General features: G+C 65.8%; 33 protein-coding genes and 1 pseudogene. 8 read left to right on the plus strand and 26 right to left on the minus strand.

All coding sequences use genetic code 11. The features are described 5' to 3' along the window. Positions 1–138 precede the first annotated feature (138 nt). The 7 genes and pseudogenes from ACE3QW_RS18005 to ACE3QW_RS18035 all read right to left on the minus strand — a co-directional run. Positions 139–297 (minus strand): annotated as a pseudogene (locus ACE3QW_RS18005) (DUF736 family protein); the annotation flags it as partial. 575 nt (positions 298–872) lie between these two features. Beyond that, positions 873–1,313 carry a hypothetical protein gene (locus tag ACE3QW_RS18010; RefSeq protein WP_374252963.1) on the minus strand — a complete coding sequence of 147 codons (441 nt, stop codon included), beginning with the start codon at positions 1,311–1,313 and terminating at the stop codon, positions 873–875. A 143-nt stretch (positions 1,314–1,456) separates the two neighbouring features. Further along, entirely contained in the window at positions 1,457–1,624 is a 168-nt protein-coding gene (locus ACE3QW_RS18015; RefSeq protein ID WP_374252965.1) for a hypothetical protein, read from the minus strand. Between the two features lie 256 nt (positions 1,625–1,880). Further along, a complete protein-coding gene (locus ACE3QW_RS18020; protein WP_374252966.1) occupies positions 1,881–2,450 on the minus strand; it encodes a hypothetical protein in 570 nt (189 codons plus the stop codon). Between the two features lie 79 nt (positions 2,451–2,529). After that, the gene (locus ACE3QW_RS18025) at positions 2,530–3,453 is read right to left on the minus strand and encodes a DUF2493 domain-containing protein (RefSeq protein WP_374252968.1); all 924 of its coding nucleotides are present in this window, start codon (positions 3,451–3,453) and stop codon (positions 2,530–2,532) included. Positions 3,454–3,766: 313 nt separating this feature from the next. Next, positions 3,767–4,807, minus strand: coding sequence for a toprim domain-containing protein (locus tag ACE3QW_RS18030; protein WP_374252970.1), 1,041 nt, complete (start codon positions 4,805–4,807; stop codon positions 3,767–3,769). After that, positions 4,807–9,123, minus strand: coding sequence for a strawberry notch-like NTP hydrolase domain-containing protein (locus ACE3QW_RS18035; protein ID WP_374252972.1), 4,317 nt, complete (start codon positions 9,121–9,123; stop codon positions 4,807–4,809). The genes ACE3QW_RS18030 and ACE3QW_RS18035 overlap by 1 nt, the downstream gene beginning before the upstream one ends. 461 nt (positions 9,124–9,584) lie before the next feature. Between ACE3QW_RS18035 and ACE3QW_RS18040 the strand changes: the two genes are divergently transcribed. Next, positions 9,585–9,884, plus strand: coding sequence for a chorismate mutase (locus tag ACE3QW_RS18040; RefSeq protein ID WP_374252974.1), 300 nt, complete (start codon positions 9,585–9,587; stop codon positions 9,882–9,884). Positions 9,885–9,963: 79 nt separating this feature from the next. Here the strand turns inward: ACE3QW_RS18040 and ACE3QW_RS18045 are convergent, their stop codons facing one another. From ACE3QW_RS18045 to ACE3QW_RS18065, 5 genes are all read right to left on the minus strand, one after another. After that, on the minus strand, positions 9,964–10,221 hold the full coding sequence (locus ACE3QW_RS18045) for a DUF6117 family protein (protein ID WP_374252976.1): 258 nt from the start codon (positions 10,219–10,221) through the stop codon (positions 9,964–9,966). Continuing rightward, a complete protein-coding gene (locus ACE3QW_RS18050; protein ID WP_374252977.1) occupies positions 10,218–10,634 on the minus strand; it encodes a hypothetical protein in 417 nt (138 codons plus the stop codon). The genes ACE3QW_RS18045 and ACE3QW_RS18050 overlap by 4 nt, the downstream gene beginning before the upstream one ends. Before the next feature lie 70 nt (positions 10,635–10,704). After that, positions 10,705–10,926 carry a hypothetical protein gene (locus ACE3QW_RS18055; RefSeq protein ID WP_374252980.1) on the minus strand — a complete coding sequence of 74 codons (222 nt, stop codon included), beginning with the start codon at positions 10,924–10,926 and terminating at the stop codon, positions 10,705–10,707. 56 nt (positions 10,927–10,982) lie between these two features. Further along, on the minus strand, positions 10,983–13,130 hold the full coding sequence (locus tag ACE3QW_RS18060) for a ParB/RepB/Spo0J family partition protein (protein ID WP_374252982.1): 2,148 nt from the start codon (positions 13,128–13,130) through the stop codon (positions 10,983–10,985). Positions 13,131–13,303: 173 nt separating this feature from the next. Continuing rightward, positions 13,304–14,497, minus strand: a complete 1,194-nt coding sequence (locus ACE3QW_RS18065) for a DUF932 domain-containing protein (protein ID WP_374252983.1) — start codon at positions 14,495–14,497, stop codon at positions 13,304–13,306. Positions 14,498–14,739: 242 nt separating this feature from the next. On the opposite strand from ACE3QW_RS18065, the gene ACE3QW_RS18070 reads away from it, so the two are divergent. From ACE3QW_RS18070 to qatD, 7 genes are all read left to right on the plus strand, one after another. After that, positions 14,740–15,333 (plus strand): DUF6088 family protein, encoded by a 594-nt coding sequence (locus ACE3QW_RS18070; RefSeq protein WP_374252985.1) that lies wholly within the window; start codon positions 14,740–14,742, stop codon positions 15,331–15,333. Continuing rightward, positions 15,326–16,342, plus strand: coding sequence for a nucleotidyl transferase AbiEii/AbiGii toxin family protein (locus tag ACE3QW_RS18075; protein ID WP_374252987.1), 1,017 nt, complete (start codon positions 15,326–15,328; stop codon positions 16,340–16,342). The genes ACE3QW_RS18070 and ACE3QW_RS18075 overlap by 8 nt, the downstream gene beginning before the upstream one ends. A 26-nt stretch (positions 16,343–16,368) precedes the next feature. Continuing rightward, the gene (locus ACE3QW_RS18080) at positions 16,369–19,347 is read left to right on the plus strand and encodes a TrlF family AAA-like ATPase (protein WP_374252989.1); all 2,979 of its coding nucleotides are present in this window, start codon (positions 16,369–16,371) and stop codon (positions 19,345–19,347) included. 70 nt (positions 19,348–19,417) lie between these two features. Beyond that, complete coding sequence (qatA, locus tag ACE3QW_RS18085) at positions 19,418–21,370, plus strand: Qat anti-phage system ATPase QatA (protein ID WP_374252991.1); 1,953 nt, start codon at positions 19,418–19,420, stop codon at positions 21,368–21,370. 4 nt (positions 21,371–21,374) lie between these two features. Beyond that, positions 21,375–22,256, plus strand: coding sequence for a Qat anti-phage system associated protein QatB (gene qatB / locus ACE3QW_RS18090; RefSeq protein ID WP_374252993.1), 882 nt, complete (start codon positions 21,375–21,377; stop codon positions 22,254–22,256). Beyond that, the gene (qatC, locus tag ACE3QW_RS18095) at positions 22,253–23,626 is read left to right on the plus strand and encodes a Qat anti-phage system QueC-like protein QatC (RefSeq protein ID WP_374252995.1); all 1,374 of its coding nucleotides are present in this window, start codon (positions 22,253–22,255) and stop codon (positions 23,624–23,626) included. The genes qatB and qatC overlap by 4 nt, the downstream gene beginning before the upstream one ends. Beyond that, on the plus strand, positions 23,623–24,390 hold the full coding sequence (gene qatD / locus ACE3QW_RS18100) for a Qat anti-phage system TatD family nuclease QatD (RefSeq protein WP_374252997.1): 768 nt from the start codon (positions 23,623–23,625) through the stop codon (positions 24,388–24,390). The genes qatC and qatD overlap by 4 nt, the downstream gene beginning before the upstream one ends. Positions 24,391–24,394: 4 nt before the next feature. Here qatD and ACE3QW_RS18105 read toward each other — a convergent pair whose 3' ends face one another. The 14 genes from ACE3QW_RS18105 to ACE3QW_RS18170 all read right to left on the minus strand — a co-directional run. Then, positions 24,395–24,913 carry a hypothetical protein gene (locus tag ACE3QW_RS18105; RefSeq protein ID WP_374252999.1) on the minus strand — a complete coding sequence of 173 codons (519 nt, stop codon included), beginning with the start codon at positions 24,911–24,913 and terminating at the stop codon, positions 24,395–24,397. 45 nt (positions 24,914–24,958) lie between these two features. Beyond that, on the minus strand, positions 24,959–26,317 hold the full coding sequence (locus ACE3QW_RS18110; protein ID WP_374253001.1) for a tyrosine-type recombinase/integrase: 1,359 nt from the start codon (positions 26,315–26,317) through the stop codon (positions 24,959–24,961). A gap of 523 nt (positions 26,318–26,840) precedes the next feature. Further along, positions 26,841–32,015 (minus strand): AAA family ATPase, encoded by a 5,175-nt coding sequence (locus ACE3QW_RS18115; protein ID WP_374253003.1) that lies wholly within the window; start codon positions 32,013–32,015, stop codon positions 26,841–26,843. A 613-nt stretch (positions 32,016–32,628) separates the two neighbouring features. After that, the gene (gene cydB, locus ACE3QW_RS18120) at positions 32,629–33,657 is read right to left on the minus strand and encodes a cytochrome d ubiquinol oxidase subunit II (RefSeq protein ID WP_374253004.1); all 1,029 of its coding nucleotides are present in this window, start codon (positions 33,655–33,657) and stop codon (positions 32,629–32,631) included. A 2-nt stretch (positions 33,658–33,659) separates the two neighbouring features. Further along, entirely contained in the window at positions 33,660–35,078 is a 1,419-nt protein-coding gene (locus tag ACE3QW_RS18125) for a cytochrome ubiquinol oxidase subunit I (protein ID WP_374253022.1), read from the minus strand. A gap of 2 nt (positions 35,079–35,080) precedes the next feature. Then, positions 35,081–37,378, minus strand: a complete 2,298-nt coding sequence (locus ACE3QW_RS18130) for an FdhF/YdeP family oxidoreductase (protein ID WP_374253006.1) — start codon at positions 37,376–37,378, stop codon at positions 35,081–35,083. A gap of 282 nt (positions 37,379–37,660) precedes the next feature. Further along, a complete protein-coding gene (locus ACE3QW_RS18135; RefSeq protein ID WP_374253008.1) occupies positions 37,661–38,560 on the minus strand; it encodes an efflux RND transporter periplasmic adaptor subunit in 900 nt (299 codons plus the stop codon). Further along, positions 38,557–38,763 (minus strand): DUF1656 domain-containing protein, encoded by a 207-nt coding sequence (locus tag ACE3QW_RS18140; protein WP_374253010.1) that lies wholly within the window; start codon positions 38,761–38,763, stop codon positions 38,557–38,559. Before ACE3QW_RS18140 ends, ACE3QW_RS18135 begins: the two co-directional genes overlap by 4 nt. A gap of 24 nt (positions 38,764–38,787) precedes the next feature. After that, positions 38,788–40,824 carry an FUSC family protein gene (locus tag ACE3QW_RS18145; RefSeq protein WP_374253012.1) on the minus strand — a complete coding sequence of 679 codons (2,037 nt, stop codon included), beginning with the start codon at positions 40,822–40,824 and terminating at the stop codon, positions 38,788–38,790. A 115-nt stretch (positions 40,825–40,939) separates the two neighbouring features. Beyond that, entirely contained in the window at positions 40,940–42,055 is a 1,116-nt protein-coding gene (locus ACE3QW_RS18150) for an FAD binding domain-containing protein (RefSeq protein ID WP_374253014.1), read from the minus strand. A gap of 19 nt (positions 42,056–42,074) precedes the next feature. Further along, positions 42,075–42,851, minus strand: coding sequence for an SDR family NAD(P)-dependent oxidoreductase (locus ACE3QW_RS18155; protein ID WP_374253016.1), 777 nt, complete (start codon positions 42,849–42,851; stop codon positions 42,075–42,077). 54 nt (positions 42,852–42,905) lie between these two features. After that, positions 42,906–45,149, minus strand: a complete 2,244-nt coding sequence (locus ACE3QW_RS18160; RefSeq protein ID WP_374253017.1) for a molybdopterin cofactor-binding domain-containing protein — start codon at positions 45,147–45,149, stop codon at positions 42,906–42,908. Further along, positions 45,146–45,625 (minus strand): (2Fe-2S)-binding protein, encoded by a 480-nt coding sequence (locus ACE3QW_RS18165; RefSeq protein ID WP_374253019.1) that lies wholly within the window; start codon positions 45,623–45,625, stop codon positions 45,146–45,148. Before ACE3QW_RS18165 ends, ACE3QW_RS18160 begins: the two co-directional genes overlap by 4 nt. After that, a partial coding sequence (locus ACE3QW_RS18170) for a c-type cytochrome (protein WP_374253021.1) occupies positions 45,622–45,993 on the minus strand: 372 nt, incomplete at its 5' end. The genes ACE3QW_RS18165 and ACE3QW_RS18170, both read right to left, overlap by 4 nt.

Here is a 45,993-nt window from a genome sequence, read left to right on the forward strand (position 1 = left end):
ACGACCGCTGCGGCGCCTCGCATCTCGCGAGGCGCCGCTCCTTCTCACTTCGGGATTATGCGGAGTGCCGCGATCGACAAAGCGCCAAAAAATCGGCGTGCACAGCACGCCACTCCGCATAACACCTTACTCCGCATAATCTGCGCGGCCGACCAGAACCCGGTGGCTGGGGGCGTTCTGGCCTGTGGCGCGCTGGTCGGGGACGATGCGCACGTTCTTGGCCTGGACGCTGAGGGTGACGATTTCGCCGGTGAACTCGTTCGAGCCGGTCTTCTTGAAGGTGCCGATGGTCGCCATGGTATTTCTCCGTTTTCCGTTCCCGAGACCGCACCATGCGGCCTCGATGGCGATCGGTGGGCCGGAGGCGACCGACGACGCATCGCTCGCGACCGCAGCAACGCGGAGGACGGCGCAGAATCGACTTTCTTGTCTCGCGAGGAATGACGGCCTTGGCCGGCAGGGGAAGAAAGTCGAGACGCGCTGTTGCGGCATAGGCGGTCGAGGCGTCAGCCGTCCTTCGGCCAGATCAGCCCATTGGAGAGGCCGTTTGGTGCGGTCTCGGGAACGGATAGCAGACGGAGAAGCTGGTGATGATCCTCGCCTGAAACCAGCCGGAACGATGTTCCCGCCGATCTTCACCCATATCCTTGGCGCAGACGCTTGGCTTCGCCCGTTGCCCCCTAGGGAGAACATGCACTCCAGACACTGTCGGTTCGCGTCGCGCCAGACAGCCTGCTCGTGCCACCAAATGCTTCGCGGCAGCTGACATAGGCCTTGACGGTGATACGGTGCATCATCACGCAGTGTCCGTACCTCCCGTCACGGGACCGAGCCGCTGCCTCTTTTTGATCCGCCTACGACGAGCCGCGATCTCAAGCCTGAACAAGGCCTCGGCCGGATTGGCCGTCGCCTGCCATTCCAGCGATCCGCAGGAAGGCCGCAGTGCCGACGGCAACCGCGCCGATGATCGAGAAAGCGATCTGCCATCCCTCTGAGGGCATGAGGTGTTTCGCGATGCCGTGCGTCGCGTGATAGCCGGCGACAACGGCTGGCGCGACGAAGACGAGCGCGATCGCCAGTTTCGCACAAAGCGGGCGAACGGTTCCAAGCAGGAGTTGGCCAGCGCCGAAGGTGCACCCAGCGGCTAGTGCTCCGACAAGGATAGCGCCAAGCCATCCTGCGCCGGAATTCATCGCCCACATGCCGGTGGTCACACCGACGAAGAAGGGAAGCGCGAACACTGCGAGCGTGAAGAGCAACCAGCAGAGGAAGCCGATTGCAACTATGCAGAGGAGGATGCCGAGAATGATCATGGTGGTGTCTCCGATAGGAAAGTTCTAGCGGCTGCGCCTTCCACCACCACCGCGGCGCAATGCCGACCATAGCAAAAAAATGAGTGCCTGCCGAAGCGAAAACCGCTGAGGTTTTCGCTTCGGCAGGCATGATCTTCGCCTCGTCATGAGGCGAAAGGGTCGATTTCGCCGACGATGCCGGCATCATCGCCATCGTATTCGTTGGCGGGAACAACCGAGAGCGTGCCATCGCCGGCGCGGAAGATCACGATGGCGACCATCAGGGTGGCGGCGAGGCTGAAGGCGAAGGCATGTGCGTCGGGGAAGGACATCGAACCGGCTCCTGTTTCGAGCGGAGGACCATCCCCCGCTGACAGGCGCCCGATGTGTTCGGCCGATGGCCGCGATCACCGCGCTGGCGAAGCCGGCGCGGCGGCACGCTATGCGTAGTCCGACCCCTTGCGGGTTGATGGCGTCAGGCCATCGGCTGGACCAAGGATCAGCGACATGAAGCGGGGGTGGTTTTCCGACCGCACGGCTCGCCGGTTACACTTTCCCGACAAGTTGCATTCGGCTTCTGCCGACAAGTCAATCGAGGACGATTTTCTTCCCGATCTGCGTCTCCAGATGATCGAGCTGCTTGTTCAAGCTGACGGTGACAAAATGCTCGGTGTGAGCAACGGCTTCCAAGAAGTCGGGTAGCTCGTCGAGCGGGAGTGCCGATGTGCTCAGATGTCGAATGACGACGCGGTCCGGCTCGTCCTTCACCGCCAGAGTTAGGCGCACCAAGTCGGACTTGTCGGTATGCGCGGCGATGGTGTTACGAAGCTCAATCAGGCGGCGATGCACCTCCATTCCGTCCGCCGAACCATTGTAGACCTTCTTCGCATCAAGCATCGGAATGCCGGGACCGGACGATGCGAAACATCGACCGTATGCCGTGACCCCCGCAACGAAATACGCTTGCGTTCGAAAGACCTTATCGGTATCGGCGGGATCGTCCCGCATCCATTCGAAGTTTTTACGCGCACTGAGAAGGTTCGTGAGCATGTGCGTCCACTGCGTCAGGCGCTCGTAGCCCGGCGGGTCTATCCCAAAACCTCCGGCTGCAGCCGCTTCCATATGTGGCTTAAAGTCTTCTTCGCTAATTTTGCTCATTGATCCGCCAGCATCCCTTTGGAGATTGCAGGTCACTTAACACAACGAAGCTTGTCCGGAGTAAAGCTGAAGGCGGCGCTCACGCGCCGCCGAATTTCCAGACCGGGATGCCGAGCTTCTTTGCCTTGTCGGCGAGGTTGTCGTTGATGCCCGTGCCGGGGAAATGCATCACGCCCTTCGGCACTATGTCGAGCATTTCGTCATTGCGTTTGAAGGGCGCTGCGCGGCCGTGCTTCGTCCAGTCGGGTGCGAAGCCGATCTGCGGCACATTGCGGTTCTTGGCCCAGAGCGAGGCGATCTTTTCGGCGCCCTTCGGGGATTTGCCGTGGATCAGCACCATATCGGGGTGCTTCTCATGCACCTGATCGAGCTTGGCCCAGATAAGCCGGTGATCGTTGAAATCGAGTCCGCCGGTGACGACGATTTTCGGCCCCGGTGGCAGGAGCACTTCCTGCTCGGCCCGCTTCTTGGCCATGAGGAAGTCGCGGCTATCGATCATCGCCGAGGTCAGGTTGCGATGGTTCACCTTTGAGCCGGTGCGAGGGAGCCATAGTTTGCCGATCTGGCGTTCGTAGTGTTCAGCGGCTTGGTCGCGCATCAGCTCGAAGGCGGTCTGCCGTTCGATGAGCGTCTTGCCCTCGGCGATCTGGCGCTCGAGTTCGACCGACTTCACCTCGCTACCGTCCTGCTGCCGCTGCGAGCGCTTCTGCGCCTGTTCATTGTCGTCCAGTTCGCGGCCGATCCGCTCGGTGGCGCGATGGAAGACGTTCACGGTCGACCAGAGGAGATCGTCGAGGTCGGGTTCGAGGCGCGTGTCCTGCAGGCTGGATATCAGGGCGTCGAAGATGTCCGCGATTGCGCCCGCGACCTGATTGCCGTCGGGCAAGAGGCGCTGGTCTGGCTCGTCGGCGAAGGGGCGGTAGCCGTGAAGCTGCAATTCGTTGAGGACGTGGTCGGTGGGCGAGGATTCGTGGTGGGGTTCGTAGTCGTCGTGCTCGCTCATGGGATGCTCCTTTGGCTGGACCGCGACCGTCGCGGCCTTCATGGCGACGGAGCCCACGGGCGGAGCGGACCTGCACCCGCCGCGCGCGCCGGGCCGGAGCGAACGCGGAGGATGCCGGAGGCCGGCTATTTTGTTTCGCGATGGAAAGGCGGCCTTGGCCGCCGCCGGAAAATAGTCGGCCGCAAGCATTGCCTGTCCGAACCGCTTGTGGGCCGATCGCCCTCTCGAAGGCCGAGGCGCGGTCCTCTCCAAAGGATCGTGCATCCATGCGAGCGCGACGGCGGCCATGCGCCGCCACCGTTCAGCGCCCGACCTACGCCGCCAGCGACATGAAGCGGGCGACGTCCTGCGGTGCGAGCTGCACCCTGATCTGCGCCATCAGCGCGTCACGGCCGAAGGTGCGGAGATCCTCGTTGAAGTCCCCGAGCATGGGAGAGAGGGCAATGGCCTCGATCCCGACCGCGTTCGCCCGTTCGATCAGGGTGTTTCGCGCTCCATCCCCGGCGTGATCGTTGTCGCGCACGACATAGAGCCGACGCAGCGTGTCGTGGAACTGGATGGCAGCGAGGTGAGCCGCGGAGAGTGCCGCCGCCGCCGACATGCCGGGCATGACCTCACGGGTGGAGAGCACGCTCTCGATACCTTCGCCTGCCGCCATCACCTCGCCAGGGAGCCCGAAGCGGACCGCGTGCCCGAGGAGGTCGCCCATCGCTTTGCGCTGGATGTCGATCGGTGCCTTGCCAGAGCCATCGGGGGATAGCCAGGTCCGGTGCGCGCCGGTGATCCTGTCGGAGAGATCGGTGACGATGCCGATCATCGCCGGCCAGGTCTCGGTCGGGCTGTGCTCGTCGGGTCGATAGTAGCAGCGGGGATGGAAACGCAGGTTTCCGGTTCCGTGCAAAGCCGTAATCCCGCGACCGCGCAAATACGCTTCTACGAGCGTACGGCCGATCGGCTGACACATGGCCACCAGCCGCCGTGCGGCCTCGGCCGACCCCGATGGTGCGGGCGTGCGAGCGTGCTGTTTTGGCCGTGGATCGGGATCGGTCTGCGGCAGGCTGAGGAACAGTCGGGCCTCTTCGGCGACGTCTGCGAAGTCGATGAGGCCCAGCGATTCACGGATCACATCGAGGAGATCACCATGTTCGCCCGTCGCGGCATCGGTCCACTTGCCGGCAGGGCCTTTGGCGCTGTCCTTCAGGCGCACGAACATCGACTGGCCGGGCGTATTGCGGACATCGCCAACCTGCCAATAATTGCCCTGTCGGCGTCCGGCGCCGAGATAGCGTTTGCACACCGCCTCGGCCTGCCGGCCGAGACGGGATGCGAGATCGGAAGCGTCGCGGCAAGCCATCACGCAGCCTCCCGCTCGCCGATGCGGGCCACCGGATAGGTGTCGATCAGCTTGCCGAGCACAGTCGGTCCCGTGCTGTCGATCGGCACGAAGAAGCGCAGCTTCCACGAGATAATTTCCGTGAAGAGGCCGTAGGCGCGAAGGCGATCGCGCATGGTCTCGGTGAAGCCGGAAAGCTCGATACGATGTGCGCCCATGACGCGCACGCGGCGAAGCTGGAGCCCTTCGGCGAGGTCAAGAATCGTGCGGCCGTCGATGAGGGCCGCATAAGCAGCATCACCCGACAGGTCGGTGGCGCCGGTGGATGCGGCGTTCGCGGCCCAGGCCGGCGAGACGCGGCGACCGATGATGCGCTCGCCATCATCGGTCTGAAGCCGATAGACGCGGGTCGACTCGTTCGGCAGGCGCTTCCACACCGGCAACAGCAGTCCGGCAACGATGTGGATTGTGCTTTCGCTGAAGGTCGGCACGTCGTCGAGTTCACGAGACCAGGCGGCAGCGAAAGCACGCCGGCCGGCCTCCTGCCAATGGCTCTCTGCCATCGACTTCAACGAGGCGTGGTGGTGTTCCATCGGCCGGATCAGCCGGACGCGGCGTTCGATCTCGCCGTCGTCGAGCATCAGCGACGGCGCCGGAACCTGCACGGCGGCACGACCCGAGCGCTCATTGACGAGCAGCTTCGCACCACGATCATCGAGCCAGCCGAGCGCATCGTCGAGCGCGAGCGGACGATTGCGCTCGCGCTGGGTGATGGTGAGCAGCCGCGTTTCCGCACCCGACGCAGGATGGGTGTAGATCGTGCTGCGGTCGGTGACGACAAAGCTCTCCGCCGTCAGCGTCTCCAGCCCGACGTCATAGACGCCGCTGGTGATCGCGCCGGCCACCTTGGCATCGAGAAGCTGCTCGAACGCCGTGAAGAGGATGCCCTGCAGCTCGATCGTGAGCGCGAGCAACCTGTTCAAGAAGGTGGTGATCGGCGGCAGTTCGTCCTTGATGCCATTGTCGTCCATCAGCTTCAGGCCGGTCGCGGACTCGAAGCGATGGAGCGAGCAACCCTCGATCTTGCCGCGCACGATCAGGAGATAGAGCTGGCGCAGCGCGTCGCGGGCGTAACAGGATTCCAGATTGTCCTCGGGCCGGAACAGGCCTTGGCCGCCGGTCTGGCGCTGCCCACGGGTGATCGCGCCGAGCGTATCCAGCCGCCGCGCGATCGTGCTGAGGAAGCGTTTCTCCGCCTTCACGTCGGTCGCGATCGGACGGAACAGCGGCGGCTGCGCCTGGTTCGTGCGGTTGGTGCGCCCGAGGCCCTGGATGGCGGCGTCGGCTTTCCAGCCCGGCTCGAGGAGATAGTGGACGCGCAGCCGCTGGTTCCTGGCCGACAGCTCGGCGTGGTAGCTGCGCCCGGTCCCACCCGCATCGCTGAACACGAGGATGCGCTTCAGGTCGTCCATGAAGGCGGCCGTCTCGGCGAGATTGGCCGACGGCGCGCGGTTCTCCACGGCCAAGCGGTCGCCCATGGAGTCGGCACCCGGCTTGCGGACGATGCGGCGCGAGCGGCCCGTCACCTCGGCCACGATGTCGGAGCCGAAGCGCTGCACGATCTGGTCGAGCGCGCCCGGCACGGGCGGCATCGATGCGAGACGTTCGATCAGCTCGTCACGGCGTGCGACCGCTTCGCGGCTCTCGACGGGTTGGCCATCGCGATAGACCGGACGCGACGACAGATTGCCCTCGCCATCGCTGAATGGCTCGTAGAGCTGGACCGGGAAGGAATGCGCGAGATAGTCGAGCACATATTCGCGCGGCGTGATGTCGACGCGAACGTCACCCCATTCCTCGGTCGGAATCTCGGCCAGGCGACGTTCCATCAGCGCTTCGCCAGTCGAGACGATCTGGATGACGGCGGCATGGCCGGCCTCAAGATCACGCTCGATCGAGCGGATCAGGGTCGGCGTCTTCATGCTGGTCAGCAAATGGCCGAAGAAGCGCTGCTTCGCGCTCTCGAACGCCGAGCGGGCGGCGGACTTGGCCTGCCGGTTCAGCGTGCCGTCGCTGCCGGTGATGTTGGCAGCCTCCATCGCCGCGTCGAGATGATTGTGGATGATGGCGAAAGCGCCGGCATAGGCATCGTAGATGCGGCGCTGCTCATCGGTCAGCGCGTGCTCGACCAGCTCGTATTCCACACCGTCGTAGGAAAGTGACCGCGCGGTGTAGAGGCCCAGCGAGCGCAGGTCGCGCGCGAGCACCTCCATCGCCGCAACGCCGCCATCCTCGATCGCCTCGACGAATTCCGCTCGGGTGGCGAACGGGAAATCCTCGCCGCCCCAGAGGCCGAGCCGCTGGGCATAGGCGAGATTGTGGACGGTGGTGGCGCCGGTGGCGGAGACGTAGACGACGCGCGCGTCCGGCAGGGCGTGCTGGAGCCGAAGGCCGGCGCGTCCCTGCTGCGAGGCGGCGACGTCGCCGCGTTCTCCCTTGCCGCCTGCGGCGTTGGCCATGGCATGGCTCTCGTCGAAAATGATCACTCCGTCGAAGTCGGAGCCCAACCAATCGACGATCTGCCGGACGCGCGAAACCTTCTCGCCGCGGTCGTCGGAGCGCAGCGTGGCGTAGGTTGCAAATAGGATGCCTTCCGACAGGGTGATGGATTTGCCCTGCGCGAACCGCGATAGCGGCGTGACCAGCAGGCGCTCCATGCCGAGCGCCGACCAATCGCGCTGCGCGTCCTCGATCAGTTTGTCGGACTTCGAGATCCAGACGGCCTTGCGGCGGCCCTGGAGCCAATTGTCGAGGATGATGCCGGCCGACTGGCGGCCCTTGCCGGAACCGGTGCCGTCGCCGAGCATGAAGCCGCGGCGGAAGCGAACGGTGCCCACGGCATCGGCGGCCGCGGCCTTTACGAGATCGAAGGTCTCGTCGACCGTCCACGATCCGGCGAGATAATCGCTGTGCGCTTCTCCGGCATAGATCACCGTTTCGAGCTGGGCGTCCGACAGAAGGTCGTGGATGTTCGCAGGCAGAATCGGGCGATAGGTCGGCTTGGGTGGCGCGACGCTCGCCATAGCGGCCGATTGCACGAGCTTGGTCGGATGCGCCTGAGAACCGCGAATACGGATCGACTGCAATCCGTATTCTTCATAGATCGCGTCGGTCAGCCGCGTGCCGTCAGGTGGCGTCCAGTCGATGGTCTCATAGGCAAGTTCGATTCCCTGAAGATCGGCGGCTACGGCAGCGGCCTGCCAGGTGGCCGCGCGCGAGAGATGGCCGCGCACGGTCCTGGGCGCCGCGGTCGGGAGCGGAGCGGCGATCGCCGGCAAGTCGACCGGCAGGCGTGGCGGAACATTCGTCTCGATCCAGCCGAGCAGCGTGGCAGCATCCGGCGCCATGCCGGGCGAGACCGGGAACATGGTGGGGTCATCGGCGGGCCGCTTGTCGATGACGGTGAGTCGCATCGGGAAGGTCGTGCCGTGCCTGGCATAGACGGCTCCGGCGATACCGGCAGAGAAGACGATCGTACCGCGCTCCTGAAGGCGGACGAAGGCGTCACGCCAGTCCGGCAGGTCCGACCCCACATTGGCGCCGGTGATCGCCACCATGCGTCCGCCCGATGCGAGCCGGTTCAGCGCCGACGTGATATGACGAAACCCGGCATCGGAGACACGGCCGACGACATGCGCCATCGCCGAGAACGGCGGGTTCATCAGCACGACAGACGGGATCGCTGCGCGATCGAGATGATCGTCGATCTGCGCTGCGTCGAACTGGGTGACGCGAAGGGCCGGAAAGAGAGAGGCCAGCAGATCGGCGCGGGTCTCAGCCAGCTCATTGAGGATGAGCGAGCCGCCGGCCGTCTGGGCGAGGATCGCGAGAAGGCCGGTGCCCGCGGAAGGCTCCAGCACGCGGTCGGTCGGCGAGATGGCGGCTGCGGTGAGCGCTGCCAACCCGAGCGGGACCGGCGTCGAGAATTGCTGGAGGGCCTGCGATTCCTCGGAGCGGCGCGTGTGCGTCGGCAGCAGGTCGGCGATCCGGGTCAGGACGGAAAGACGCTCCGCCGGAGAAGCGGCTTTACTGAACAGCGCCTTTCCGTATTTGCGTAAGAACAGGACGGTGGCGACCTCGCACGCCTCGTAGGCGGTTTTCCAGTTCCAGAAACCGGACGCATCGGATGCGCCAAAAGTAGTCTCCATGGCGCTGCGCACGATCAAGGCATCGATACGCGCGCCGTGTTCGAGATGGGCGAGCAGGACATTCGCCGCGGCAAGGACGGCGGCCGACGGCGCGGCAGGCGCGCCGGTCACGGGTAGAAGGATGGTCATCGGGAAGTCCTCGGGAGAGCGGGAACGGGAACGTCCGAACGGCTCTCTCTCTCGAACCGGTCGGACTCATTCCATCCCGGCGGGCCTCTCACTCTCGAAGGCTGGCATAAAAAAGTTGGGCCGGCTCGCGTCGCGGATGCGATCCGCTGGACGGACGAACCGGCCCAGACTTGACCCAGCAGCGCTTTTTCGAGATCCGTCGCAGGGCGAAGCGATGTCCCCAGGAAAGACCGAAGGGCGGTGAAATCGTGGGCGGGCTTGGGACCGTAAGTTTACTCCGCGAAAAAGCGTGATCCTCCACTCGTCGGAGCCAACCATGAAGCGGCTACCGCGCCGACTTTAGAGAGCAGCCAGAGACCTGGCGGGACTGTCAGGTCACGACCGGCTCGACGCGGCTCCGATCTTACGGCACTCTTCCCCATTGAACCGTTGGGCCAATCTTATGGAAAGTTGGAGGATAAATGCAGGACGAGAGTAATGCCCTTGCGGCGTTGCAAGACTTGCGAGCGAGCATCGACAACATTGATGCAGCAATAATCTACATGTTGGCCGAGCGCTTCCGCTGCACTCAGCGCGTAGGCGCCCTCAAAGCTGCTCACAATTTGCCTCCCGGCGACCCGACACGTGAAGCTTTTCAGATCGCCCGCCTACGTCAGCTAGCTGGCACCGCCCATCTCGATCCAGATTTCGCAGAGAAGTATCTCGCCTTCGTAATCCAAGAGGTAATTCGTCATCATGAAACGTTTCCACGAGCATCTTGACTACCGTTATCCAATAGAGAAGCGCCCGACCGAACGGCGGGGCGCTTTGCAGATGGGCGAAGGGCGCCGGGTGTCTCAACTATGATGTTGCCTCAGGCCGCACGAAACCGTCCGGATCGTCAGGGTCCGGCGGTAGATAGGCGTCATAGGGATTCCCGTCGGCGAGATGGCCGAAGGGCGTGACGACATAATCTGCGCTATCGCGCCCCACGGCGCAGATGACATAGCGCTTGGCGCCGGTTTGGGCGTCGAGGCATTCCATGAGCGCAAGATTGCCGTCTGCCGCCGCGCGTAGCAGCGTCTGGAAATTGCTTCGAGCGTGATCGGGGATGCTCATGTCCGCTCTCCATCATCGGATAGCGTCTCGGCAAGCCAGCCATCGGTGTAGATCCAGTCCACCGTCTCGCCGGTCGCGAGATCGAGCACATGCGCGCCGCCGCCAAAACCGTCGAGGCGTGGCCGCGAGCAGGTGTTGGCGTATTGGAATCCCCAGCGACCGGTGAGATTGAACGTGGCGGCGCAGCGTTTCACGAACTGGATCAGACGCTCGGGATCGCCGGTGTCGTCGTCGCGCATCCAGAGCTTTGTGCCGCCGTGCTCGGGCTGGATCGAGAGCAGGAAGGCTTCGGAAGGTGGCTCCTCCGACGCGCCTTCTTCGGAAAGCTGATTGTAGAGATCAAGCGCCCGCGCGGCGTTGTCGGGCGTGCCGACATCGAGCAGGCATGAGAAATGGGTGCAATAGTCGGCCATGTCAGGCTCCTGAAAACGAAGAAGCCCGGCGCGAGGCCGGGCTTGTGAGGGATGGAATGGAGCGGTCGGATCAGTAGCCGAACCGCCAGGATGGCCACGGTTGGCCGTCTTCGGATGCGGCCACGGCCGCGGCGAGGTAGGTCGCATCGCCCTCGACCACGGCGGGATCGCGCACGGGCGTCTCGTCGATGACGGTGACACAGGTCACGCAGTCATCATCGACCTCGACATGAACGGGGACGAGGTATTGGAAAACGACGCGGCGACCGCCGGTGTGCTGATGAACGGGCATAATGATCTCCGTGAAAAAGCGCAGGGGACGGCCCGAGCCGCCCCCCGCTCTTCTCGTCATTCGGCCGCGACCAGGGCCTGTTCGTCCTCCTCGGCAACGGCGTCGTCCTCGCCGTCCTCGGTAAGGAAGTCCGGCAATGCGGCGTCTTCGCCATCATCGGCCTGGTCAGCCCCGATGGGCTGCTCGCCATCGAGGGACGCCAGACGCAGCGGTTCCGGCAGCCAGCCGGTTTCCGCCAGGAGACGTTCGGCTTCCTTGGCCATGTCGCCCTTCTTGAGGTGGTCGATGAGCTGGGCGGCCCGTTCGCCGGCACCTTCGCGCACGGCTGCCAGAATGCGGGGCTTGGTGACGCGGCCGAGATAATTGCCGACCGTGGGCTTCCAGCCGGCGGCCACCATATCCATCCCGGTTGCCCGCGCGAGGCGGTCGGCTTGCGCCAGGCGCACGTCGAGGCCGTGCTGACTGACGCCCGAGCCGGAATACGGGTTCGGCCGCTCGAACAGCGCGTTCACACCGTAGCTGACGCAAAGGGCCAGCAGCTCCATGCGCGTGCCGTCATCGAGCTCGGTCAGCCAGTCCCAGAGCGCCTGATCGTCGGCGGGGACGTGATCCCCCCAGCGCTCATGGCGATCGTTCACCGCCTTGGCCGAAGGGCTGTCCTTCAACTCCTCGGACTGCGCCGAGAAGAAGGTGTGGCGAACATTCGCCTCGAGGCAGCCCGTCGGGTTGGTGTGGATGAAGGTGTCGCCGAGGAGCTTGTGCAGCAACATCGTCATGGCGACGTGCGGATTTTCCGCCAGCGCATTGCGCAGCACCAGCGTGCGGTGGGCAGTCAGCTCGATGACGAGACGTTCGGGCAGCGGCTTGATGCTGTCTTCCTCCTCCTCCTCCTCCGCGCTGGGAGCGGGCTGACCGCCGATCGTGATGACGGCGCGCTGGATGGCCGGCGTCTGAATCTCGCCGGTCTCGGGGTCGATCACTTCGTCCTGCGTTGCGACGTCCGCACCGTCCACGGGCCGTTCGTCCTCGGGGCGGACATAGCCGCGATCGACGGAAATCGAGCCACTGGCGCCGATGGTGACGAACACGCCGGCGATCGCGATGTCATCCGGATCGTAGTGGACCGGACGATCGTCGAGCGCTTCCATGGCCGTCTCGATCTCGCCTAGGCGTGCGTCGATCTCATCCGGCAGCTCGTCGGCGTCCTGATACTCGTCCGTCAGGCGGTCGAGTTCCGCCTGAAGAGCATCACGAGTGGCCTGTTCCTCCTCGGTGATGTCGGCGGCGATGCCGGACAGTCCACGGAGCCCGTGCGTGACGCCATAGGGAATGCTGACGGCCGCTTCGACCCACTTCCAGCCTTCTGCCGCGATCTCGTCGGCGATCACCTTCAGCTTTTCCGACACGAGGCGGTCGAGCAAGCCGACGTCCTGCAGCCAACCGCCATCGTCGGACTCGAATAGATCGCGCAGAACTACACCGCCCGCGGCCTCATAGGCGTCGATACCGACGAACACGGCACGCTTGTCGGAGGCGCGGACCGTCGTCTCGGTCAGCATGCGGCGGATCTGATAGGGCTCCTTCTGCCAGCTATTGCGCACGCTCTCCCAGACTTGCTCCTGTCGAGCGTGGTCCTGCGAGACGGTGAAGGCCATGAGCTGCTTCAGCTCGATGCCGTCCTCGGCATAGAGGTCGAGCAGGACCGGCGAGACGGATGCCAGGCGCAGCCGCTGCTTGACGACGTTGACGTCGATCAAGAACGCGGCGGCAATGGCTTCTTCGCTCATGCCCTTGTCGCGCATCGTCTGGAAGGCGCGATACTGATCGAGGGGATGGGGCGGGATGCGTTCATCATTCTCGGCGAACGAGATCTCCTCCATCAGGATACCGCCCGCCGCGTTGCCGACGACGCACGGCACGGGTGCGGCCTTGGCGAGGCGCTTCTGCTTCACCAGCAGTTCGAGCGCGCGATAACGGCGGCCGCCCGCCGGCACCTCGAACATGCCGGTCTCCTGACCCTCGGCGTCGAGCACCGCACGGACGTGCAGGGACTGAATGAGGCCGCGCCGGGCGATCGAGACCGCCAGGTCGTCGATCGAGACGCCGGCCTTGATGCGCCGGACGTTCGACTGGCTCAGCACCAGCTTGTTGAAAGGGATGTCGCGCGACGACGACAGGGTAATCTTCTGAACGGCAGTTGCCATGTTCCTTACTCCGCGACGGGCGCCGAGAGCCTCTCTCTCGAACCCAAACCCGTCACGAAGCGAAGCGCCGCCCTCTCACTCTTGGAGGGCAGCGCAACGGATGCGGAGAAACAGAAAGGCACGGAAGCGCAAAGCCGGAGATACGGAGTTCCGCATTTCCGGCTTCACGGGGATCAGGCGGCGCGGTCGAGCAGCTTCTTGGCCTTGCCCTCCAGCTCCAGCCGCGCGTCCTGATGGGTCTTGTCGCGCGCGACGGCGGTGATGCCCGCGACGAAGTCGAAAATCGACTCGGGCGGGCGGCCTTCTTCTACCAGCACCGTCTCGATGATCTTGCCGGTCTCGGCCTTCGAGAAGCCGCGCTTGCGCAGGAAGTCGGTGCGGTCCTCGTCGGTCCGGGCGACGATCCGTTCGCGTGCGGCCTTGATGCCATTGACGAAGGGCGTCGGTGAGGAGTTCGCGAAATTCAGCAGCGCCGGCGCAGCTTCGTGGGCGAAGCGGGACGCTGCGTATTTGCTGTGGCGGATGGTGATTTCCTCGAAATCCTCGACGCCCCAGAGGTTTCGATTCTGGCAGACCGCACGGAGGTAGAAGCTCGCCATGCCGAGCGTCTTCGCGCCGACTTCGGAGTTCCAGCAGTAGAAGCCGCGGAAATAGAGGTCCGGCGATCCATCGGGCAGACGTCCCGCCTCGATCGGATTCAGATCGTCAACGAGGAACAGGAAGACGTCGCGGTCGGACGCATAGAGCGTCGTCGTGTCCTTGGTGATGTCGACGCGCGGATTGTAGACACCGGTCGACCAGTCGAGCACGCCGGGCACTTTCCAACGCGTGTCGCCCGTGCCGTTGCCGGCAATACGTTGCACAGCCTCGACCAGCTCGTGGTCGTAGATGCGGCCATAGTCCGGGCCGGTCACGGCGCGCAGATCGACGCGGCCATTGTCGGTTTCGAGCGTCTTGATCTGCTCGGCTCGGTGCGAGGTCAGCCCGTATTGCAGGTTGATGCCCGCGAGCGCGGCGGGAAGCTGGCGCAGATAGGCAGCGGGTGCGCCGACCTGGCTAGCGAGTTGGCCGAAGCTCCAATGGGTCGGCGCGATGGGCGTGTCCGATCCCGGCAGGATGAGGGACAGGCGCTCCGGATCGGTGCGGCTCGCCTCGACGTGGATCAGCGCGGTCTCGACCACGCGCGTCCGGCTGCGGCCCGTCCGATCTCGGACCGAGCGGGCCAGCTCGGACAGGGACAGGTAGCGCTCGTCGGCCGGGCGCGAGAACCATTCGGACGACACGCGCCCGATGCGCTCGCCACGGCTGACATCGACCTTGTAGCCGCCGCTCATGTCGCGACGGGCGTCAAGAACCTGCATGTTCATGGGATCAAACTCCATGACGGGCGCCGAGAGCCTCTCTCTCGACACTTAACCCGTCACGGAAATCCCTTCCGGACTCTCACTCTGGGGGCGCTGCGGGGGACTCCCCGCAGAAGGGGTCGACCGAGACCCTGGCTCGGTCGCAGGGGAAGGCTTTCCCCTCCAGGCAATGCCCGGTTTGGACCACCGCAACCGAGATTGAAAACTGTCAGAAAATCGCTTATATTTCTGACAGGAGATTTATCGTGCAACGGCTAACCGAACAGATTCTGGCACATACCGAGGGTTTGCCCGAAGGCGCTCCGATCGCGGCGAAGGGCCTGCTTCATCTCGGCAATCGTGCCGCCGTGGACCAGGCGCTGTCGCGACTGGCTGAACGTGGTCGGCTGATGCGTGCCGGGCGCGGCGTCTATCTGCGTCTGGTTTCCAGCCGGTTCGGCAACCGCGCGCCCTCCGTAGAAAAGGCCGTCGAAGCACTCGCCCTGCAACGCGGCGAGGTCATCGTGTCGAACGGCGCGGCGGCGGCCAACGCGCTTGGCCTCACAACCCAGGTGCCGATCCGCTCGGTCTATCTGACATCCGGCCGAAGCCGGACGATGAATTTGGGCCGGCAGGTCGTCGAACTACGACACGCGCCACGCTGGCAATTGGCCTTGGCCGATCGGCCCGCCGGACAGGCCGTGCGCGCGCTCGCCTGGCTGGGGCCGGAAAAGGCAGAAGCAGCCTTGAAGACATTGAAGCGCAAACTGCCGTCCTCCACGTTCGGCGAACTTGTCGCGGCCGCCCCTCAACTCCCGAGCTGGCTGGCCAGAACGGTCGGCAAAGTCGCGCATGGCTGAGGCGTTTCTGACAATGTCGGCCGACGATCGGCGTGAGGCGCTCGCCATTGCTGCTGATCGATCCGGGCGCCCCGCCCATCTTCTCGAAAAGGATGTGTGGGTCGTCTGGACTCTCGCGACACTGTACGGGTCCAACCTCGGCGAACATCTCGTGTTCAAGGGTGGCACGTCCCTGTCCAAGGCTTATGGCGTCATTCGCAGATTTTCCGAGGATGTGGATCTGACCTACGACATCCGCGCCATTGCTCCTGACCTGGTGGGCGAGAATGGTGAGGCTCTGCCGAAAAACCGCAGCGAGGAGAAACGCTGGTCGAGGGCCGTTCGGCATCGTCTTCCCGAGTGGGTCGACGGGACAATCCAGCCGCTTGTCGCCGGCGCGATCAAAGCGCAGGCGCTTCCTGCAACGATCAGGGTCGAAGGCGACAAGCTGCTCATCGACTATGAGGCGACCGCGACGGGCTCGGGCTATGTGGCGCCGAGCGTGATGCTGGAGTTCGGCGCGCGCTCTACCGGCGAACCGGCAAGCCCGCGCAATATCGCCTGCGATGCAGCGGGATTGATCGAGGGCGTCGATTTCCCGACCGCACGCCCGCGTGTGATGCATGCCGAGCGAACCTTCTGGGAGAAAGCGACGGCAATTCATGTGTTCTGTTTGCAGGAGCAACTTCGCGGAGATCGGTTCGCGCGTCATTGGCACGATGTTGTTCGGCTTGACGAAGCCGGGATCGTTGCGGCCGCCGTGGCCGATCGCGGTCTTGCGAATGCTGTTGCGAGACACAAGAGCATGTTCTTTGCCGAGAAGACCGCGAACGGCGCTCTGATTGACTACGAAGCCGCCGTAAACGGCGGCCTCCAGCTTGTGCCAGCGGGTGCAGCACTTGCGGCGCTGGCCAGGGATTACAGCCAGATGATCGATGATGGTTTGCTGCTCGAAGAAGCCGAGCCGTTCGACACGCTCATTGAGCGATGCGCACGTATCACCGAGCACGTGAACGATGTCGGCCAATAGCAACAAGATTGGGGGACTGGGGGAAAATGCTGGACAGGGGATCGGAATGGCGGAGATGGGAGCCGCATATTCACGCACCGGGCACGGTGATGAACAACCAGTTCAGCGGCCCGACAGCTTGGGACGACTATCTCACCGCCCTTGAGCAAGCGACGCCGGTCATCGAGGCGATCGCCGTCACCGACTACTACGTGACGGACACCTACGAAGATGTGCTGCGGCATAAGGCCTCTGGCCGACTTCCGCGTGCCAAGCTGATCTTTCCGAACGTGGAATTGCGGCTCGACGTGGCGACAGCAAAAGGCGGCTTCGTCAATTTGCACCTGTTCGTCAGTCCCGAGGACCCTCAACACACTGACGAGCTACGGCGCCTCCTGTCGCGGCTGCGATTCAGCGTCATGCAGGATCATTTCGACTGCACGCGCGCGGACCTTATCCGGCTCGGCAAGAAGGCCGACCCAGCGATCACCGACGATCGTGCCGCGTTGGGCTATGGAGCCAACCAGTTCAAGGTCAACTTCCAGCAATTGCGCGAGGTCTTTGCCGGTAGCGGATGGGCGAAGAAGAACATCCTGATCGCGGTGGCCGGCGGCGCCACCGACGGCACGTCGGGTGTGCGAGAAGCAGCGGACCAGACGATTCGACGAGAAATCGAAAGCTTCGCCCATGTGATTTTCGCCGGCAGCCCTGCGCAACGCGAGTTCTGGCTCGGCCGGCGTGATCTTGATCCCGATGAAATTCGGGCGCGATACGGGGGACTGAAGCCCTGCCTGCATGGAAGCGATGCGCACAAGCTCGACGATGTGGCATCGCCGTTCGGGGACCGCTTCTCATGGGTCAAGGGAGGATTGGAATTCGACGCTCTCCGACAGGCATGCATCGACCCTGGTGGGCGTGCGCACGTCGGCGCCGAGCCGCCGGCGTCGGCGACGCCCTCGCAGGTTATCTCGGAAATCCGCGTCCTTGACGCTCCATGGATGACGACCCCGGTCATTCCTCTCAACCCCGGACTGGTTGCCATCGTCGGCGCGCGCGGTTCGGGCAAGACAGCGCTGGCTGACATGATCGCGGCGGGCTGCGACTCCATCACCGACGAGGCGTGGAACGCAGAGGAATGGGCCAATCCATCTTTCCTCGTGCGCGCTCGGCCACTTGTCGGCGACTCCAAGGTCAAGGTGAGTTGGGCGGCAGGAGAGCCCGGCACACGCGCGCTTGACGGGTCGGATGCCAATGGCCCCTACAGCTACGAGCGGGTGCGCTACCTGTCACAGCAGTTTGTAGAGGAGTTGTGCTCGTCTAGCGGTCTGACGGACGGGTTGCTGCGCGAGATCGAACGCGTGATCTTCGAGGCGCACGCCGATGACGCGCGGGACGGCGCGCTGGATTTCAGCGAGCTGCTCGAACTCCGCGCATCGCGACATCGGCTTGCTCGCGATCGCGAAGCGGAAGCCGTCTCGCATATTTCCGAACGGATCAGCACCGAACTCGAGAAGGAGAAACTGGCAGCGACCTACGAGGCGCAGGCGGCGCAGAAGAAGAAGCTGGTTGAGGCCTATACGGCCGACCGTGCGAAGCTCGTTTCGGCCGGGAGTGAGAAGCGAGCGCAACGGCACACAGAATTGGCGGGGGCCGCCAACCAGATTCGAGCGAAGCTGCGGCAGTTCGCAGGCCAGCGGCAAACCTTTCTAGCCATGCAGGACGAGGTGAAGGACCTGCGCCGTAACCAGGCTCCGGAGGCGCTGCGACAGACCCAGGCTCGCCATGCGCACAGCGGCATGTCCACGGAGCAGTGGGCCGCTTTCTTGCTGGACTACAAAGGCTCGGTCGACAACGATCTCACCGGCTACGTGAAATGGGTCGATAGCAAGATCGCCGAACTTAAGGGTACGGCACCGGCGCCTGGCGACCCGGACAAGCCGTGTTTCCCGGACGATGCGGACCTCAGCACGCTGTCGCAGGCCGTTCTCGAGGCGGAAATGGCGCGACTGGAAAAGCTCGTCAGCGCGGACAAGGAAACGCAGCGCCGATACACCGCGCTCTCGGGGAGCATCGCGACCGAGACGGCTGCGCTACAGACGCTGAACGAGAAGCTGGCCGACGCGAAAGGCGCCAGGGACCGCGCGCGCGATCTACAGACAGAGCGCGAAGAAGCCTATGGCAGAGCCTTTGACGCACTCGTCGCCGAGCAGTCGGTTCTGGCCGATCTGTACGCGCCTCTCATGGCGCGGCTCGCTGCGGCATCCGGCACATTGAAGAAGCTTTCGTTCTCCGTCGCGCGCGTGGCCAATGTGGAGCAATGGGCGGCCGAGGCGGAAGACGGCCTGATCGACCTCCGGAAGGCCGGTGCCTTCCGGGGTAAGGGCACGTTGCTGCAGAGAGCCAATGAGGTGCTCAAGGACACGTGGGAAACCGGCGATTCAACCGCCGTCATTGCCGCGATGGCCGAATTTCGGCGCCTCTATCAGAAGGACCTGCTCGACCACTCTCCGGTCGCGCACACGGATCAGGCAGAATTCCGGGCCTGGTCGAAGCGCTTCGCCCAATGGCTTTTCAGCACGGATCACATCTCGATCCGCTACGGCATCGACTATGACGGTGTTGACATCCGCAAGCTCTCACCCGGCACTCGTGGCATCGTCCTACTCCTCCTTTATCTGGCGCTGGACGACAGCGATAATCGACCGTTGGTGATCGATCAGCCGGAAGAGAATCTCGACCCCAAATCGGTCTTCGATGAACTGGTGCAGCTCTTCATCGATGCGAAGGCGCACCGCCAGGTGATCATCGTCACGCACAATGCGAACCTCGTCATCAACACTGACGCGGATCAAATCATCATTGCCGAGGCCGGACCGCATCCGCATGGGTCCCTGCCGCCAATCTCGTACCGATCGGGCGGTTTGGAGAACGCAGAGATCAGGAAGGCGGTGTGCAACATTCTCGAAGGTGGAGAAGGCGCGTTCCAGGAACGCGCGCGCAGATTACGTGTCCGCTTAGAACGATAATGATATGTCAGTGGGAAGAATAGAGAGACGCTGGTTATAGGCCTGCAGAATGTAGGCGAAGGGGAGATTCATGTTCTTGAACGATCAGGAGACGGCGACCGATCTCCTCTATTACGAGGCGATCGCGAAGACGGTCGTCAATCTGATCCGCAAGACGCCCGACGCCCCGGTCACGATCGGCGTCCACGGCGACTGGGGCGCCGGCAAATCAAGCGTTCTCAAGATGCTGGAGGGCGCTTTCGAGGGCGATAAGCGCGTCCTGTGCCTTTGGTTCAACGGTTGGACGTTCGAGGGTTTCGAGGACGCAAAAACTGTCGTCATCGAAACCATCGTCGACGAACTTCGTCGTGCCCGCCCGATGTCGACGAAGGTGGCCGACGCCGCGAAGAAGGTACTGAAACGCGTCGATTGGTTGAAGCTCGCGCGGAAGGCCGGCGGCTTCGCATTCACGGCCGCGACCGGTATCCCGACGTTCGATCAGGTCAAGGGCCTCTACGATGTTGCTACGTCGTTCTTGGCGAACCCGCAGGACCACATTTCAAAGGAAGACCTGAAGAGCGTCGCCGACAAGGCGGGCGAATTCATCAAGGAAGCGCCGGACGACAGCGATAATCTCCCCGAGCACATCCACGCGTTCCGCGAGGAGTTCAAGAACCTTCTCGAGGCCGCCGACATCGACCAACTCGTCGTCATCGTGGACGATCTCGACCGGTGTTTACCGAAGACGGCAATCGCGACCCTCGAAGCGATCCGCCTCTTCCTGTTCGTTGAACGCACTGCCTTCGTTATAGGTGCCGACGAGCTCATGATCGAATATGCGGTGCGCGAGCATTTCCCGGACCTGCCGCCAAGCTCCGGTCCGGTCAGCTATGCGCGCAACTATCTGGAAAAGTTGATTCAAGTCCCGTTCCGAATTCCTGCGCTCGGCGTCGCCGAGACGCGCGTGTACGTAACTTTGCTGCTTGCGGAGAACGCGCTCAGCTCGACCGATCCGCGCTTCCTGGCTCTGCTCAAATCGGCGCGCGAGGACATGCGGCGCCCATGGAAGAGCCGCGGCCTCGACCGGCGCACTGTCGAGCAAGCCATGGGCAACAAGATGCCGCCCGAAGTCGACCAGGCGCTTGTGATCAGCGCCCACGTCACGAAGATTCTCAGTGAGGGAACGCGCGGCAATCCGCGCCAGATCAAGCGCTTCCTCAATTCCATGATGTTGCGCCATGCCATTGCCGAGGAGCGCGGATTCGGCACCGACATTCAGCGTCCGGTGCTGGCCAAGATCATGCTGGCAGAGCGGTTCTACCCGGACTTCTACGAACAGATCGCACGGCTAGCAGCCAACCACTCCGACGGCCAACCCGAAGCTCTTCGTCGTTTCGAGGAGCATGTCCGGGCGCCAGCGGCCGAGGAGGAGGACGAAAAGCCCGCCGGCAAGGGCGCCCGCAGGGCTCCTCGCTCGACTCCCACGCCGCTGCCGACCGAAGCCGTGGAATGGGAGAAGAACGAATGGGCGAAAGGCTGGGCGGCGATCGATCCGCCGCTGACGGGCATCGATCTGCGGCCATATGTGTTCGTCACGCGTGACAAACGCAGTTCGTTGGGCGGGCTGGCCGCAGCAAGCCACCTCGAGGGCCTCGTCGAAAAGCTGATGGGGCCGACGATGATGGTTCGCGGCGCAGCGAGCGAGATTGCAAAGCTCACCGGACCAGAGCCCGAAGAGGTCTTCGAGGCGATCCGCGGCCGCATCCTCCAAGACGACAATTTCTCCGCCAAGCCCAAAGGAGTGGACGGCCTCGTCCGACTGGTTGAGGCGCATCCGACGCTTCAGCGTCGACTACTGGAGTTCATTCGCGAGTTGCCAGTGACCAAGGTCGGGAGTTGGGCAGCCTCCAGTTGGGGGGCCTGCTTCACGGATACCGGCATCGCCGCAGAGTTCCAGGCAACGCTGCGGTCATGGTCCGAACAGGCTGATAACTCAATCCTGCAAAAGGCCGCGCAAGGCATCAGCAGGCTGCAGCGGGGCTGATCGGATGGGTACGTCAAAAGGCTACGGTGGCCCGTCGAGTGGCCTTGTTCCATCCTTCGTGGACGACCCGACGCCGCCCACGCAACCTCGACCTCCCGTGACGGCGCCAGCGGCACCGGGAACACCAGGTGCTCCGACTGGACCTTCATCGCCGCAGCCGGCTGCTCCTCCGGCTCCACGCACCCCACCACGCCCTGATACGCAGGGCACCGGCAGTCTGGGCGGCGCGCGGGGCAATTTCACGCGCTTCGCGAGAACCGGCAGCCGCAGTGCGTTGGGCAGCGCGCTGTCGGGCTATGTGCATAGCGGCACTGGCGGGGCTAGGCGGGCCGCACGCCGCATGGGCTCATCCCGCGCGGCGGCCAGCGGGTTGCTGGGTGTTGTTCGTGACTTCCAACGCCTCGGGCCAACCGAAACGCTCCGCCAGCTCAACCTGGCGGGGTTGGCGGCACGGCCGGCCGCCGACGTCTTCGTTGCCATATTGGAGTTCATCTGTCCGCCAGGCGGCGCCGTCGACGACGCCATTGCCCGGCAGGCGATGCTCGAAACGATCGGCGACCTGGCGGAAGCGGGCGTCGGCAGCTTCGACACTCTTACGCCGCAGCAGCTTCAGGATGTCTTCCTCGACTTCATCTCTCGCTCAATCGAAGGACGAGTGATGGCTGACCTTGGAGGCCGAGGCATCACCTTGCCCGACGACATTGCCGCAGTGGAAAGCGCCCAGGCGCAGCTCCACGACTTTGTCGAGGGCGCAACGCAGGGCCAACTTTCCGGAAGGCTCGACGGCGTGGAGCGATTGTCGGACCGCGATATCGCGACCGTGGTCAACCAGATCTACGAGACAGCGTTCGAGCTGATCGCCGTCGCCGGGGAGGCTGCTGCATGAGGCACCATACGATCGTTGGCCGGCTCGGTCCCGGCGACAGCATCAAGGTTTCCCCCAGCCGCGTGGACACGCACGAGACGGAGATCAATTTCGTCGATGGCGAATTCCGGCTAGGCTACGGACTAGGCCAGGCGCTGGATCAGCTCTGTGCGCTAGGGCTCCGTCCCTCAGAAACGTCGGTCGATCTGGCGCTGCTAGCCGCCGCAATCACCGCTGCTGACACGCGCATTTCGCGCGCCGCCGATGCGCAAGACGCCTGGACACGGGAGATCGACCTCCACCTGCCGGTACATGACGCCGCCCGCTGGCATGGGTTAGCGCCGTTGATCGTGACGACGTTGAACTTCCTGACCGGCGACCGCTGGGGCGTCTATTTCCGGCCACGTGCGGCCGGCACGCGCGATCTGGCACCGAGGCCGACCAAGTTGCGCACGGCGACGCCGACAGCGGTATGCCTGTTCTCCGGCGGACTGGACAGTTTCATTGGCGCGATTGATCTGCTGGCCGGTGGCGAGGCGCCGATGTTGGTGAGCCACTATTGGGACGGCATCACCAGCACACACCAAGCCTATTGCAGCGAAGTTCTGCAGCGACGCTTCGGTGGAACGACGCTTCATCACATCAGGGCGAGAGTCGGATTCCCGACCGATACGGTGGAGCATTCCACCGTCGAGGATACGCTGAGGGGGCGCTCATTCCTCTTCTTCGCACTGGCGGTCATGGCGGCCGACGCGATCGGCGGCAACATGGTTGTGCATGTGCCGGAGAATGGCTTGATCTCGCTCAACGTGCCGCTAGATCCGCTCCGGCTGGGCGCGCTCAGCACACGCACGACTCATCCGTTCTACATGGCGCGGTTTGGGGATCTGCTGAAAGGCCTCGGCCTCAGCGTCCGATTGGAGAACCCCTATGCCTTCATGACGAAGGGCCAGATGGCAAAGGGATGCGCCGACATCCCGTTCCTCCGCAAAGAGGCAAAGCATACGATGTCGTGCTCGTCGCCGGGGAGCCGCCGCTACGATCCAGATCCCAGCCAGCGGACGCCTAAACATTGTGGACGTTGTGTGCCCTGCCTCATCCGGCGCGCTGCAATCCTAGAAGGCTGGGGCGTAGATGACACGCCATACCGTATTGTCGATCTTAAAGCCCAGGTACTCGACACAAATAAGGCTGAGGGCGAGCACGTGCGTTCTTTCCAGCTCGCGTTATCGCGGCTGGCGCGAAAGCCCGGTCGAGCGCGCTTCGATATTCATCGACCGGGGCCGTTGATTGATCATCCGAGCAGGCTCTCCGACTATGAGGCGGTCTATGTTGCTGGCCTGCAGGAAGTCGGTCGGCTCCTGCAAGGCGTTCGAGCCCGTCCGCTATGACGAAGACGCCCAACCAATCGACGCCGCGATGGGTCGATTTCCACTGTCATGTTGATCTCTACAAGGATCATGCCGCCCTCATAGCGGAATGCGATCGGGAGCGTGTGGCAACGCTCGCCGTCACAACCACGCCGAAGGCCTGGCCACGAAACCGGGAATTGGCGTCACGCTCTGCCCATGTTCGCATCGCTCTGGGGCTTCATCCGCAGCTTATCGCCGAGCGCGAGAATGAGCTGCCGATTTTCGAGCGCTATCTGCCGGATGCGCGGTATGTCGGGGAAATAGGCTTGGATGCTGGGCCTCGCTTCTATCGCAGCTTCCCGGCGCAAGAGCGGGTGTTTGAACGCATTCTGCGCGCCTGTGCCGAACAGGGCGGAAAGATACTTACCATCCATAGCGTCCGCGCGGTGAGCAAAGTGCTCAATCATATAGAAGCTGCGCTGCCGCAGGATCGTGGTCGTGTCGTTCTGCACTGGTTCACGGGTACGTTGGCAGAAGCACGCCGGGCGGCGGCTCTCGGTTGCTACTTCTCGATCAACGGCGAGATGCTGCGATCTCCCAAGCACCGGCAGTTGGTCGGCAGCCTTCCGCTTGATCGGCTGTTAACGGAAACGGACGGACCGTTTGTAGAGCGCGAAGGGCACCCGCTTAGACCGCGTGACGTCGCAACCACCGTCGCGGAACTGGCGACTGCGCGCACTCAGTCGCCTGAAACGATGGAAGACACGATCCTCCGGAATTTACGACGGCTGGTGAGTGTGTGAGCCGCTACGGCGACGGCGGATAGATGTGATCGATCCAAAATGCACACGCCTCCACCATATCAAGGGCCATCCCGGGTGAGTGAATGTCCGAGGTGCCATGGGATAGCCCATTTCGAAGAGCGATGAGGGCTTCGATCGGGTCAGAAAGCGCATTGGCTCCGGATGGGAGAGACGGAAGAACGCCGGATTTCCTCGCCCTATCGACGAGATTGCGCAGCGTACCGCGAGCCGCCCCGCCGTGGCCATTGAGCTGATGCTTCAGCGCCAGCTCGAACGCGCCGAATGCCTGCACCTCACCGACCACGAAGAGATCGTAGTCGAAGAAGGCGTAGATGATGGTGTTTCGGGCGCGATCAAAAGCCGCCACTACGTCGGCTGGTGCGGCGCCCGTGAGGCCGACGTCTGCCAGCGCCCCATGATGATCCGCGAGCGTCATTCGGCGGGCTATGCCATTCTTGACGACACAGAGATCGGCGAAGCGCGGGTCAGGCTGAAGAATGCTCTCGACCGTCTTGAAGGCCATACGAGTGATCCGATTCGTTCGATACACGACCGGCTCGTCATGACCTCATGCGGCCAGGCGGGTCTCCTTTTGCACTTCGTTCGACTGCTGCCCGACTGCTTGGGTCAGGAAACGATCGAGCGCCGCTCTCCGGGAATCGCGGTCCAATGCGTAGGCCGTCTGCTTGAACTCGATCCCGTCGAGCAGCCCTTGAATATAGCCGGAGATGGTGTCGGCGGCCATGATCAGGGCGGTGTCGAGCGTGTGAATATATTTGCTCGTCACGGAGCCCTTGGAGTGGCCAACCAGTGCGGCGATCGTCACCTCGGTAAAGCCGAGATCGTTGGCGATGCTGGCAAAGCTGTGGCGCAGGACGTGCGGGGTGACACCGGCGAGCGGGCTGTCTTCGAAGATCTGCTCCCAATGATTCGGGAAGCTGCCGAACGCATTGTCCTCACCCTGACCTGGGAAGACATAGGTGCCCGCAGCGGACTTGCGGCGCTCCTCCAGGTATTCGACGACGGGCAGCCCGATCGGACGAATAGACTCGCCTTCCTTGCTGTCCACCAGGCGCATGCAGCTCGCGTCGGTGTCGGCCTCGATCCACATCAGCGAGATCATTTCCGAACGGCGGCAACCGGTCAGCGCGATCTGCCGAATAATGTCGACGGTCGTGGCGTATTTCTCATTCGCCTCGGCCTCGCGCAGCATCTGCCCGAGAGTGCGGTACTCCGGCTCTGTAAGCCGGCGATTCCTGACATTGTCCTTGGGCTTCTTGATGCCGTGCGCCGGATTGATTTCGATGATCCCGGCATCGACGGCGTAGGTGAGGATGCCGCCCAACAGCCCAACGGTGCGCGTCGCCGTGCCGGCGCCGCCACGCACGATGGCCTTTCCGCGAAGCTTCTTCGTCTTGACCTCAGCCCGCGTCTTCCCGGCCATGATGTCCTTGAGGACCTTGTTGATGTCGGCCCGGGCGAGATCCTTGACCCGTCGTGTGCCGATCAGGGGGATGATGTGCCGATTGATGCGCCCGGTATCGGTCCCGATGGTCGTCGCCTTCTTCGGCCGTCCGCCTTTGCCGAGGATCAAGCCGGCGTTCAAATCGTTGAGGTAGAGCGTGCAAAGCTCCTTTATGGTGATCGCCTTATGATCAAGCTGCCGCTCCTCGGCGGGGTTGTCGCCCTGCGCCACACGACCGAATTGGATCTTCGCTTCCTGGCGCGCGGTCTCGGGTGTCCAGACGCCATGGAGTCCGATCGTGAACCGGCGGGAGCGACCGAGGGCGCGATACTGAATGACGTAGCTACGCTTGCCGGAGGCGAATACGCGCAGGCCGAAACCGGGCAGCTCGTCGTCCCAGATGACGTAGTCCTTATCCCGAATCTCGGAGGCGTCGACGAGCCGTTTGGTGATCTTTGGCATACCCTTGCTCCAAAGAGCTCCGGCTTCTCGCGTAAGCACCACGTAAGCACGCGGGCGGAAATCGGAGCGTGAGTTTGGATAGGAACGGTCGCCGGAGAACTAGGAAATATCCAGTCTTTTCAAAAGGATATCGTACTGTAGCGTGCCCTATCGCGTTTTTCGGATAAGGCAGCTTTAATTGCTCCGAAGGCAAAGGCCGCACGTTCGAATCGTGCCGGGTGCGCCAAATTCCGCAGATCGCCCTCCGCGGCACTCTTGAACCGCCGAACGCGTGGCCCTTCGTTTCGGGCTGCCCAACAAGAGTGCCTTCAGGCGTAGAGGCGACGGCGTTTGACGGCAGAAAAGTTCGAATAGGTTTGGTCGAAAAGACGCGCGCTTGGCGATAGTCACCACGGCACGGTGCGCGCCTTGCGGTCGAGATACTGAAGGCCGGGCTTGCCCTGTTGGGCGAGCAGGGTGGTGACGATCTGCGGCATGCGACCCAAGATCCAAGTGCTCGACAGTGCGTGATTGGTGACTTCACTCAGGCTTGTGCATCCTGTTCTGTCCGGGCGACGTCATCCAGGGTCTTCAGGCTGAAATAGAAGACGCTTCCCTCTCCCACGGTCGAGCGCGCCCTGAGCACGCCGCCGTGCGCGTCGATGATGGAGCGGCAGATGGACAGCCCGATGCCCATGCCGGCGTGCTTGGTGGTGAAGAAGGGTTCGAAGATGCGGGCGAGAACATCCTCGCTCATGCCGCAGCCGGTGTCGGCGATGCTCAGGCGCACCATCCCCGCGTCCCGAGAGGTCTCGATGGTCAGGCGCCGCCGGCCGGGATCGACCGCTTCCATGGCGTGAATGGCGTTGGTGATGAGGTTGAAGACGACCTGCTGCAACTGGACGGGATCGGCCTCCACATGGCGTCGGTCCACCGCCAGCAGGTCGACCAGCTCGACCCCGTTCGACTGGAGATCCTTGACCACCAGCCGCATCACGTCCTCGGTGAGATCTTCGAGGCGGATCGGCTCCAGCACCGGGGCGGTGCGCTTGGCCAGCGCGCGCAGGGACTTGACGATGCCCGCCGCACGCATGCCCGAAGCCCGGATCTGCTCGACGCCTTGCAATGCCTCGCCCACGTCCGGCTCGGCGCGCCGCAGCCAGCGCATGGCAGCATCGGCGCTCGCGACGATGCTGGTCAGGGGCTGGTTGATCTCGTGCGCGATGGAGGCCGCGTAATTGCCCATGGCCATCATGCGGGAGGCGCGACCGAGTTCCGCGCGCGTCTCCCTGAGATCGAACTCTGCGCTCGCCCGCCGCGTGTTCTCGTCCACGAGATCGTTGTAGAGGCGGGCGGCATCGAGCGAGATGGCCGCCTGCGTCGCCAGCAGTTCCAGCAGCGCCGTGCGGTTTGGCGTGAAGACGTCCGCCGCGAGGTTGTTCTCGAGGTAGAGAACGCCGACGAGACTGCCGCGCTTGATCAGCGGCATGAAGAGGAGGGAGCGCGCGGGTGTCCCCCCGTGGCCGGCGGCGCGCAGGCCCGGTTCCTCGCTGGCGGCATCGGCGAAGACCGCCGTCCTGCGCGTGCGCATGACCGTGTTGAGCATGGCCAGCGGCAGATCCCGTGCGGTGGGAACGGCGGAGTGGACGTCCACTTCCACCTGCTGGTTTTCGACGCGCGCCGAGGCCTCGATCACCGGATCGCCGTCGCGCATGAGGATCAGAAGGCCGTATTGGGCACCGGCATGGACAATCATCTCCCGCATCAAGGTGCGGATGACCTGATCGAGCCCGACTGTCTCGGCCAGCGTCTGCGCGGCCTTGGTCATCACCTCCAGGTTGAGGCCGCCCTGTCCCGCCGGGACGCCCGCCACGTCTGTCGCCCCGTCGCCGGCCTGGTACTGGCGCGCGCCGGCGCCGCCGTCGAGCAGGAGGGGGAAGCTGCGCAGCAACTGGTCCGCCTTCCCCTGCGCGCCCCAGTGACGGTAGTGGCTGATCGCCGCCTGGACGTATCCGGAGGTGGGAATGCCCAGCCCGGCCTCACGACAGCAATAGGCTGCCAGCTCGTAGGCCAGCGCCTGCTCATGGACGAACCCGCTGGCCGCCGCCGCGTCCGCCGCCTGCTCGCACAGGCGCTGCGCGTCCGCAGGGATGCCGGACAGCCGCGCCGCCTCGGCCTCCAGAAGCAAATGCTTGCACTCGAAGGTGGATGGATTGAACCGGGCGCGATCGGCAAAGCGCCGCCGCAGCTCGTCGATCCTTCCCAGCGTCACCTTCCGGGCGGGCGCGCCTGCGCTGGTGCGAGCCAATGCGAGGGCAAGGAAGAGCGCGCATGAGGCGGTGTCGATGTGCGCCGGCGCCGCCCAGCTCAGCGCCGCCGCCTGTTCCAGCTGGAGGACGGCGCGCTCGAAATCACCGAACAGGAAGGCGGTGACGCCTGCGTAATGGCGGACCCAGAAGAGGGTCGCCAGCGAGGTGATTTCCGCTTCCGGAACGCCCTGCGCGCCGTCATAGTCGCCGGATGCAAGCGTATCCACGAAGCGGGACTGTGCCGCCAGGATGAGCTCGATGTCGCGATACTTGAACTGGCGCGTCCACGCCAATCCTTCCTCGATGTCGTCCCGCACCGCAGAGAGGGGCGCGCCCAGCATGAGCATGTTGGACGCGATGTGGTTGCGGGCATAGCAGGCCCAGCCGAGATCGCCGGCCGTCAGGCCGATCTGCGCCGCCTCGCGTGCACGGTCGAGGGCGAAGCGCAGTGGCCGCGTCCACGCGCCCACCTGGTCGAGGGCCAGCAGAACCGCCGTCTGCTGCGCCTCGTAGCCGTCCCGCTGGACGATATCCTGCGCCATCATGGCGTAGGTCTCGCCATCCTCGTAGGCGCCGTAGAGATCCGCGCAGAACACGCCGAACCACGCAAACCCGTAGGCAGCCTCCGGCGTCATGCCGTGATCGAGGGTGAGTTCGACGATCTTGATCAGATGAAGCACGCGCAGGCCGCCGCGCACGAAGAAGGCCGCGCTCAGGGCAGAGAGCAGGGAGAGCGCCGACCGCATTGCGGGGTCGGTGATTTCCGGCAGGTCGCGCAGGTGGGAGACGTCGAGGGCATTGAGGCGGGCGCTGCATGCCTGATAGGCCTGCGCGAGCTGTTCGTCCGTCACGAACCGCTCGAGTTCGACACCGAGGAGGGCGAGCCCTGCCAGGGCCTCGTCGATCGCCCCTTCGTAGTCCGACCGGATGGTCCGTGCGATGGCCTTCAGACGGTAGAGGTCGGCCTGCTCTACCGGAGTGGCGGCGATGGTGAGCGAACGTTCGATGGCCGGCAGGGCCTCATCGATCCGTCCGAGGGCGATGAGGATTTCGCAATGGAGCCATTTCACCTCCGCGAACAAGGCGCGATGGCTCACCTGCCAGACGTCGGGCATCAGGCTGCGGGCCATCTCGATATGGCCGGCCGCCTGTTGAACGGCGCCGGAATTGCGGGCGTGGCGGGCCGCGGTCCGCAAGGCCCTCACGAAGCTCAGGCGCTCCGCCTCGTCCAGCGTGGTGCGATCTGCGCGCTCGATCTGCGCGGCCATGGCGAAGGCCCAGTCAGCGTCTCCATCGCGCGCGATGGCGATCATGCGCCGGGCGATGGCCAGATGCTCGGCGGGGCGGTCCGGCTCGGGAATGGAGGCGTAGGCGGCTTCGAGCACGCGGTCATGGGCGACGACGTAGTCCGCATCCCGCCGCAGGAGCAGGCCGGCTTCCACGAGCTCGACCGCCACATGCCCTGCCTCGGCCTCGGACTGGCCGACGAGGTGCGCAAAGGTCTCGCCTGAAACCCGCCCGCCGACGCTCGCGAGCCGCTGCAGGACACCCCGCTGGCTCGGCGGCAAGGCGTCGAGCCGCTGCAGCATGAAGTCCGACACCGAATTGTACGCGCCGAAGCGCAGCGCATCCCAGCGCCAGCGCTGCGCCTCGGGATCGAAGGCGATCACCCGGTCATCGAAAAGCTTCTGCAGGAGCTGCCGGACGAAGAAGGCATTGCCCCCCGTCTTGCGATGGATGCTGTCCGCGAGCTCGCCGAGTTCGGCCGGTGCGCCGTTCAGCGCGCTCGCCACGAATTCGAGGGTCTCCGCGCCCGACAGCGGGCCGACGCGGATCTCCGTTGTCGGTAGCGGGCCGGTGCGCGCCTCCGCCAGCAGGCTGGCCAGCTCCGGATGCCGGGCGACCTCTTCCTCGCGATAGCTGCCGACCAGCAGCGTATGCGGCGGCGCTTCGCGCCACAGGGCCTGAAGGGCGCCGAGGCTCGCCGCATCCATCCATTGCAGGTCGTCGAGGAACAGGACGAGTGGCCGGGATGGCGTTGCGAAGGCCTTGAGGGTCTGGAGCACGATCCGCACCACGCGCGCCTGCGCCATGCTCGCGGCGACCTCGGGCAGGGCGCCGCCGTCCGAGAGAATGAATTCGGCCTCGGGTACGAGGTCGATCAGCAGGCTGCTGTAGCCCGACAGCTGGGCGGCAAGGCGCTCCCGGATGCCGTCCAGCACGTCCGCGCTCTCGCCCAGCGCCCGCATGACCAGGGTGCGCAGCGCCTGGGCGAACGGGGCGTAGGGCATGCCCTCCTGCAGCAGGACGCTCTTGCCGGCCGCGAACTGGGCTTCTGCCGGCAGCCAGGCTTTCGACAATTGCTCGACGAGGGCGGATTTGCCCGCCCCCGCCTCGCCACGCAGCAGGATCAGCTCGCTCCGGCCCGTACGGGACACACGCCCGAAGGCCTCCACGAGCTGCGACAGCTCCAGCGCCCGGCCGAACAGCCCGCGCGCCTCGAGCCCCTTGCGCGCGAATTCGCCGCGGCCGAGGGCGAAAGTCGCCGCGCCGTCGCCGGCCGCCAGCGCGGCGCGGGCGATGCGCAGGTCGATCTGGAGCGCTTCGGCGCTCTGGTAGCGCTGCTCCGGATCCTTGTCGATGAGCTTCATGAGAATGGCATCGAGCATGGGCGGAACGCCGCCGCGCACGGCGCTGGGCCGTACCGGTTCGACCGCCACATGGGCGTGCAGCCACTCCGCCATGCTGGTGGCCTGGAGCGGCAGCCGGCCGACGAGCAGCGCATAGAGCAGCACGCCCAGCGAATAGAGATCGCTGCGTGCGTCACTGGCCGGGCGGTGGAGCCGCGCCTGTTCCGGCGCGGCGTAGGCGATGGCGTCGGCCGTCGTGAAGCCGGCCACTTGCGGGGCGTCGGTGCCTATGGGGCCGACGAGATGGCGGAAGCGGACCCGTCCCCGCTCCTCCAGAAGCACGCTCGGCGGCTTGAGGCTGCCATGGATGGTGCCGAGCGCGTGCAGCCGCGAGAGCGCGGCGGCGATGGCCGTGCCGAGATCGAGCAGCGCCTCCGGGGCGAGCGTGCCGGGGGTGAGGTCGTCGAGGCTCGCCATCGGGCGATCCGGGTAGAGGAGGAGCACCCGGCTGTGATGCTCCAGCCGCTGGGGCGGATCGATGAGGTCGGAAGGGAGATCCTGCACCAGGGCCGCCTCCCGATCGAGCAGGGCCGCGGCCGGACTGCCCCGCAAAGCGGATTTCACCCGCCAGCGTTCACCGGTCAGCTCGTCCTCGGCGAGACAGGATTCGATGCCGTCAACGGCGCCCTCCGACGTCAGCGCGAGGCGGTCGAAGGATGCGGCGTCCATCCCGCTGCGGAGCGGGGCGCTGTTGCCGTCGATGTCTCGCACGCTGTCCACTGGCGATCTTTCATCCGTTCATTGCATAAATGTACGAAAAATAGATGTTATTTCTTATTTGTAGTGCGTTATTGCAAGTGCGTCCAGCGCGCCGTTGGCGCTTGCGGCTGGCGGTCGATGCGCCGGAGAGACCCGAAAACCGGCTATTTATCGTTCGATTAAATATTCTCGAACGGGCGCCCGCGTCAAGGTGGCTATGGTCGGCACCGACGCGACGGGGAGGGGGCGACGATCACATGTCGGGCATTGCTCGGGCGCGCCGCGCCTGCGGTCCGGTCGAAAGCGAGCGCGTGTGCCGCCACCACCCCAGCCTCAAATTGCCGCCGAGGCGACGCGCAGGCGCCTGGCTCATGGTCATCGATCCTCGCATCTGATGCGTCCTGGAAAATCGTCGCCATGTTGCCGGTGTTCGGGATCGGTCTCTTGTCGAATATGCCGGTCGCTTTGAACGATTGCGTCATGGGAGACGATGACGGCGGCGGTGCTTCTGCTTCGGGCGCTGGGGGCATGAGATCACGGGCGGGCCCGGGACAGGAACAGCCAGCATTCACGCGATCGCTCGCCCCGCGCCATGTGGCTTCGGGGCGAGCGATCGCGAACCGGGCGGCGGTTGTCAGCCGTAGCCGCCGTGCCCCCCTTCGTGCTGCACCTTCCCCCGGAAGATCCAGTAGGCGTGGGCCTGATAGGCCAGCACCACCGGGATGATGACCATGACGCCCACCCCGAGGAAGGCGAGGGATCGGGGATCCGAAAGCCCGTCCCACACCGTGACCTGACGGGGCACCACATAGGGCCACAGGCTCACCACGAGGCCGAACAGGCCGAGGGCGAACAGCACGAGAGACAGGACGAACGTCTGCGCCTCCCGGCCATTCCAGATGGCCCACCAAATCCCCGCGATCACCGCCACGGTGAGGAGCGGCACGGGCGCGAGCCAGAACAGGTTCGGCAGAGCGAACCAGCGCGCCGCGACCTCGGGCACGCTCCAGGCGCTCCACAGGCTCACCAGCAGCATCATCGCGCTGGTCAGGATCAGCGCCGCGCGGGCGATCTCCCGGCCGAACACCTGCGTCGGACCCTCCGCCTTCCAGATCAGCCATCCGGCGCCGATGAGCGCGTATCCGCCCACGAGGCCGATGCCGCACAGGATGCCGAGCACGCTGAGGAAGCTGAAGGCACCGCCGGCGAACATGCCGTTCTCCACCGGCACCCCGTCGATCAGCCCGCCGAGGATAAGCCCCTGGCAGAAGGTGGCGAGGAGGGAGCCGGCGAAGAAGGCGGCATCCCACACCGGCCGGAACCGCGTCGCTTGCAGGCGGAAGCCGAAGGCGACGCCCCGGAAGATCAGGGCGAACAGCATGAACATGATGGGCAGATAGAAGGCCGGCAGCAGGACGTAGTAGCCGGCGGGAAAGGCGGCGAAGAGGAGCGTGCCGCCCATCACCAGCCACGTCTCGTTGCCGTCCCAGACGGGTTCGATGGAGGCCATCATCACATCGCGGTCCTGATCGCGCGGGGCGGCGAGGAAGAGGATGCCGACGCCGAGGTCCAGTCCGTCGGCGAGCACGTAGACCGTGACGCAGAAAAGAGCGGCGGCGGCAAAGAGGAGCGGCACATGGTCCGCCTGCATCAGCTCGGTCATGGTCAGGCCTTCGCTTGTCCGGCGCCGGGGACGGGCGACGGAAGGGTGGGGGAGTTGGTGAAGAGGCCGACGCTGGTGCGCTCCATGCCGGGTCGCTCGGCCACCTCGGGCGATGTGTCGGTCGGGCCCTTGAACGCCACCCGTCCGGCGAACCAGAGGAAGGCAAGGAGGAGCAGGTTGTAGACGGCGAAGAAGATGAGGAGGCTGGTGGTCACCGCCCCGGCGGCCACCGGGGCGACGGCATCGGCGGTGCGCAGCACGCCGTAGATGATCCAGGGCTGCCGGCCCGCCTCCGTCACCGTCCAGCCGGCCAGCACGGCGACGAGGCCGAGGGGGGTGGTCGCCATGGCGAGATACTGGAACCAGCGGGTGTCGTAGAGCCGTCCGCGCATCCGCAGCACCAGCCCCGTCAGCGCCGTCATCAGCAGCAGCATGCCGATGCCGGCCATGATGCGGAAGGCGAAGAACACGATGGGCACGTTGGGCTGGTCGGCGGGCGGCACCGCCTTCAGGCCCTGAACCTCCCCGTCCCAGCTGTGGGTGAGATAGAGGCTGGCGAGGTGGGGGATTTCCACCGCATAGAGGTTCTTCTGCGCCGCCATGTCGGGCCAGGCGATCACCGTCATGGCCGGGCCGCGGGTGGTGTCCCACAGGCCCTCCATGGCGGCGAGCTTGGTCGGCTGTTCGACGAGCGTGTTGCGGCCGTGCAGGTCGCCGATGAAGATCTGGAGCGGGGCGAGCACCAGCGCCAGCCACAGCGCCATGGAGAAGGCGGTGCGGGAGGCGGCCACATGCTGGCCGCGCCACAGGTGGAAGGCGGAGACGCCGGCGATCATGAAGGCGCAGGTGAGGAAGCTGGCGCACACCATGTGGGCGAGGCGATAGGGGAAGGAGGCGGTGAAGATCACCTGCCACCAGTCCATCACATGGAAAATGCCCCCGGCATCCGCGACGGCCCCGGCCGGGGTCTGCATCCAGCTGTTGGCGGCGATGATCCAGGTGGTGCTGATGAGCGCGCCACCCGCCACCATGAGGCAGGCGAAGAAGTGCGTCCCCTTCGACACGCGGGACTCGCCGAACAGCATGATGCCGATGAAGCCGGCCTCCAGGAAAAAGGCGGTCATGGTCTCATAGGCGAGGAGCGGGCCGAGCACGTTGGCGACGGAGCGCGAGAAGCCGGCCCAGTTGGTGCCGATCTGGTAGCTCAGCACGATGCCGGTCACCACGCCCATGCCGAAGACCAGCGCGAACAGGCGCATCCAGAAGCGCATGAGGTCGCGATAGACCGTCTTGCCCGTCCGCCACCACAGGAAGCTGAGCAGGGTGACGAACCAGGCGGTGCCGATGGTGAGCGTCGGCCACAGGATGTGAAAGCCGACCGTGAAGGCGAATTGCAGGCGCGAGAGCGCGAGGGCGTCCATGGTCATTTCGCTCCGATGGCGGGGGCGGATTTCACGAGGCGCACCGGGACGCCCTTCGAGGCCGGGGTGAAGCTTTGGGGGTCGTGCGCGTAGAGCGGCACGAGGGGGTTGGTCTCGGGGTAGTAGGCGGCGCAGCTCGCCTCCGGGAACGGATGGAGGACGACGCGGAAGCCGCGCACCGCGCGTTCGATGCCGTCGGTGGAGACGGTCACGATGTCCACGCGGTCGTCCGGCTTCAGCCCGCGCTTTTCCATCTCCTTCTCGCCGAGGAAGATCACATCGCGCGCGCCATGGACGCCGCGGTAGCGGTCGGAGAGCGAATAGAGCGTGGTGTTGTACTGGTCGTGGCTGCGCACGGTGGTGAGCCAGAGCGGGTGGCCGTTGACGCCGGGGTCCTCGCACAGGCCTTCGCAGACGATGAAGTTCGCCTTGCCCGAGGCCGTCGCCCAGATCCGCTCGCGGGCGGTGGAGGTGAGGTGGAAGCCGCCCGGCTGCTTGATCCGTGCGTTGTAGCCCTGGAAGATCGGGAACACCGCCTCGATGTCCTCGCGGATCAGCGCATAGTCCGCCGTCAGCGCCTCCCAGTTCACCCTGGAGCGGCTGCCGAGCGTCGCCCGCGCCATGCCGGCGATGATCGCCGGCTCGCTCTTCAGATGCGCGGAGGCCGGCAGATTGTGGCCGGTGGAGGCGTGGACCATGGACATGGAATCCTCCACCGTCACCGACTGCGGCCCGCTTGCCTGCATGTCGATCTCGGTCCGGCCGAGGCAGGGCAGGATCAGCGCGTCCCGTCCGTGGACCAGGTGGCTGCGGTTGAGCTTGGTGGCGATGTGGACGGTAAGGTCCAGCCGGCGCATGGCCGCCTGGGTCAGCTGCCAGTCCGGGATGGCGGCGGCGAAATTGCCGCCGAGGCCGATGAACACCTTGGTCTCGCCGCGCAGCATGGCCTCCAGCGCGGTGACCACGTTGTGGCCGAACGCCCGCGGCGGGGTGAAGCCGAAGCGCGCCTGTATGGCATCAAGCAGCGCAGCGGACGGCACCTCGGTGATGCCCACCGTGCGGTCGCCCTGCACGTTGGAATGGCCGCGCACCGGGCAGATGCCGGCGCCCTCGCGCCCCACATTCCCCTTGAGCAGCGCGAGGTTGGCGATCTGCTGCACATTCTGCGTGCCGTGGCGATGCTGGGTGATGCCCATGCCGTAGACCAGGATCGCCCGCTCCGCCCGCATGTAGGCCTCGGCCGCCGTCTCGATGTCGGCACGGGCGATGCCGCTCTTGCGCTCGATGTCCTCCCAGGAGGTCACGGCGAGGTCGGCGATGAGGGCATCGATGCCGGCGGTGTGGCCGCGGATGAAGTCCCAGTCGAGCACCGGCGCCAGTTCCTGCCCGCGGGCCGCTTCATCCGCCGCGACGAGATGCTTCATCATGCCCTTGAGGAGGGCCACGTCGCCGCCGACGCGCACCTGGAAGATGCGCGAGGAGATGGGCGTGGAGGTGAGCGTCGCCATCTCCACCGGGTTCTGCGGCGCCTGGAAGCGCTCCAGCGCCCGCTCGCGGAACGGGTTGAACGACATGATGGTGGCGCCGCGCCGCGAGGCGTTGCGAAGCTCGGTCATCATGCGCGGCGAGTTGGTGCCGGGGTTCTGCCCGAAGATGAAGATGCAGTCGGCCCGCGCGAAATCCTCCAGCAGCACCGTGCCCTTGCCGACGCCGATGGACTGGGGAAGCCCGACGCTGGTGGCCTCGTGGCACATGTTGGAGCAGTCGGGAAAGTTGTTGGTACCGTATTCGCGGGCGAAGAGCTGGTAGAGAAAGGCCGCTTCGTTGGAGGCGCGGCCCGAGGTGTAGAAATCCACCATGTTGGGGTCGGGCAGAGCATTGAGATGCTGCCCCACGAGGGCGAACGCCTCTTCCCAGCGCACCGGCAGGTAGCGGTCGCTCCCGGCGTCATAGCGCATGGGGTGGGTGAGGCGGCCTTCCATCTCCAGCTCGTAATCGCCGAGGGCGGCGAGCTCCGTCACGGTGTGGGCGGCGAAGAATTCGGGCGTGCAGCGCTTCGCCGTCGCCTCCCAAGCCACCGCCTTGCCGCCGTTCTCGCAATATTCGAAGGGCGAGGTGTGCTTCGGGTCGCCCCATCCGCAGCCGGGACAGTCGAAGCCGCCGGGCTGGTTCATCCGCGACAGTGTGGCCATGCCGGACACGGCGACGTGCTGCTCCACCAGCGCGCTGCCCATGGCCTTCAGGGCGCCCCAGCCGCCGGCGGGCTCATGATAGGGACGAATGGATTTCGCGATGCCCATGGGCGGCTCCCGCAGCAATGAGGGGGTGAGGCCGTCAAGCGAGGGGGCTCGTCTCGACTGCACAGGTCGCCGGACGTGAAAGTAACCGGAAGACGAGGATATGATTGCCGCAGGATCAGCCCGAATAAATGGGCTTCACATATGCCCGGCGCATACCTTTGTATGGCGCGGGACAGTCTTTGCGCAGGATGACGGGGCAGGGGACGAGGCAGGGATGAGGCGGCGCGAACGCATACGGCCCGCCCGTTTCGGGGCGGGCCGTCGGTCGGCTCGGGTCGGTCGCTACTTTCCGGAGATCGAGACCGTCGCGGTGAGGCCGGCGGAGAGGATGACCGAGGGTGGCACGGGATCGAGGGCGATGCGCACCGGCACGCGCTGGGCGAGGCGCACCCAGGTGAAGACCGGGTTCACCGAGGCGAGGCCGGAGACATCCGGCGCCACATTGGGGATGGCGATGCCCCGGCCGATGCCGGTGACGTGGCCGGCAAGGGGCGTGGGATAGGCCATCAGCGCGACCTTCGCCTTGTCGCCCACGTGGATGCCGGACAGGACGGTCTCCTCGAAATAGCCGTCCACCCAGAAACTGTCGCTGTCCACCACGGAGAGCGCGCGCTGGCCGCTGGTGCCATAGTCGCCCACCTGGGTGAGCAGGTTCGTGACATAGCCGTTCACCGGAGAGACGATGCGCGTGCGGCTGAGGTTGAGCTTCGCCTGGTCGCGATCGGCGAGGGCCTGCTGATAGGCGGCCACCGCCATGTCCGCCGAGGCTGCGAAGCTCTGCTTTTCCTCTTCCGACGCGGCGATGGCGCTCAGTTTCGTCCGCCGTTCCGCCTCCGCCTTCTTGTTCTCGAGGTCGGCCTTCGCGCGGGCCACGGCGGCCTCGGCATTGGCGAGCGCGTTCTGGTAGTCGGAGGGCTCGATCACCATCAGGAGGTCGCCCTTGTGGACGAACTGGTCGGCCTTCACCGGCAGCTCGACGATGCGCCCCGAGATCTGCGGCGCCACGGTGACCACATAGGCCCGCACGGTGCCGTCGCGGGTCCAAGGCGTGGTCATGTAGGTCTCCCATATCCGCCATCCGAGGATGCCGGCGATGCCGACCACGGCGAGTGTCAGGAGGACGCCCATCACGCGACGCGAAACGGAGGCTCCTTTTTCGGCAGGGATGTCGATGGCGGTCATGAACCTGCTCCTATGCTCAGCACGGTGAGGGACAGTACGATCACGTAGATCGCGAGATTGAACAGGGCCGGGTGCCACACCGTTCGCGACAGGCCGGTGCGGTTGCCGAGCATGATGAGCGGGACGGTCATCAGCCACGCCGCCAGCATCATGGCTGCAAATGGCGAGAATAGAACGCCGAGGAGATTGAGTTCCGAGAACATGGGATGGATCTCGTCTTTTCTGATCTAGCTGAGGTTGGCGCTTTGACCGTCCGCTCCTTCGAGGAGGCCCGAACAGGCATCGATTGCGTCCGTGATGATCTTGATCTGTGCGAGCGACGACATGACCGCCGGGGCCTCGGAGGGTTGGGAGGCCGCCCGCTCCGCCAGCACGCGCTCCATGTCGCTGAAGGCGATGCGCGCCTGCGCCGCCCGCCCCTCCGCAAGCGCGGCACTGGCGTCCGAGATGAGCCGGCGCTCGACTTCGTCCGCCGGCGTTTCGCGCAGGAGGATCAGGGCCCGCCCGAGGACGAAGAGCGTCAGGAGGGAGTTCGCCTGTTCGTCCGTCGCCTGGGGCGGCAGATCCTCGACACGGCGCGTCATCACCGCCGTCCAGCGCGCCGCGTCCCGGGTCTGTGGCCGGCCCGCGAGCCGTCGCAGGTCGCGGACCGAGAGGGCGAGAAGGCGACGCGCGCGCACCTCGGGCGACAGACCCGGAATGATGATGAAGAACAGCGTTCCGATGATGTTGCCCAGGATGATCGTCAGCGCGATGTTGAAAAAGGTGGACGCATCATAGGAAATCGGGTTCCCGACCCCGATCAGAGGCAGGAGATTGACGGACATCGCCAGGAACAGCGGCGTGTGCCAGCTGCCCGCCTGCATCCAGCCGACCGGCACCAGGAAGAGCGCCAGCATCACGGCGAGCTGCGGGAAGGTGGAGATGGACGGCATGACGCCGAAATAGAGCCCGCAGCCGACCGCCACCACGAGGATGGAGCCGATGGTGTAGTCCGTGACGAGCACGCGGGCCTGATCGCCCGCCGGAGCGAAGATCAGGACGGCGATCGCGACGAAGGCAATGGCGAGGGGACCGTTCGGCCATTCGGTGGCGATGGTGAAGGCTGCCGCCGCGGCGACCGCCGAGAAGACACGGAAGCCGCTGAGCAGGGGCGGAAGCGGATCGCCGATGACGATGGTCCACGGTGCGGTCCGGCGTTCTGCCCTCGCACCCATAAGCAAGGCGATGCTTCCTGCTGTTGCTTGGAGGCAAAGGACGAGGTCGCGGGTCGCATCGGCCAGAACTGAGGCGCTGGCGTCATCGTGCGGAAGCGCCTCAAGGGCTCGCAAAGCCTCCGCGCAGGCGTTGCGGAGCCGCTCCGGGTCTCGCCCGAGATCGGCCGGATCGAGGCGGGAGAGAAGGGTGTCCAGGCACGCACGAACGTCGTCGCTCGGTTGGCCGGAAACCTCCTGCTCCAATGCAATCCTCTGCCAGCCGAGCACCGCGTCCATGAGGCGCGCGCCGGCCTCACGCAGATGACCGCTGCGTGAGCGCAGATACGGGGAATCTGCCATGGCCGCATCGGCTGCGGCCGGAAACAGGCTCAGCTGCCGCAGGACTTCCCTGGGGCTCACGCGTGTCTCGCGCGCGTCTTGGGGCGTGGCGAAGGTCGAACGGAAGCCGCGGACCAACTGGCGGGCCATATCTTCCAGAAGGCTGGCGAAGGCCCTGCGCGCGGCGCCGAAGTCGGTGAGGAGGATGACGAAGAGCGTCGATCCGATGCCGATGCCGATTTCGCTGACACGGACGATGGAGAAAAAGAAGGCCGACGTCGGATCGGCGATGGTGTCGGCGAAGATCACGGCAGCGGTGAAGCCGGCCAGGGCCGCGGCGTAGGACGCGAAGTTGCGAAGCACCACGACGGCGACCCCGCACAGGCCGCACCACGCGGCGAGGCAGAAGGCGAGGGTGTATCGGCTCTGGGCGAAGAGCCCGAGCACCGTCACCATGGCCAGCGCGCCCGCCACCGTTCCGATGATCCGCCAGCGTCCCTTCTGCAGGGATGTGCCGAGGTTCGGCTGGCACACGATGGCCGCTGTCGTCGCCGCCCAGAAAGAGTTCTGGAGTTCGAGCGCATAGGTGATGTAGAGCGCCAGACAAACCGACGCCGCAAGCCGGACGCCGAACAGGGCGCGCGGGCCCCACGAGCGAAGACGCGCGCGCAGGGCTCCGGAATTTGTCTCCGGGGGGCTGTCGAGAGTGCCTTTTACTGTGGAGCTCATTGATGCCGTGCCTTGCTGAACCCATCGAGGCTCTGTTGAGCATAGGTCCTGCCGGGCGACGGCCAATTATACGCAAGGTAGTGGGGGCCTACCTTGGTTTGATTACACTATCGGGTTAGCCGAGCGAGCCGCTGAGGCGCTGGCCGTAGGCGACGATCGCCGCCCCCACCGGAGCACGTTCGGCGGCATAGGCCGAGAGGGCGGTGTCAATATCCGGGGTGTGGGTGAGCGCATCGCGGAGCGCGAAGGCATCGCCCGCCGCCTTCGCCACGCCCATGGCGGTGTGGGGGCGGGCGACGAAGGCCGCATCGCCCATGAGCGCGACGCGGCCGGAAACCATCTGCGGCGGCGCGTAGTCGAAGATGGCATGGAGAAAGGGGCGCGGCTCGGCCTCCACCACGGCGGCGAAGGCCGGGGGCAGCAGGCGCGCGGCATCGGATTTCATCGTGGCTGCGATGTCCGGCCGAACCCGACCTGGCGCGAGGGAGAAGGGGCGGCGCACGCCGTCGATGTCGGTGAGAACGCTGTCGAGTTCGTCCGGCGTATAACGCCGGTACCAGACCCAGTTGTAGCGGCGGTGGCCGGCGACGGTGGAGCCGTCCGGGCCGGGCACGAGATAGCCCAGGATGTGCGAGCCCGGCATCTCGTAGAAGGCGAAGCGGTCGAAAAGCTGTCCGGCGGCCGCCGCCGGTACCTCGGCCTCGGGAACGAGGCCGCGCCAGGTGGCGTAGCCCACATAAGTGGGCCGGGACTCCGGGCCCGCAACCGCGCTGCGCAGCGTCGAGCCCACCCCGTCGGCGCCGATGATGAGATCCGCCCGCTCCTCGGTGCCATCGGAATAGGTCACGCGGGCGCCGCCCGGCTCCGGCGCCACGGAAACTGCCTGGCGGTCGATGTGGTAACGATCATCCGGCAGCAGATGGCGGAAGGTGCGGAACAGCACGTCCCAGGAGAGTTGGGTCTGGGGCGTGCGCTGGCGATGGATGATGGCGCCGGCCCGGTCGAGATAGATGCGTTCGTGGGCCGTCACCCCCACATGGGCGAGGTGCTCCACGCCGACTTCCCTCAGGATGTCGAACACCTCGCGCTGGGCGACGAGGCCGGCGCCCCGCCCCTCCAGCCCATGCACCGATCGTTCCGTCACGCGCACGTCGAAGCCGGCGCGGTGCAGCAGCACGGCAGCGAACAGGCCGCCGATGGAGCCGCCGACGATGAGAATGCGAGGGGGCATGGCCTGTCTCTCCTGAACGCTAGACGATGAAATCGATGACGCCGCCATCGACGCGCAGGGCGGCGCCGGTGGTGGCGGAGGCGAGCGGCGAGGCGATGTAGACCGCCATGTTGGCGACCTCCTCCACGCTCGCCGGCCGCTGGATGATGGAGCTTGGCCGGTGGGCTTTCACGAAGTCGGCGCCGGCCTCCTCCAGCGTCTTCCCGGCCGCCACCGCGTCCTTCAGCATGGCTGCGACGCCCTCCGACAGAGTGGGGCCGGGCAGGATGGAATTCACGGTCACGCCCGTGCCCGCCATGCGCTTGGCGAGGCCGCGGGCGAGGGAGACGTCGGCCGTCTTGCTGACGCCGTAGTGGATCATGTCCGCCGGGATGTTGAAGGCGGATTCCGAGCCGAGGAACAGCATGCGCCCCCAGCCGCGCTCCGCCATGCCCGGCAGGTAGGCGCGGGCGAGGCGGACGCCCGACATGACGTTGATCGCCCAATGCCGGTCCCACACCGCATCGTCGGTCTCGAAGAAGTCGGACGGCTGGAAGATGCCGAGATTGTTCACGACGATATCGAACGCCGGCTCGGCCGCCACCAGCGCGGCGGCGCCTTCCGCGGTGCCGAGGTCGATGGCCTGCCCGCGCGCCGTGCCACCGATGCGCGCCACGGCCTCGGCCACCTTCGTCTCCGCGCGCCCGTTGACGACGACCGTTGCCCCGGCCTGCGAAAGCCCCTTGGCGATGGCGAAGCCGATGCCTTCGCTCGACCCGGTGACGAGGGCGGTCTTGCCCGAGAGATCGATCTTCATGGCTGTCTCCTGTGGGTGTGGCGATGCCGCGCCCGGCGCGGGATCTGGCTCCGTTCAGCGGAGCGGCGGTGGATCCATCATGGCATGGCGGATACGGCTTGCATCGAGGGGCAGAGTGGCGAGGCGCTGGCCGATGGCGTCGCGGATGGCATTGCCCAGCGCCGCCCCCATGGGCCCCTGCGCCGCCTCCCCCGCGCCGAGGAAGGGCAGGCCCGGCCGAGGCACGATGTGGACCTCCACGGCGCGGGGCACGCGGGAGAAGCGCAGGATGGGATAGGCCGCCCAGTCCACCGAGGTGATGCGCCGACGATCGAAGCGCACGCCCTCGAACAGCGTCCAGCTCGTCGCCTGCACGATGCCGCCCTCGATCTGGTTGCGCACCCCGTCCGGGTTCACCACCTGCCCGGTGTCCACCGCCGCCACCACGCGCGTGACGAGGAGCCGGCCGGTGTCCGCATCGATGGCGACCTCCAGCGCGATGGCGCAATAGGCCTCGAGGTTCTTGTAGCGCGCGAAGGCGAAGCCGTAGCCGCCCCCGGCGGGGGACTTCGGCCGGTCCTTCCAGCCGAAGCGCTCGGCGGCGGTGGTGATGACCGCCTTCGCCCGCTCGTCCTGAAGATGGCGCAGGCGGAAATCCACCGGGTCCTGCCCCGCCCGGCGGGCGAGTTCGTCCATGGTGCTCTCGATGGCGAAGACGTTGAGGTAGCCACCCAGCGAGCGCATGGAGGAGCCGCGCAGCGGCATCTCCGGCAGGAAGTGGTTCACCGCCCGCGCATTGGGCAGCACGTAGAGCGGCACGGCGTTTCGGTCGCCGCCGCCTTCCGGCATGGGCAGGTCCACCGGCGGTGCCGGGGGGAACGGCTCGGCCTTGTCGCGGGCGGCGAGGAGGGTGCCAGGCGGGCCGGGGCGCATCATGTGCGATTGGCTCCACACATCGTGCTGCCATGCGGTGATCGCGCCGTCCGGTCCCAGCGCCGCGCGCACGCGGGCTACCATGCCCGGTCCGAACGGCTCCCAGGCATGCTCCTGCTCGCGCATCCACTGGACGCGCACCGGCCGTCCGGGGAAGGCGCGGGCAAGCATCGCAGCGTCTGCGCCGGCATCGTCCGCGCCGTTCTGGCCATAGCAGCCGGCCCCCTCCGCATGGATGCAGCGCACCTTCTCCGGGGACATGGCGAGGAGGCCCGCGAGGGCATCGCGCAGCGGATAGACGCCCTGGGTGTGGGTCCACACCGTCATGGCATCGCCCTCCAGATGCGCGATGGCGCAGGAGGGGCCGATGGAGCCATGGGCGAGGTAGGGGCGGGTGAACAGGGTATCGAGTGTGAAGGACGGCGCATCGGGCTGCCCCACGTCGAGAATGGTGGTGTCCCGCGTCGGCAGGGCCATCAGCGCCTCGGGCAGGCGCGCCTCGTCGGGAAGCTGTGCGGTCTCCTCCCACCGGGCGAGGGTGGCGAGCCGGCGCATGGCCTGGATCGCCGTCCATTCCTGCTCGGCGATCACCCCCAGGAAGGCGCCGTCGCGCACCACTTTGAGCACGCCGGGCATGGCCTCCACCGGCCCGGCGTCGAGCGCGACCAGCCGGGCGCCATAGCTCGGCGGGCGCACGATGCGGCCGTGGACCATGCCGGGCAGGCGCATGTCCTGCACATAGGCCGCCCCGCCCGTGACTTTCGCCGGGATGTCGACGCGCGGCACGGGGCGATCCATCACCGTGAAATCGCGCGGATCGGTGAGGATCGAGGTGGGTGCGGCATCTACGTGCAGCAAGGTGTCGGAGACCAGCTCGCCATAAGAGAGCCGAAGGCCGGCGGGGCCGGTGACGATGCCGTCCCGCGCCGTCAAACCCGCGCGGGCGACGCCCGCGCGGCGCGCGGCTTCGCCGATGAGGATCTCGCGCACCTGCGCCGCCGCATTGCGGATGGCAGTGCCGGAATCCTGCACCGAGTGGCTGGCGGCCGTATAGCCCTCGTTGGGGGTCCGCCCGGTGTCGGCGGTGATGAGGTCGAGCCGCGCGAGGGGCAGCTTCAGCTCTTCCGCCGCCACCTGCAGCAGAGCGGTGCGGATGCCTTGTCCCAGCTCCGCCTTGCCGGTGAAGATGGTGGCGTTGCCGTCCGGCGCGATGCGGATCCAGGCGTCCAGCCGGGGCGTGGCGTCGAGGCTGCCGGGCAGGCCCCGCAGGGGTGTCGCGCTGGCGCCGGTCTCGGTCTGGGCGAAGGCCCGGCCCGACAGGCCGAAGGCGAGAATGAGGGCGCCGGTGCCCCGCAGCACGGCGCGGCGGGAGAGGGCCTGTGTCATCGCACGGCCTCCATTTTGCCAGCCATCGCGCGGGCGGCACGCTTCACGGCGCGGACGATGCGCACATGGGTTCCGCACCGGCACAGGCTGGGTTCCAGGGCGGCGAGGATTGCGTCGTCGTCCGGGTCGCCATCGCGCTCCAGCAGGGCCTGCGCGCGAATGATCATGCCGGCGATGCAATAGCCGCACTGGGCCGCCTGCTCGGCGATGAAGGCGGCCTGCACCGGCCCCGGCGCCTCGGCGCTGCCGAGCCCCTCGAGCGTGCGCACCGCGCGCCCCTCCAGCAGCATCACCGGCGTGACGCAGGAGAAGACGGGCTCCCCGTCCACCAGCACCGTGCAGGCGCCGCACTGGCCGAGGCCGCAGCCGAATTTCGCGCCGTTCAATTCGAGTTCGCCGCGCAGCACGTAGAGCAGGGGCGTGTCCGGCGCGGCGGCGATGGTGCGGCGCGTGCCGTTGACGGTGAACGTGGTCATGGGGCGCCTTTCGCGGGGTTCACGTTGGTCTGGGGAGCTGCGGTGTGGCGGGCCGCGGTGATGGCGGCGGCGAGGTCCGGCCAGGCGGGCCGCGCGGCAATGTCGCGGCGCAGGTAGTCGAGAAGAGCCGTCAGCGCGGTGTCGTCCATGGCGGCGAAGGGCGGCATGACGGGCGCCGCCATGCCGTCCGCCGCCGGAACCCCGCGCAGGATGAGGTTGAGCAGGTTCTGCGGCGTCTCGGCCGCAAGCGCCGTGGAGAGGGCGATGTCCACGCCGCCGAGCGGCAGCGGCCGGCCGGCCTGGTGACAGGCGGCGCAAGCGGCGGCGAAGACGCGACGGCCCGCGCCGGCATCCGCGGGTAGGGCCAT

The sequence above is a fragment of the Xanthobacter sp. genome, from assembly GCF_041911315.1.
GTDB lineage: Bacteria > Pseudomonadota > Alphaproteobacteria > Rhizobiales > Xanthobacteraceae > Xanthobacter > Xanthobacter aminoxidans.

Excerpts from the sequence above, each read along its gene's own strand:
- ACE3QW_RS18165 (WP_374253019.1), bottom strand. The coding sequence starts at position 45,625 with ATGACCACGTTCACCGTCAACGGCACGCGCCGCACCATCGCCGCCGCG.
- ACE3QW_RS18160 (WP_374253017.1), bottom strand. The coding sequence starts at position 45,149 with ATGACACAGGCCCTCTCCCGCCGCGCCGTGCTGCGGGGCACCGGCGCC.
- ACE3QW_RS18055 (WP_374252980.1), bottom strand. The coding sequence starts at position 10,926 with ATGCCCGTTCATCAGCACACCGGCGGTCGCCGCGTCGTTTTCCAATAC.
- ACE3QW_RS18060 (WP_374252982.1), bottom strand. The coding sequence starts at position 13,130 with ATGGCAACTGCCGTTCAGAAGATTACCCTGTCGTCGTCGCGCGACATC.
- ACE3QW_RS18045 (WP_374252976.1), bottom strand. The coding sequence starts at position 10,221 with ATGAGCATCCCCGATCACGCTCGAAGCAATTTCCAGACGCTGCTACGC.
- ACE3QW_RS18075 (WP_374252987.1), top strand. The coding sequence starts at position 15,326 with ATGGCTGAGGCGTTTCTGACAATGTCGGCCGACGATCGGCGTGAGGCG.
- ACE3QW_RS18140 (WP_374253010.1), bottom strand. The coding sequence starts at position 38,763 with ATGTTCTCGGAACTCAATCTCCTCGGCGTTCTATTCTCGCCATTTGCA.
- ACE3QW_RS18035 (WP_374252972.1), bottom strand. The coding sequence starts at position 9,123 with ATGACCATCCTTCTACCCGTGACCGGCGCGCCTGCCGCGCCGTCGGCC.
- ACE3QW_RS18025 (WP_374252968.1), bottom strand. The coding sequence starts at position 3,453 with ATGAGCGAGCACGACGACTACGAACCCCACCACGAATCCTCGCCCACC.
- qatD (WP_374252997.1), top strand. The coding sequence starts at position 23,623 with ATGACGAAGACGCCCAACCAATCGACGCCGCGATGGGTCGATTTCCAC.
- qatA (WP_374252991.1), top strand. The coding sequence starts at position 19,418 with ATGTTCTTGAACGATCAGGAGACGGCGACCGATCTCCTCTATTACGAG.
- ACE3QW_RS18155 (WP_374253016.1), bottom strand. The coding sequence starts at position 42,851 with ATGAAGATCGATCTCTCGGGCAAGACCGCCCTCGTCACCGGGTCGAGC.
- ACE3QW_RS18135 (WP_374253008.1), bottom strand. The coding sequence starts at position 38,560 with ATGACCGCCATCGACATCCCTGCCGAAAAAGGAGCCTCCGTTTCGCGT.
- ACE3QW_RS18040 (WP_374252974.1), top strand. The coding sequence starts at position 9,585 with ATGCAGGACGAGAGTAATGCCCTTGCGGCGTTGCAAGACTTGCGAGCG.
- ACE3QW_RS18150 (WP_374253014.1), bottom strand. The coding sequence starts at position 42,055 with ATGCCCCCTCGCATTCTCATCGTCGGCGGCTCCATCGGCGGCCTGTTC.
- ACE3QW_RS18125 (WP_374253022.1), bottom strand. The coding sequence starts at position 35,078 with ATGGACGCCCTCGCGCTCTCGCGCCTGCAATTCGCCTTCACGGTCGGC.
- cydB (WP_374253004.1), bottom strand. The coding sequence starts at position 33,657 with ATGACCGAGCTGATGCAGGCGGACCATGTGCCGCTCCTCTTTGCCGCC.
- ACE3QW_RS18130 (WP_374253006.1), bottom strand. The coding sequence starts at position 37,378 with ATGGGCATCGCGAAATCCATTCGTCCCTATCATGAGCCCGCCGGCGGC.
- ACE3QW_RS18015 (WP_374252965.1), bottom strand. The coding sequence starts at position 1,624 with ATGTCCTTCCCCGACGCACATGCCTTCGCCTTCAGCCTCGCCGCCACC.
- ACE3QW_RS18080 (WP_374252989.1), top strand. The coding sequence starts at position 16,369 with ATGCTGGACAGGGGATCGGAATGGCGGAGATGGGAGCCGCATATTCAC.
- ACE3QW_RS18105 (WP_374252999.1), bottom strand. The coding sequence starts at position 24,913 with ATGGCCTTCAAGACGGTCGAGAGCATTCTTCAGCCTGACCCGCGCTTC.
- ACE3QW_RS18145 (WP_374253012.1), bottom strand. The coding sequence starts at position 40,824 with ATGAGCTCCACAGTAAAAGGCACTCTCGACAGCCCCCCGGAGACAAAT.
- ACE3QW_RS18030 (WP_374252970.1), bottom strand. The coding sequence starts at position 4,807 with ATGGCTTGCCGCGACGCTTCCGATCTCGCATCCCGTCTCGGCCGGCAG.
- qatC (WP_374252995.1), top strand. The coding sequence starts at position 22,253 with ATGAGGCACCATACGATCGTTGGCCGGCTCGGTCCCGGCGACAGCATC.
- ACE3QW_RS18020 (WP_374252966.1), bottom strand. The coding sequence starts at position 2,450 with ATGAGCAAAATTAGCGAAGAAGACTTTAAGCCACATATGGAAGCGGCT.
- ACE3QW_RS18050 (WP_374252977.1), bottom strand. The coding sequence starts at position 10,634 with ATGGCCGACTATTGCACCCATTTCTCATGCCTGCTCGATGTCGGCACG.
- ACE3QW_RS18110 (WP_374253001.1), bottom strand. The coding sequence starts at position 26,317 with ATGCCAAAGATCACCAAACGGCTCGTCGACGCCTCCGAGATTCGGGAT.
- qatB (WP_374252993.1), top strand. The coding sequence starts at position 21,375 with ATGGGTACGTCAAAAGGCTACGGTGGCCCGTCGAGTGGCCTTGTTCCA.
- ACE3QW_RS18010 (WP_374252963.1), bottom strand. The coding sequence starts at position 1,313 with ATGATCATTCTCGGCATCCTCCTCTGCATAGTTGCAATCGGCTTCCTC.
- ACE3QW_RS18065 (WP_374252983.1), bottom strand. The coding sequence starts at position 14,497 with ATGAACATGCAGGTTCTTGACGCCCGTCGCGACATGAGCGGCGGCTAC.